Genomic DNA, 54,300 nt, shown 5'->3' with positions numbered 1-54,300 from the left:
ATGATACGCGGGCGAATATCTAAAAAAGTCCTTAAACTTCCGTTACCTATGTAAAAGATCTCTCCAACCTGGGTTGCAATAAATAATCTTTCAACTGAGTCTCCCGGAAGTATAGTTGTTTTCAAAACGGTGGGTAAATTTATCCTGCTCACAATGGGCTGTAAACCAACTTTAATTTTTTTCAACTAACTATACACTCCTTCTGATCGTTTTCTTTAATAAGAGTATGATCAGAACTGTTCTATTAGTACCAAATCAGGGCAGGGGGGGAAACTGACTCGGGGCCGGATAACCGTTTTTTTCATCCGTTTTTTGTTTTTCATATTCCGGTAATCTTCACAGAAATTTTTTGACAACAATTTGAAAAACCTTCCACAACAAAAAATCCTCATTTCTATCAGACACTCTGTCCAATCGCATTCGACAATCCGCAATATATTATTAACGAGTCGGCCGACTTAAATTAAATGAACAGGAGAGATATAAATGCATTTTGAATTTGAAGATGAATTTGTCGGTGAAGAAAGGGAAAGAGAAAGACGGAGAAGGCGGTTCGTTTGCTTCTGCCGTGAAGAAAGAGGCGAGCGTGAAGAGCGGGAAAAAGAGCGCAGACGTGAATTTGAGTGTAGATGCAGAGAAGAAAGACGCAGACACGAGCATGAAGATTGCGATTGGTAATAAAAATAGCCCGGTGTTGACCGGGCTATTTGTCTCTGTATGTACGGCCCCGGCAGGAATCGAACCTGCGACGCACGGTTTAGGAAACTCGCTTTTAGTCGCAAATGTCCGTAAAGCCTGTCGTTAGCCTAACGCTGCCTCAATCGGTTTATAAAGCCTTACACGTTCTCTTATTACGGTTACTGCAATAATAGCCGATTTTAAACGGACAAGCAAGTCTTACTCGATTATTTCCTGTACGTCCAGTTTATCGAGCAAGGCTACGCCACTATGCTGTTTTATTTCCCGGATCCTTCCGATTAGTTCCCGAAAATATCAGCCGAGCGGGCTTGGCGTGAGTAGGCAGGCAGCGAGCGCGCGCATCCGAAAGCTAGTCGACTATCGATGGCAGGGGCGCGCTCTAATTGAGGCGGAGAAGGTTAGAACGGAAAAAGGTACGTGGGACAACACGCGATACACCGTTATGCCGATCAGTCAGCTACGGATATTCGAAGCAGAGCCGGAGAATATATCATCCATGCAATCGCCCATTGCGCAATCAGGAGCCGACACGGGCGGGGATAGCAGTAACTAGAACTATTATTTAACGAGAACTATTACTTAACAAGATAAAACATACCGCCCAAACAAGTTTGGTCGGACGAATCTTTATAAGAACGCACCTTATCGAAATTAAATACCTCCGATAATACGGTATAGGTATCTATTCGAAGGAAGTTCTTTACCAAAAGAAAAATTAAAATAAAAAGAAAAGGTAAGCGGCGCAATTATCCGTCCCAGCCGTCGCTTAATATAGGAGGTAATCGAAGAGTTGTATGAAGCGCAACAGAGGTTGGCTGGAAGTAGATATGACGGAGTGTTCGAGCGGTGGTATACGCATTTAGGGTGGAAAAGGCAGACGGTATATAATTTGATTGACCGTTTTACCGAAGTGCAAAAATTGCACGACGGCGATACCTGTCACAACGTATATAGGCGTGTGTATTAGTTCTTCTATGTCGTAACAATTTGTTACAAGTTCATACCGCGTCACAACGTACATAGGCGTGTATATCGCGACCTCCGAAACCTTGCCCCAAATCTGGGGTAATGTCGGTTCGAGTTCCTTGATTCTCCTTCGCCTCCTGCGCTAATTCTTCATAAAACAACCGAACGACTAGCGCCCGCTGTCGTTCCGAGTTTGCCCGCGGATACTAGACGTTGGAGTTGCGGGATGAGGTCGTGGAGTTTCATAAGGCGCTCTGTATTACGTGTTGGCTCTCCGATAAAATCCGCAATATCCTCTGTATTTTTAATTCCGCCATTTTGGCGGTTTTTCTTCCTCCCTTGCTTAACGCCCCAATATTCCTTCAAGAAATTCGCGATTCTCGATTTCTTAATCGGATCTGTTTCAGCTTGACCTCTTCGTTCGACATTTTCAGCGATAAGCAAGTACTCCGCTTCATCCTCGTCAACATCGGTGGCAAGGTCGAAAGCTGATCGAAACTACACGCAAGCGTTCGGACGGTGGTACGTGGGAAAATACGCGCTATACGGTACTGCCGATAAGCCAGTTAAGCATATTTGAAGCGGAGCCGGAGCGACTATGTGACGAGTAACCATGTGCGGATGTAGCTCACATGGACAGGCGTCACACTAACAAGAATCATCTTTTAACGAGAACTATCTTTAACAAGATAAAACATACCGCCCAAACAAGTTTGGTCGGAACGTATCTATAATAAACACATTTCGAAGGAACTAATACTCCGATAATATGATATAAGGTATCTATTCGAAGGAAGAACTTCCAAAAAGAAAATTAAAAATAAAAGAAAGGTAGGCGGCGCGGCCTGACGCTTATATAGGGGGGTAAACGAAATTGACAAACGAAATCACAAAGTTTCAATACGATCAACTAGACGGAGACACCGCAGACTTCCTCCGCCAGAAAGAATCAAACATGCGGCAGATTGTCGGTAAGGCTTATACGGAATTAGGCAAGGAGTTGAAAGAAGCTCGCGACAAGCTTGCGGGCAGTAATCAATATGACGGAGTTTTCGAGAAATGGTATACGTCTGTTCTTGGAATGAATCGAAAAATGGTTAACCGACTTATACAACGATACGAATTGGTCGTGACAAATTGTCACAAGCAGGGATTACTCGAAAATATGCCGGTATCCCTAACATACGAAATCGCCAAGCCTTCCGCAGAATCCACGCCAGCTAAAGCGCAAGCCAAAGCGGAAGTACTCGCGGGTGATATCGAATCATTAAAGTCTTTCGCGTTCCCTGCGCTCGGCTTCCGCCTGTTTTAAAGCCTTCTTTAATTCGCGTAATTCCCGAACGGTCATATCTTCGGGCTTCTTCGTTGTTCCGCTGGGCAGTTCGTGTTCGACTTCGCGCGCTTCGGGCGGTAGCGTTGCTATTTCGTAGAGTGCTCGGAGTCCTAAACGTGGGTACGTACCCACATCTTCTAATTCGTCGTACACTCGGATAAACTTATTCGCCGTACTCCTATCAATACCGACTGTACCTTCACACCAACTCGCCCATTCACCGTGCGCCAGGTCGTTCTCCTTAACGTGCTTCAGTCGCCTACCAATCTCGAATATCGCCTCGCCTGCTACTCGCTGGTATGCGTTAATTTCTGCGGTGATTACGTTTAGGTCTTGCGACAGTTTGTCCGTCGATAGATCGTGATTACCACCGCCTTTTATTTCGTTTGCCATTTCGATAACCTCCTATATTAAGCGATAATGTTGCATACGTATGTCAAGGCGTTTTACTTGACGCTTTAATGAAGGAATTATTCCGAAGGTATACCGAAAGCATGCAACGTGATGCAACGTAAAATCGTCGTCAGGCAGTCCGTTAGTCAGGCGAGGCGTTCAAGGCGCTAGGACTCCGAAAACTCACGGGGTCAGCATTATATCGGAAATTAACAATCGCAAGCGGACTAAAACGGCTTAATTTTCGACACATAATGAAGGAACTATTTCGAGTGCCTTTAGTAGGCTTGCGATTTAGGCTTCCGATTAGTTCCGGTTTTATGCTGTTTTTCATCGGACTATATCGGTTATAACCGACACTTTCACCAGCCGCAAGGCGGTTACGCGCGGCATAGTCAACGCTTTAGACTCCGTTAAACACTATAAATAATGTTATTGTCCCCCAAAACGTACACATCGTCTAAAAGTGTTAACTTATAGACTTTCGCAAAACACGCCGGAAACTATTCGAAAATACCACTTGTATCCGTTTAGAAGTTAGTCTATAATTAAATGTATAGAAGTTAGTTATATTATAGACGGAGGTTGTCGGATATGAAAATCGGTTATGCGCGTGTATCGACGGTAGGGCAGGACTTAGCAACGCAAGAAGCGATATTAAAATCGGAAGGCTGCGAACGTTTATATGTCGAGAAAGTCACTGGAACTTCAACAGCACCGCGCAAGGCGCTCGCTGATATGCTCGATAATATACGGACAGGCGATACGGTATATGTAACGAAGATAGACCGGCTGGCCCGCTCGATCACCGACCTTAATAAGATTGTTTCGGAGCTGAACGAGAAGGGCGCAAGCGTCGTCTTTGTTAAGGAGGCGCTACGCTTCGAAGCAGGCGACAACATAAGCAGCATTAACGCGCTACTGTTTAACATACTCGGCAGCTTTGCGCAGTTTGAGCGTGACCTTATCGTCGAGAGGACAACCGAAGGAAGGGAACGGGCGAAGGCGCAAGGCAAGCATATGGGACGACCGGCAAGCAGCAACGAGCGAGAGATACGGAAGGCTATCGAATTAATGAATGACCGCACAAACAACGGTCTAAGCGTTGCAGACATATGTAAGTTAACAGGCGTCAAGCGGGCGACATTGTACGCGAAGATGAAAGAAGTAGGGGCAGCCGAAAAATAACCGGTTGCCTCTTTTAATGACCGGCGGGGGAGGGTATCGCCGGATGGCCGCTCCAAGGCCCGGCACTTTTCTGCCAGATTTTTAAAACCCGATAGGTTAGCGATACCCGGCGGGGCCTCCTTTTTCGTAAAGCGCGCACCTTCTGGCGTTTTGATACGGGATATTTCCGAACGCTTTGGCTTTATCAGCGTTTAGACGCTTTATCTTCGATTCTACGGTCAAATATCGGGGGTATGCCCGCCTTTTTAGAAGTCGTAATGTTTCGCTAGTGTAATAGGTATCGTAAGGCATTGAACGTCTAAAAAGACGGTTATAAGCCTAGTTTAGTCCTTCGTCAATCCTTCGTCGATATACGCCTGCTGTTCGGCTCGATTGCCCGGATTCCAAAGCTCGCTTTCGTGTTCGAAAATGATTAACTCGTCCAATTTTTCGATACCTAATACTTCCGCAATACGTTCGACATGTTCGCGGTTGATAGTCGTTCGCAAGTTATTCGCAAGCTCACTAATTGCAGCCGGCCGAATATTGGTCATTTCCGCAAGCTCTTTCTGCGATATGTTCCGCTCTTTTAATACTTCTTTTAATCGTACATGAATTCGTAGCGGATCGCGTTCTTTTTCCCTACCTTCATTATATAGCGCAGCCAACGCCTCTTGTCCTTTTTCCATACCGATCATCTCCTTTTATTGGATTATACATTAATTACGAAAAATCGTAAATTAACGCTTGACATTACGATATAGCGGAATTATACTAGAGTCAAGAAATGAATTACGATATTACGTAATATATGAAGGAGGGGTCGTCAAAATGGAATTAATGTCGGTATTGTTTGCGACATTCGGAACATTCTTTATCGGTTACTTTATCGGAAGTATAAAGGAGGGCGAGGCGGAATGAAGCAAGCTAGACGTATAGCATGGTACACGCGCAAGGTCGCCGCATGGGGCGCCGTACATCCGACAAAGCGAGACGATAGGCACGGGCGAAGGGGCAAGCGGTTGATCGAGTATAAGGCAGCGTTAAATAAACGGTTGAAAGGGAGCGGTTCAAAGTGAACGAATTGAGACTAATATCTTATCGCAGGACTGTCGTAGGATGGTACAACTTCGATACGGAGGCAGGCGCTACGTATAATATCGAGCCGGAAATATTTCGGGAAATAACAGGCGTGAGTAAAGAGGCAGTACTCGGCTGTGCAGAAGTCACCGAGAAGGAACTACGCACATTAACAGCGGCGGCCAAGCTCGTAAAATTGCCGGATGGCTTCGAATGGGTTCCGGCGATATAAGATACAGCCCGATGATGTGCCGTTACTATTGGCGGAGTAACGGGATTTGGCCACGGAGGGCAAACGTAATATGCGCGGCCTATCGACTGGCACTCGGTAGGGATTTGGCCCGCGTGATACATAGGGCGATCGGAAATGGCAGCCGGTCGTCCTGTTACAATTCATTCTTAAAGCCTGTATTATTCGCTGGAATTTTATGGATACAAGGAATTGGGACATAAAAATTAAAATATTTGTAGGTCTTTAGACTTGTTTTTAGCGATAATTATTATAAATATTCACATAATAGACATAAACTGTGGGACTTTTGTCATTTTTTATCCTAAAAATTGGAAAATAAAATTACTATTAGTGAGAGGACTATTCTTTTTTGGGGATAGTCTGCCTGCCGGCCTGTTTTCGATTGATTCGAGCCTGCATAGCGTTTTAAGGGCGTTTAAACGCCCGTACAGACGTTTTAGCATCGAAATAGGGGTAATATAGCCGACAGCCCTTAAAACGGCTAGAAAGGCGCTTTAAATAAGCCGTAGCCATTTAACTATAACAGCGGAGGTGTGTTTCATGTTTTTTATTGATACAGTTTAGCGTGTAATATCTCAATTTTATCATATCGGATCAGATGCCGGAAGTCAAGCGGAAAATAAATCGTCAAAAAGGAGGTTCCGAAAATGGATTTAAAAATAATAACGGACATATTCACGGCTATGGACATGATCGAGGCGGGATTCAAAAAGGATTATCTAGGCAGAACCGAAAGCGATCTGCGCCCAGGTAAATATCTCTACGTATTCAATAACAGTAAGGAATTATCGGAGGAACTGGCGTTATACCCGTCCTCTACGTACTTGGATTAGTATATATAAGTTATTAGGTTCAAAAACCAACAAATAGGAGGAAAAAAAGTGAAGTGTATTTTAAGTTATCGGGTAGCTAAGCACTTACTGTCGAAAGGTTTTAAGATTGTGGACATCGACACATCGCACAAAATACCGGGGAATATCGTATTTATATTTGAGCGCTCGGAGGAATTAAACCGCGAACTTGCGGAAATAAAAAGGAAGGGTGAATAAATAATGGAACCACTGGAAAAGAACAGCCAAGCGATCGAAAAACTAAACGAACTATATATCACAACGCGCCGAAAATACCTTGTTCAAACGGAAAGCGCGTATTTTACAAATGACAGGAGTAAGTCTCCGAATGTATGGACGCTAAATGACGCTATGCTTGCTCGCCACTTAAAAGGCACTAACACATACGGAGTATTCAACGCAAATGCTGTCAACAAGTTCATGACATTCGATGTCGACTTTGCGGATGACACACAAGCCGCCAAACGCGCAACCAAAGAGATTATCGCGACGTTGATTACGCAGTATAACATTACTCTCGAGGATATACACGTAAGCATTAGCGGAAATAAAGGTTACCATATTGACCTATTCTTTGACGAGATGCTACCAGTCGAAACAGTCGAAAGGTTTTACCATAACGTCATAAAGGATGCGGGCTATTCATCCGATAAAGTGGAATTTCGGCCGACATGGACGCAAGGTGTTAAATTACCGCTGGGCATACACCAACGGACGGGGCGCCGATGTTGGTTCGTTAATGCGCGCACGCTAGAGCCGATAAAATCATTCGATTATCTAAACGAGGTACAACCGTTGCCGGCCGCACTTATCAAGGATGGGGCTATCGAGCTAACGGACGAGCAGGAAGCGGAATTTCGCGAGATTGAGGCACGCACGGATACGACAGTTACCGCAGTCGATACTTCGGATGCTTTGAGGAAATCAGCCGAGATACTAAAGGCTGGCCGATTGATCGCCTCGAATACTCGACACAGTACAACGGTCAAGCTTGCGATATTCTTTTATTCGCAGGGATTTGAGCGGGAGGAAGCGGTCGAGGCGATCATGGAAATACTTCTTAATACACCGCGCGAATATTTTAGCAAGGGCAGCACGCCGGAATATTGGCGGAAAGAAGCCGAACGAATAGTAAACCTGGCTTTCGATCGAAATTACACGCTAGGTAATGCGGACAAGCCTATCACGATATATCGGTCGGAGATCGTCGAAGTATTAAAGGTAGGAACGTTCCGTCAAAAGCAACTTGCCTATGCGATGCTAGTCACGTCCAAAAGGTACGGGAAAGTATTCTATTTGACGATGAAAAGCGGAATGGCAATGCTCGGTACGAAGTCAAAGCCGACGGTCAATACAGCGATAAAAAAGTTAGTTGAGGTCGGATTTATCGAATATGTACGGAAAGGAGAAATAGATAATGCGCGAAGCAAAGAGTCGGGCCACGTTGTCTATAAACCTAATAAATATAGATTGCTAGTTAGTGAGCCGGTAGAAGGTGAGCCGAGTATAGAAGTTACGGCAGAGCAGACATTAGTTGATGTTGCCCGCCTGCTACTCGATGAAAAGGACATCAAGCAGCACGTAAAACGCTATGAGTTTGATACACGCTTTAGAGTCTCATAAGGCATGTCCGTTATTCTCATATTACTATATATAAGTTATTAGGTTCAAAAACCAACACATGCCCAATTATATATTACAGCCAAAACAGCCAAAAATCAAGGGGGAAATATTATGACAACGACCAAAACATCAAAAAATAACAAACTATATGATATTCGGATGAAATTCCAACGCGCAGGTGTAACGGATTTCGAGGGACTAAACGAAGCGCTTGCAGATTACGAGCCGACGGCATATGAGCAGGAGATAATCGGTGATATTTACGATCATATTGCGGAGAACATCGAGCGTGAGCAAATCGCCAGCCGTACGCGCGAAGAATGGGCAGAACTCGAGCGCCAATATGTAGCGAAATCTATCTTTCCGTTATCGGAGTTAGTAGGTTGGTTGCTTGATCGGTACGAAGGAGGGGAAATCACGCGCGCTGAACTTAAAGAAATTCGCTGGACATTCAAACCGTGCAAACATCGTTTTTGTTTGAACTACTTCAAACCGCGCCGCAAGAATCAGGTTTATTGCTCGGAGGATTGCCGGAAACTAGAGGATGCAGCTTTAAAGGACTTCGAACGTACCGGAACGTATTTGCCGCCGACGGCTTATAGTAGCCCGAGAAAAGTAGAGAAGGAAAAGGGTTATCGGGAGCATGAACGTATTTTCGATCCGCATATTTTAACAGAAGTTTTAACTGAAATTGAGGACGCAGGAGGCAAGCGAAATAGGGCGAATGAAGAACGTGCAAAAAGGGCAGAAGATATTGAAAAAGAAACGAACGAATATTCGGAAAAGCTGCTTCAAAGCGTCGGAGAAACCCCGTTAAATGTAGGAAACGGGACAAGTTCCCGTTAATTTTTTAGCGGTGAGAATGAATAAAAGGAGGGTTTATATAATGAACGCTAACAAGGTGAAAGCAATCAGACATTATCTCGGCCTGTCTATGGCGGAGTTTGCCAAGCGGCTCGGTGTTTCGGTCGGCACCGTGTGTATTATCGAACAAGGTGGTCGGGACGTGTCCGATTACGTAAGGGCAAAGTTAGCGCGCCTCGAAATGGAGCTTGACGAGGATTTTTATTTGTTTATGGAAAAATTTACTCAGAAGCCCCCATACTAATTAAATTTTAACACTTTCGGAGCATTTGTCAAGAGGAAAATTAAAATACCCGATGATGCCCCGTACGCGGCCGGAGGGTAAGCGGAAATTTTAACGGAAGGAGCGAGAGAATGAGGGAAACACGGCTGGACGCCCTTATATCGTATCTCCGAGCATTGGCGGAGCTAAAAAAGGCGGGCCATCATGTAACGCTAGAGATTAACGATATTTTACGTAAAATCGACGATCAACTAAAAAATTAAAAAAGCGAAGGAGAGATTGAAAGATTGAAAGACAATACTAAACGCACATGCCGTTTATGCAATGTGGAGAAACCGCTGGAATTATTTGAGGTTGACAGCCGCGTAAAAGGCGGACGTACTCACCGTTGTCGAGAGTGTAAGTACACACTAGATGATCGAGCAAGTCGGACATTTCGGGGGTTAAAAAGAAGGGCGCAAGAGGACGGAATCCCTTTAGAGGTAACACGCAAAGAGTTACAGGCGCTTTATATGGCTTTCGACGGAGAGTGTATCTACTGCGGAACAAAAGAGGACGAAAACGGGCGCGCTCATCATATCGACCATGTAATACCGGTTAGCGATGGAGGCAGACATCACATTTCGAATCTCGTCTTATCATGCCCTTCTGATAACTCGAGCAAAGGAAACAAGCCGTTAATTGCGTTCTTCTTCGAGAAGAGAGGCGACCAATTTACCGACGAACGGTTCGTGAAACTTGTCCATTATCTCGCGCTTGTAAACGGTCAGCCAGTCGAAGAAATCACTCGAGATTTTACCCAACGATACGCTGAATATGTAATGGAAGAGTTTAGTAGATGGTGCGATAAGGCAGCGGAAAGGTTGGCGGTAAGTTGAGTTATTATTCCAAACCGGAGCAAGAGACGCTTTACCTATACGATGTTGCCGCGGGACATTGGCGGGTTTACTCAACATACCCGCCTCATATTCGGCAGTTAATCGAACGGGCTGCAATTCATCGGACGGAAGTTGACGACGAAGGACGAATTATTGCGGTCGAAGGTATAGCGGACAGAAACCAAGTACGCCTATTCAAGCCTTTAATTTCGAAGGAGTGAGCGAATGTTTTGTGTTTATGAGGAAAAGTCAATCTCGCATCAAACCGAAAGTCATATTCGCCAATTTAGGGAAAGTCGGAATGGCCATCTCGCTCCAATGTTCCGGGACAATCGGGCAATTATCGAAATAGACGCCAACGAGCGCTACATTGTCCGCAATGATTCCGGCGAGGTTTATTTTATCGGGCAGGGCTACGACGAAGCGATAAAGCGGATCGGACATGCGGAGCCAGCAGCCAGTATCGAAGTCATGAAGGACGGCAAGCATTACACCGGCGCCCAATATAAGCAAGATACCGCGCCAACCGTGTTCCTCGTTGCTTATTCGGTCAATAGTTCTAATGGCGTTTTATTCGTCGGGATGGACGCCAAGAAAGGCAATCAGCATCTCGGTAGCTGGCAATTTATCGGGAATGAGAACGAGGTATCCGCGGAGATTCGCGAGATTGTCGAGGAAATGGGCGAGCGTGATAATACGGCTATTCGCTATGCCTGGCGCGATATTGAAGAACTGGCCGACTTAAAAGGCGCTAATCTAAACGTAGGCAAACTGGACTTTACTGCGGTGCGAGCGCGAGCTAGAAATTTGAAAGCGAGGATAATTAATGAAACAACTAAGTCAGCCGAAAAGGAAACCACGAAGCAGGCGAAGAAAAGTAAGGTAAAGCTAAAAGACGGCAAGTTTGACGTGATGTCACTTTATCGAATTAATTAAAAGAAAAGAGGCTAAAAAATATGGCATATCAAGAACTCGTACAAAAAGCGGAGCAAAGAAAAGCACAGGAAAAAGAACAATGGGAGGTAAAGCGGGCGCAACTAGAGCGTGAAAAACTCGATACAATGGCGATAATTAGACGATATGATAATACACCACGCCCATTTCGCGACGTAACAGACAGCGAGTACAAGGCGGCTAGTTCTCGTTTAACGCAGATATCGACGGAAATCAGCGAGGGCGATTACGAAGCAAACAAGCCCGTTAATCCGCTGGACTATATGACGAAGGCGGAATTACAGGCGGCGCTAAAAGAATTGACAGACGATGTACACCAAACCGAGGCGCAGGCGGAATATAAAAGGGAAACGGGCTATAACTTCACGATTCCACGCAAAGACAACCGCAAACTTGCGGACATCATGGCTATTCAGACGAGATTACAAGCGATGGAGGACGATAATTAATGTTAAAATCACTTCGGGAATTTTACGATTGGCAGCAGACGAAAAAGAAATCTTACGAAGAAATGACGAAGCAAGAGACGGAACTAAAAGACAAATTAGCGGAGTTGGATAACGACAGACTAGGCGCGCTTGCCGACGGCGACGAAAAGAAACTCGAGAGAGTGGACAAGGAAATCGCGAGTACCAAACGTAAGCTAGAAATCACGGAGTACCAACGGAAAGCTAAAATCGAGCATGATCCGCAGGAGTGTTTGCCGTTCGCGGAAAAGATACGAAAGGAAGCCGAGCAGACATTCGAGAAGAAACAGAAAGAGGACGAAGAACTTCGAAAGAAAATCGAAGAAACAAAGCGAACATATTTAAAGCTAGTGGCGGATCACCACTCTTTAGTTTCCGAATGTTCTAAATTGCAGAACGAAGTCAACGAAGCGATAAGTCCGCTCGAACTTTCGTTAAAGCGTGAATCAGAGCGACTGCGCGGGCAAGCGCAAGAACTCGACCGTAAGCTATTCGATATGGCCCGGCCCACGGGCGTTCATAATGACGAAGCTATTACCGGTGAAATGTCGAGATTACAGAAAGAAAAAGCGGAAGCAATACGGAAAGCTAACGAAATTGAAGCGCAGACAAAGCCGGTAAAACATTCGGTGCGCCCGCTCCGAGAACACGTATTATCGGGCATAGGAAGTCCTTATTTTATACATGAGGACGAGCAACTAAGCGCAGCAAAAGGCGAGTTAGGTAAATTCGAAATGGCTACGCCGACGAGCGGACAAAGTGAGTTTGGTAAGGATATGGCTAAACGGAAATAATAAAACGCTGGTGCGCTGGGTATATCCCCTTTTGCCTATCACCGATAAATTACCTTCGCATTAAGGGCTGGCTTCGGCTGGTCCGTCTTTTTTACATACTAAACACATTTAATAAACCGCATAAGGGCGTGCTTAATCCGCCAATTACTGAAGTAACGCTACTTAGGTCGGTACTTGAGTAACTACCACGGCATATGCAGTCCGCCTAGCTCGTCCATTTCTTCGAAGTATAGCTTATCTAGCATCCGATCAAGTACGCCATTAAAATAGCCCGGCAAATTGCGGATATTCTTCGTCTTTGACGCCATGACAGCGACATGTAACGCACTATAGCCGACCTGTTCTACGTCTACCTTATCGAATGCATTACCGCGCAATAAAGGCGTGCTGTGAGCCTTGTAAACGCCATACAAGCGACTTATTAGGCGTTGATTGCCTTCGCCAATGGTTTGGCTTATGAACGCTTTAAAACGGACGTAGAACGGCTTAGGCTCGTCCGAATACGTATCTGTAAGATTATTATTTAGTTTTAAATAAGTAATAGGTTCGTTCTCATTTTCGGACGGCTCAACGCTTGTTTCCGTAGGCGTTACGTCGCTAGACCGAGTGGACAACTCCGACTGGACAACATAAGGCAATATGCGGTAAATGTTCGCACCATAGCCGCCGGAAACTACGCGCATGACCGTTACTTTTTCGATGATATTAAACTCGATCAGCTTCGCAATTGCACGCCGAATAGTACGGCCAGTCTTGCCTATGGCTGCCGCGATTGTAGCCGTTTTTAAGTGAGCCACGCCCGGATACTTGACGCTGTAACGCGCAAGCATCATAAGGACATCGCGAGCCGTATCGTTCAATTCGTATGTATGGCGGCTTAAATGCTCGGCTATCGCGTCGTTTAACTGCTGCTTATTTTCGAATGTTTGATAATCGGATAAATAGCGCATACTTAGCGGACTCCTTCCGGAAGCCCCTCGCAGACTAGAAACATATGTTCGGTAAACAGCGCGCATTTAAATAAACGTTGCATATCTGTCTTTTTTTAGATATACTAACGATAACTTAATGATATTGCGAACCCGTTGGTGCGGGTGTGCGCGCTGCCTTCCGTAGTCTAGTCTGCGGAGGGCTTTTTTATTTTATCGATGTTTGTTTCTTAATCGGACAATCGGACTATAAAGCGAATGTTGACTTTGTATATCTACGCCCGTCATTTGTACATACTTTCGCGTCGTCTGTATATCGGCATGACCGACAATACGCTGTAACGTAAATATGTCACCGCCGTTCATAATATAATCGCGGCAAAACTGATGCCGTAAGGCGTGCGGGCTTACTCGCTTTTCTATGCCGGCCAAGTCTTTATAAATTCGCAGACGCGACCGGAAAGAATTCGAATTATACCTCTCTCCGAAATTAGATAGAAATACATACTCGCTATCAAAATGAACCTTATTTTCAGTGATTAATTCGAGCAGTAATTTTAAAACGGTATTCGATAGCGGAATGATCCGCGGCTTTCGGTTCTTATTCTTCGATGCCGGAAGCATAATCGAACGTGTTTTAAAATCAATCTCGGAAACCTCTAAGGAAAATACCTCGTTTACTCTCATACCGGTATCCAAAATCAAACTCATAGCGACCTTATCTCGAAATTGCGCGTATTCCCGAACGTCGGGTGCGTCTAATAGTTTTAATATCTCTTTATCGGTCAATGGCTCGAACGTATCCTCGTCGACGCGCATCAACTTAACGTTTGCTGCCGGATCTTTGTCGATCAATTCCTCCGTGAATAGCGCTCGAAAGAATACTTTTAAGAAACGTATTCGAATATTAACCGTATAAGGTGATAGGCCGTAACCGCCCGTTTTATCGTTGAAGCGTTCTTCACTTAGATAAACGGAATACTCCCGAATCATCCCGGTTGTTATGTCGTCTATATAAGTTACATCGGGGTAAGCCTCGGCCAGCCATTCAGTAAAGTATTCGAACAATACCGGATAATCTTCCATTGTACGAGGTCGTAGTCCTTCCGTTTTCTTTAACGTGACGAAGTAATCGAAAGCCTGCTCGATTGTCATACCATATTCGGCCGGCTTCTTCGGATCAGTCCTGCGGCTAACAATACGTTTGCCTTTACGTCCTTTTTCAGACAACAAAAAACGCCCCTTCCGTTTAATCTCGTAATAAGAGATAACGAAAGAGGCGTCTTTGTTCGCCTTCTAATCGACGTGTAAACCGTGTGCCTCCGTCTAGCCTTACGGATGCCTCACCGGCTTATAAACCTTGATATGACGCTATTTAACGGCCCCGGCAGGAATCGAACCTGCGACGCACGGTTTAGGAAACCGACGCTCTATCCTCTGAGCTACGGAGCCATATGTTTATTGGAAAAAGCACATGTATTATTATAATATAAATTCTCCCCCTTTAAAAGTATAAATTTTGGCTTGGCTAATTTATGAAATTTTCTCTCACTAAAACAAGCCGTCTTGACTTTCTTGCGACGCACAGGATGTGCTAGTGTCGACGGTGCCACAGGATGTGGCGCTCTTAGTTGACCTTCTAATTTGGCAGCTTTTTGGACAGGCATTTATATTCTCCCCTTTTTAAAAATCCTCTTTTGGAATATTTTTGTAATTTTCGTATAATAGGGTTAATAGGGGGGATTTACTTGAACTCATTTTTTACACTAAGAACACCGCCGTCAATTACATATGGTCCAGATTCTTTTACAAAAATCGGGGAACAAGCTGCCCAAAAGGGAAAAAACGCTTTGATCATCTCTGACAAAGTAATGGAGCACCTTGGGAATGTGAAAAAATGCAAGGTTTTTTTGGGAAATTGTGAGGTGGACAGCACTGTTTACCTTGGGGTGGAGACAGAGCCGACTGATCATTACGTGGCGGAGGCCTTGAAAATATTCAAGGCAAACGGCTGTGATCTCATTATTTCTTTGGGCGGGGGAAGCTGCATTGACACCGCTAAGGCTGTTTCCGTCCTTGCGGCGAATGACGGAAATATTGCCGAGTTTGTGGGAGGAAAAAGATTGGCCAAGCTACCTCCAATTCCGCATATCGCCATTCCGACTACAGCCGGAACAGGTTCCGAGGCAACCGACGTTACCGTTATAACAAACACGTCCAACCAAGTCAAAATGATGATCAAACAGCCCGCATTCATGCCGACCGCGGCAATCGTGGATCCAGGGTTGAGTAAATCTTCACCGAAACATGTAACAGCTGCAACGGGAGTAGACGCATTAAGTCATGCGATTGAGGCTTATTTGTCAAAAAAGTCCCACCCGATGACAGACATGCTCGCACTTTCCGCCATGGAACTGATTGTAAACAATATTCGGGGTGCTTATAAAGACGGCAGCAATATGGATGTGAGAGAAAAAATGGCCCTGGGATCTTTACAAGCCGGTATGGCTTTTTCCAATGCTTCTGTTTGTCTTGTTCATGGGATGTCAAGGCCAATCGGAGCGTTGTTCCATGTTCCTCATGGATTTTCCAACGCTATGCTTTTGCCGGCAGTGCTGGAATTCAGCAGGGACTCATGTATAGAAAAGCTGGCAGACTTGGGACGGATTTTTAGACCTGACGGAGAATTGTCGGATGAAGAAGCTGCGGACATTGCGGTAGAATCTGTAAAAGGGCTTTGCAGTGACTTAAACATCCCCAATCTCAAAGGTTGGGGGATTGATGAAAAAGAATTCTATCTGGCAGTGGAAAAAATGGCAAAGGATGCGATGGAAAGCGGAAGCCCTGCCAATAATCCCAGAGTACCGACATTGCAGGAACTGCAAGAACTTTATATGACCTGCTATGATTATCAATTTTCCGGAAGGGGAGCGGCAGCAAAATAAAAGAAACGGCCCCGGACAGCCCGGCTGTCCGGGGTCATTCCAACTCTCGTAAGAGCTCCCAACTCTCGTTTAAACCTGAATGCTCCGCTTAAGGAGCTGCGATCAATTCCTACTTAGCCGGTTGCGTTTCATAGCCATTGACAACGAGGTCAAGTTTTCCGGTCCGCGGATCGATGACCAGGCCGTGAACAGGCACTTCATCTGCCATGAGCGGGTGGTTACGGATCATGTTGACGCTGTGCTCGACACTTTCTTCGACGCTGTCAAAGCCGGTCAGCCACTCATCAAGATCAATCCCGGAATTTTGGATGATATCCAAGGTTTCCTTGGTGATTCCGCGTTCCTGCATTTTTTCAAGGACCTGTCCGCTTTCAATTGCACTCATCCCGCAATCATGATGTCCGATGACGTACACTTCGTCGGCTTTCAGTTCATATACCGCGATGAGCAGGCTGCGCATGATACTTCCAAACGGATGTGTCAGGATCGCCCCCGCATTTTTGACAACCTTGACATCACCGTTTTTCATGTTCATTGCTTTATGCAGAAGCTCGACCAGACGGGTATCCATGCAAGTGAGAATAACAAGCTTCTTGTCGGGAAATTTCGTTGTCGCATAAGCTTCATACATTTTTTCATCGATGAAAACTTTATTATAATCAAGGATTTCATCTAATAAGGACATCTGCGATTCCTCCAGTCGTTTTTTCTTATTTTAGCGAAGATAGGACAGAAAAAACAGCATGACGCACACTGATTCTTTCTGCTCCCTAAAATCGGTGGTTGACGCATGTTCTCCTCTTCAGATATCATTATTGATGAAATCATTATAAACACCCGGATGGGAAGAGGTTCATAGCGTTAACCCTCTATAAAAAACTATGGCTTATACAATGCTGCCATATCCGCGCGATATGGCTTTTTTGATGCCTGGTTTTTTGAACCTTCCTCACAAAACGGGTGAAATTTGGGAGGTTTTTAAATGGCCGGAAGAAACGAAGATACATTGAATGACTTATCGCTGCTTGGGAATCAGAACACTAAATATTTATTCGAATATTCGCCTGAAGTCTTGGAATCCATCGATAATCTGCATCCGGACAGGGATTATTTTGTCAAATTCAACTGTCCTGAGTTCACCTCACTTTGCCCGCAGACCAATCAGCCGGACTTTGCGACAATGTACATAAGCTATATTCCCGACAAAAAAATCGTCGAAAGCAAGTCACTCAAGCTTTACCTGTTCAGCTTCCGCAATCACGGCGACTTTCACGAAGACTGCGTCAATATTATCATGAACGATCTGATCAAACTCCTTGATCCCAGATATATCGAGGTATGGGGCAAGTTCACTCCAAGAGGCGGCCTGTCCATTGATCCATACTCCAATTACGGAAAGCCCGGAACGAAATATGAGCAGATGGCGGAATATCGCATGCTGAATCACGATCTGTATCCGGAAAAAGTGGATAACCGCTAGGAGGGAATGGTGAATGCTTTTATATTTAAACGGCGCTTTTGTCGGATTGTTGATTTTATCGAATATACTCGCTGTAAAACTGATCAGCATCGGGAACTGGGTCATACTGCCGGCGGCGGTCATCGTCTATGTTTTCACCTATCCAATCACGGATACGATTACTGAAGTCTACGGTAAAAATGCGGCCAGGAAAACGGTCATGACCGGATTGATCACGCAATTTCTTGCTATAATATTCATCTATGTCACTATGAAACTTCCGCCGGCGCCTTTCTATGAAAACCAGGCTGCGTTTGAAACCATTTTTTCAGCCGGATTCCGTGTCACATTGGCAAGCCTGCTGTCGTTCCTGATCAGCCAAAACCTTGATGTGACTGTATTTCACCGTTTGAAGAAAAGACATGGAGAAAAGAAGCTGTGGATCCGGAACAATGCTTCAACCATGATAAGCCAGCTTGTTGATACAACGATTTTCATCACCATCGCTTTCTATGGCACAATGCCGTTTGGGGCCTTGATCGGCCTGATTTTAAGCCAATATTCTTTTAAGTTTGTCGTGGCTATCTTGGATACACCGCTCGTTTATCTTCTTGTCACCATATGCAGGAGGGAAACGGCCAAACAGTCAGTTCAAGGAGCGGTATCTGCATAATTTTTTACAAAAAATGAAACTTAATGTTCATTCGAACGTATGATGACTATCGCGATAAAAAAGAGAAAAGGCGGGATGTATGACAGTGATTTCCTCAATATCATGAAAAAGGATGGATGGGTATGACTCTGTTCGGTATGCCAATTGAAACCATCTATTTGATCTTGTTGATCGCCTCAGGCAGTTTGACGATTCTGTACCTGTTCTTTGGGGATGTCCTGGAAGGACTGGGGGAAGCGGCCGGATTTCTAAATCCAATATTAATATTGGCCTTTATTACTTTTTTCTCCGCCGGCGGATACATTCTTGAAGCGGTCACTTCTCTGAACAGCTTTCTCATCATGGGAATTGCCGCACTAGCAGCGCTTCTGCTGGACACGATACTCAACGTCTTTGTCCTCATTCCCATGTCTTCCGCGGAACAGTCATTGAGCTATACTGAAAAATCTTTGGAGGGAAGAATCGGAACGGTGAGCATTTCCATCCCTGAAAAAGGTTTCGGGGAAGTGGTGATTGAGAGCTACAGCGGAATGATTTCCAAGCCGGCAGCCAGTTTTGAAGATGTGCCCATTTCCCAAGGGTCTGAAATACTGGTGATCGAAGTGAAAGATGGTGTATTGCACGTAATGCCATACAAAAAGAATTTTACTTAACGAGGGGGAATTGATTGATGCCTTTTGGAGTAATGATTGTATTATTAGTCGTTGTTTTTATTTTGATTGCGTTAATCGCCGTATTTATCACCAAATATCGTACGGCAGGTCCTGATGAAGCGTTGATCGTGACAGGAAGCTATCTTGGGGGAAAAAACGTCCATGTGGATGATGCAGGGAATAAAATTAAAATTATCCGGGGCGGCGGTGCTTTTGTCCTTCCGGTTTTTCAGCAGGCGCAGCCGCTCAGTTTGCTGTCAAGCAAGCTTGAAGTAACCACGCCTGAAGTATATACGGAGCAGGGTGTTCCAGTAATGGCGGACGGAACGGCTATCATTAAAATCGGCGGTTCCATCGGAGAAATTGCCACGGCTGCCGAACAGTTTTTGGGAAAAACGAAAGAAGAAAGAGAGAACGAAGCGAAGGAAGTGCTGGAAGGCCATCTCCGTTCCATACTCGGCTCCATGACGGTCGAAGAAATTTATAAAAACCGGGATAAATTTTCTCAAGAGGTACAGCGCGTTGCCTCACAGGACCTGGCCAAAATGGGTCTTGTCATTGTATCTTTTACTATTAAAGAAGTCCGTGATAAAAACGGCTATTTGGATTCACTCGGTAAGCCGCGGATCGCTCAGGTGAAACGTGACGCGGACATCGCAACGGCTGACGCGGAAAAAGAAACCCGTATCAAGCGGGCGGAAGCTGCGAAAGAAGCGAAAAAAGCCGAACTTGAACGTGCCACGGAAATCGCGGAAGCGGAAAAAGTGAATCAACTGAAAATGGCTGAATACCGCCGCGATCAGGATACGGCGAGGGCAAATGCCGACCAGGCTTATGACCTGGAAACAGCGCGTGCCAAGCAGGAAGTAACCGAACAGGAAATGCAGATTAAAATCATTGAACGTCAAAAGCAGATTGAACTGGAAGAAAAAGAAATTTTGCGCCGTGAGCGTCAATATGACTCGGAAGTCAAGAAGAAAGCAGATGCAGACCGCTATGCCGTGGAGCAGGCGGCAAGTGCAGATAAGGCGAAGCAGATAGCTGAAGCAGATGCCCATCAATACCGTGTGGAAGCGACCGCCAAAGCTGATGCGGAACGGGTGCGTCTGGATGGAATCGCAAAAGCTGATGCACAGCGTGCACAAGGGGAGACCGAAGCGGAAGTGATACGTCTCAAAGGGGTTGCCGAAGCGGAAGCGAAACGAAAAGTGGCGGAGGCGTTCGAGCAATTCGGGCAGGCTGCCGTGTTGGATATGGTCTTGAAGATGCTTCCTGAATATGCGAAGCAAGTTGCCGCACCTCTTGGAAACATCGATAAGATTACCGTTGTTGACACAGGCGGGCAGGGAGAAGGCGGAGCCAATAAGGTAACCGGCTATGCGACCAATCTGATGACAACCATGCAGGAATCTTTGAAAGCTTCTTCAGGCATCGATGTAAGAGAACTGTTGGAGAACTTGTCTGGAAAAGGCAATGTTCGGAGCAGCATCGATGCATTGACTGATGAGGTTCGGGCTTCAAAAGGGCAGGAAGACCTGACGGATGAAGAAGGTACATTGAAATAAGAAAAGCGCAAGGCGCGCAGCCTTAGGCGACAAGCACAAGACGAATTTTGATGAGGGAGCTTTTCAGCCACCACAGCAATTCGGCTTGTGACCTTGAGCCGATGGCGCCTGGAGCTGGACATTATGTAATCTTCGTTTGAAGAGAAAATTCGGTGAAATTTTATGCTTTCACTATAATAAAAAAAGCTGTCCGGAAAGTCAGTTAAAGTGACTTTCCGGACAGCTTTTATATAATTGGAATCCTATCAGTAAAAACAAAGCGGAAAACCATTATTTACCAAAGAGGGGCGCCATTAGTGCCCGTCTTAGGGGGAAGGCCTGTGAAACGGTAACGAATCTGGGTTAATCGTGCCCGTATTTACGACAAGGCCTGTGATACGGTAACGAATCACCAATAATCGAGCCCGTTTTTGCCTAAAGCTCTTAAACTGTAGATTTCAAAGAAAAATCAGCTCTTTCCGTCAATTTATGGGTACTGCTACTTTCCAACGGTCTGAAGTTTATTGATAAATTTGAGAGCCCTCCCCGTTCCTACTGCCACGGATTCCAACGGGTTTGGTGCAATATGGACAGGAACAATAATTTCTTCACTCAGCCATTCCTGCATGCCATTCAGCAAGGCGCCGCCCCCTGATAAAACGACCCCATGGTCTACGATATCGCCGCTCAATTCAGCCGGGCAGTTTTCCAATGTAGCACGGATTGCTTCTAAAATATGAAGCAATGACTCTTTCAATGATTCCTGGATTTCATAGGAACTCAACGTGACCGTTTTCGGGAGCCCCGTTACAAGGTCCCGTCCCCGGATATCCATTTTTTTCTCCGGATGCTCAACAAGCGCATAACCGATTTCGATCTTGATGTTTTCTGCTGTCCGCTCCCCGATTAATAGATTATAGCTTTTTCTCACGTGTTGAATGATATTTTCGTTCAGCAAGTCACCGCCGATCCGGACGGTATTGCAATTGACAACACCACCATAAGAAATGATGGCTACTTCCGTTGTTCCCCCGCCGATATCCACAACGACATTTGCGACAGGTTCCTCTACAGGAAGATCGGCTCCGATGGCAGCAGCAACAGGCTCCTCGATCAAATGAACATTCTTCGCTCCGCATGATTTGACCGCATCATGGATGGCGCGCCTTTCAACAGAGGTGGCCCCGGATGGCGTACAGACAACCACATCCGGTTTGCGGATAGCAAATCCCAACGTTTTTCCGGCTTTTTTCATGACATGCTTCAACATTTGGCTGGTGATGTCAAAATCAGCGATGACCCCGTCTTGGAGCGGGCGGACGGCCGTAATGCTGGCAGGTGTTTTGCCGATCATCTCTTTTGCTTCCGCTCCAAATGCAACCACTTGTTTTGTATTTGTATTAACCGCCACAACGGATGGCTCATTCAAAATAATCCCTTTATTTTTTGTATAAACTAGAACATTCGCTGTTCCCAGGTCGATCCCGATTTCAGTGTTTGAAAACATATGTACCACCTTGCCTTTACTTGTAATATCCTACATTAAGTATAATAAATTTATAGGGATATTTCTTGCTGTAAATGGCAGGAGGAAGAAATTGTTACAGACAAAAAAGGGCAAAAACTGACATAAGCGTTGATAACTCACCGATTTTATTTTCATATCGACGGCGGCTGTTATATAAACTTAACCTTCCTGTAAAAAAAGCGCGAAAATGTAATCATCCAATATATTCCTGGTCACAGGTTTAGTTTTGAAAAAAAATCAGCCAATTCCTTGCTCTCTTTTTTCCTTTTTTGGCGATGGGCTGCCCGTGCTTTGGCTGTTTCATTGAGCCAGCGCTCTTCCTCCGACTCCGGAACCGCTTTAGGTACAGGGGATGGCCGGCCGTTTTCATCCAAAGCGACAAATGTCAGGAAAGAAAAAGCGGCAAGTGATTTCTCGCCTGTAATCAAATGCTCAGACAAGACTTTTACAAATACTTCCATAGATGTCGTACCGCTCCATGTGACAATCGCCTCCATTGTAACGGCATCTCCTATCCGAATCGGTTTGAAAAAGTCGACGGAGTCCGTTGATACCGTGACAACAGGTTTCCGTGAAAATCTTGCGGCAGCAATGGATGCTACGTCATCCACATCAGACATTAACTTTCCGCCAAATAAATTGCCATGGTGATTTGTATCCGGAGGGGATACGTGGCTTGTTTTTACAGTCAGTGATTCTTTCATTTTCTTGCTTGGGCGTTGTTCCATTTCTTTCACCTCATTGATGTCAAATTGCTACCCATTATACCCGATGGAGAAAAATAATTTAAATTTCATGTTTACTGATCATATTTAAGGGTATAGATGAATGTGCTTTTCCATTTATTTGTTTTTAGGCGTCTCTGGCCACCGGTGTTCTGGGAATATTTTTTAAAAAAGGGGAGATGTCGCAATGGATAAGCTGCCAAAAAGAGTCATGTACAATCCGGATGGTTCCTCCGTCATGAAGCGGTGGGATGATTCTGTGATTGTTAAAAAGAAGCAGGAATCAGCATTTGGACCAAAAAACCCCGCTGGAATGGACAACAGCCAAAGGAGTCTGGTCGACATTCCATCGATGGACGAGCTGGAAGAATTTGAAGATCGTTATTTAGATGAATTCGGAGGCAATTGGGCAACAGAAATTGATTATTATTAAATGGAAGAGGTTTGGCGCGAACGCCAAACCTCTTATTTCAGAGTAAGTATAAGATGTTTTAGCTTTAAAATTTTGAACAAAGCCATTTGTTGTCTAGCTCCAGCGCCTATCGACTAGCAGACTTCGCACCTGGTGTGCTCCTGCGGCGTAGCTTATTCGAGGATGTTTGGCTCCCCTCGTCGCAAAGCTGCACGACGCCAACTCGAGGAAGCATCACACGAGGCTATTTCAAGTAGTAGCTTTCCTACGATAAGTCAACATCGGCTCGTTCCTCGCCGTGTTTCCTTTATCTCGTCGGAGGCACTCCAGTCTGTACGTCGATGGGCAAGGCGCTTGCGCTTTTCTTACTAAAACGCCCAGTCTCCGCTTCTGAATACCAGCTCGCTTTCTCCTGACTCCAGAATTCCGTCAATATCCATCTGTTCGGAGCCGATCATGAAGTCCACATGGGTGATGCTCGTATTCAATCCGTTCTTCTCCAGTTCATCCTGGCTCATGTTTTTGCCGCCTTCCAGACAGAAGGCATAGGCGCTTCCGATTGCAATATGGTTGGATGCATTTTCGTCAAACAGTGTATTGTAAAACAAAATGTTTGACTGAGAGATGGGGGAATTGAAAGGAACGAGTGCAATTTCACCTAGATAGTGTGAACCTTCGTCCGTATCGACCAATCCCTTCAAAATATCTTCGCCTTCTTCGGCCTTCACGTCAACGATCTTTCCTTTTTCGAAAGTCAGCGTAAAACCATCGATAATGTTGCCGCCGTAGCTGAGCGGCTTCGTATTTGAAACTGTACCTTCAACGCCATATTTATAAGGTACTGTAAAAACTTCCTCAGTTGGCATGTTGGCCATGAATTCGTCGCCTTTTTCGTTGATGCTGCCAGCTCCGACCCATAAATGGCCTTTCGGAAGTTCAATCGTCAGGTCGGTGCCGGGTGCTTTAAAATGCAGTTTTTTATAGCGTCTTTCATTTAAGTAGTCGACTTTTTCGTGAAGATTGCGGTCATGGTCTTTCCAAGCCTGGACCGGATCGTCGTGATCGGCCCTTGTTGCCTTGAAGATGGCATCCCACAGCTTGTTGACCCGTTCTTCGGGAGGAGCATCCGGGAAGACTTTATTTGCCCAATCTTCGGATGGTGCGGCAATGACGGTCCAGCTGATTTTATCTGATTGAATGTATTGGCGATATTTATTCAACGCTTTTCCTGCTGCTTTCTGGAAGTTGGCAATCCGGTTGGGATCGACGCCTTTCAATAAATCAGGGCCGGAAGAAACGACAGACATGAAGGCTGCACCGTTTTCCGCCAGCTCCTCCATTTCTTTGGCGCGCCAAAGCGGATATTCATGAAAAGTTTCATCAGGTGCCATATCATATTTCAGGCGAGTCACGACATCATCATTCCAATTGACAACAACGTTTTTGGCCTCGGCTTCGTATGCCTTTTTAACTATAAGCCGAATAAATTCCGCATTGTCAATGGTTGCATTCACCACAAGCGTCTGCCCTTTTTGAACATTGACGCCTACCTTTACAGCAAGCTCTGCATACTTTTCAAGTGTTTCCTGAAATTCAGCCATATACATTCTCCTTTGTAAAAAAGTAGTCTGTTTTATTTTAACAGCACAGGAAGGTAAATCCAATCAATGTTATTTCTCCATTCCGAGCAAAGAGCGGTAATCGAAAGGAGATTTTACGATGTCGGCAAGCGTGTATTCATCCAGGACGGCCAAATAGGCGGATAGGGCGCGGTTAAGGACATGCTTTAGGCCGCAGACGGGGGAGATGACACAATGTGCGGAACCTTGGCTGAAGCATTCCACTATATTGAAGTCATCCTCTGTTTTCCTTACAATTTCTCCGATATTGATTTCCTCAGGAGGAAGCGCCAGTTTGATGCCGCCGCCGCGTCCGCGGATTGTATGGATGAAGCCCATTTTCCCAAGCTCATGGATCACTTTTGTCAAATGGTTTCTTGAGATGCGGTACGACTCTGCAATTTCTGTAATATTTGCCAATTCGCCGGGCTTTTTCAATGCAAGATATATTAAAACACGCAAAGAATAGTCAGTGTAGTTTGTCAATCTCATTTTTCCATCACCTCTGAATATCATACCATTTTAAAGCCCCAAAGGGCAGTAGAGCGCTCTGCAATGGGATTTGCTCAAAACATGTATTTAAAATACATGTTTTGTGAACAAATTGCGTCGGGTTTTTGTCAGCTTTTTTACACATCCTAAAAAGGGATTGTAGCTCTCATTTGAATCCATTAAAGTGAAATTAAAGATATATATTAAATACATCTTTTAAAAGGAGAATGAAAAATGGCTCTTTCACAAAAAACAATCGATATTATCAAATCAACAGTTCCAGTATTGGAGGAACATGGCGTTACAATTACTTCCGTATTTTACAAAAACATGTTTAATAATCATCCTGAATTGCTTAACATCTTTAACCACGCCAACCAGTCACGAGGACGCCAGCAAACAGCTCTCGCGAATATGGTATTGGCAGCAGCCAAAAATATCGATCAATTGGAAAGTGTTCTTCCTGCAGTTATGCCAGTAGCTCATAAACACCGCGGTCTTGGGGTAAAACCGGAACATTATCCAATCGTAGGAAAACATTTATTGGAAGCCATTAAAGAAGTGCTTGGCGATGCGGCGACAGATGAGATCATTAATGCATGGGCTGAAGCCTATGGCGTAATCGCACAAGTGTTTATTGATATTGAAGCAAATATGTATAAAGAAGCCGAAGAAGGCGGCTGGGGAGACTTTAAAGAATTGGAAGTTGTCGACAAAGTGAAGGAAAGTGACGTCATTACTTCCTTCTACTTAAAAGCAAAAGACGGAAAGCCACTCCCAACCTATAAAGCCGGCCAATATATATCTGTAAGAGTTCGTGTTCCTGGTGAGCAATTTACATCCATCCGCCATTACAGCTTATCTTGTGCACCTGGCAAGGAATTTTACAGAATCTCTGTAAAAAGAGAAGCGGATTTTGAACCAGTCGGAAAAGTATCCAATTACTTGCATGATCATGTAAATGTTGGTGATGCAATTGAAGCAAGTGCCCCTGCGGGAGACTTTGTATTGAATATGGAAGAAACTGCCCCGGTAGCACTGATCAGCGGCGGAGTGGGACTTACACCAATGATGAGCATGCTTGAAACTTTGGTTGAAAACAATTCTGACCGTGAAGTAACTTATATTCATTCAGCAAGACATGAGGGTGTACACGCCTTCAGTGAAGAAGCTTGTGAGTTGGCAGGAAAACTTAAACATGGCAGCTGCTACTATGGATATCAATCTCCGGCGAACAAAGACGGCGGACATCACTTTACAGGCTATATTACAAAAGAATTTCTGGCAGATAAAATTACTAAAGACACGATCTGCTATGTATGCGGACCTGAGCCATTCCTGAAAAGTGTTGTAAATATGCTTGTGCAGCTGGGCGTTTCCGATGAAAACATCCGATATGAATTCTTCGGACCAGCTCTCGCCTTGGAAAAAGTGGAAGCGGCAGTTTAAGGAAATACGGAAGCGTCCTGTTGGGCGCTAGCTGGACATAAGAAAAACCGGGCAAAAAGCGGCCCGGTTTTTCTTATTTTGCCAATGCTTTTTTCAATGTTTCAATATTTTTATCCATGATGCTGAAGTAATCTTCGTTGTTCTGCTTATCTTTCTCGGTGATATATTCGAGGTTGTGTAAAGTGAGCGGTTTTGTCCCCGTTTCCTTTTGGATCGTATCCACCACTTTTGCAGCCGGGTTTTGATCGTGGATAATATATTTCATATGATGCTTTTTTGCTGTTTCTATAATAGCTTGCAGCTGTTTTTGGGATGGCTCGTTTTCGGAGCTTATGCCCGTGATGCTGATCTGTTCCAACCCGTAGCGGTGTTCCCAATATCCATAGGCTGCATGGGAAACCAAAATCTCCTTTCGGCCAGCCGATTCGATCACCGTACGTAAATCGGCATCAAGCTGTTGAAGGTTCGCTTTTAAGTCTTGATAATTTTTTTCAAAATCATCTTTGGCGGAAGGCATTTCTTCGCTGAGCGCATTCTTTATATTTTCCGCCATGATCATGGCGTTTTCAGGATCGAGCCAAATATGAGGGTCTTGATCATGCTGGTGTCCATCACCGCCATGTACTTCTTCATCATGCTCATGTTTCTCGTCGCCGCTTAATAATTGAACCCCTTTGGATGCTTCAACTTTCACCACTTTTTCGTTCTTCAGCGAACTCTCCATTTTTCCGATAAAAGACTCAAGGCCTGCACCGTTATAAATCAGTAAGTCGGATTCGGCGATAGCCATCATGGTCTTTATGGTCGGTTCATACGTATGGGCATCGGCTCCCGCAGGGTACACGCTCTGGACTTGCACATGCGGCCCCCCGATCTTTCTTGTAAAATCCTCAATAGGGAAGATAGTAGTGTAAACAGTCAGAGTCTCTTTACTCTTACCGTCGTCCTGGCCGGAATTTTTGCCGCAGCCGGCCAATATAAAAGCACCAATCAAAAATAGGATGATAAAATGATATTTGGATCTCATCCCTTCAATCCTTTCCTTTTAAAATTATCCAATTGTGAGGATATGAATGTTTATCCATTCAAATCGTAATCATTACGATTTGAATTATAATATAAAAAAAATTGGAGGGCAAGGGAATTTTTAACGGGGGAGACCTTTGGAGGAAACCCGCCATCTATAACGACGGCTTGCCCGGTCACACCATTAAGCCCGACATAGTGAAAAATGATTGATCGATTTTTTAAAAAAGGACATGAATAATTAGTAAAGCCATGATGCTATAATGAAGGCGGGAGGTGCTAAGGTGGATAAGTTTTATAACATTTCCGAGGATAAAATCCGCAAAGCCTATGAGAACGGTGAATTTGACAACCTTCCCGGAAAGGGGAAGCCGCTTCCTCGAGACAAGTTGAAGGGGATTCCCGATGATTTAAAAATGGCCTACCGGGTTTTGCAAAATGCCGGCTTTTCTCCGGACGAAATGGGGGCCAAAAAGGAATTGATGACAATCGAGGATCTGATCCGCCACTCCGAGGATGAACTCGAAACCGAGGAACTAAGAAAACAATTAAGCGAAAAGTTGCTTAAGTATAACAGCATGCTTGCAAAAAAAGGAATCAAGACGAATTCGTCCGTTTTTAAACGATATGAGCACAAAATTGAAAGAAAGTTTTTTGACTAAGAACAATAACAGTGTACGCCGGGTATCACATCAAATGCAGGTTTTTCCTCTCTGGCAACTTCCAGACTTTTATCAAATTTTATCGGCTCTGGAAAAACATAGAAAAAGGATGATGAATGACACTTAAAACTTTATTGCTTCAGCCGATATTATAGATAAGACATTTTAAAGTATAGGGTGAAGCAAATGGATAAAACATCATTGATCGGGGTTGTTCTCGGAGTCATTGCCATTGGGGTGGGGATGGTTTTAAAAGGTGTTGACATTACGGCATTGCTGAATCCGGCAGCCATGTTGGTCATTTTCGTGGGGACCGCTGCCAGTGTCACAATCGCCTTCCCATCATCCGAAATTAAAAAAATCCCGAAATTGTTGGGTATCATTTTCAAAGAAACGAAGATGCCGAGACCAAAGGAATTGATTATCCTTTTTTCTGAAATGGCGCAGCTGGCTAGAAGGGAAGGATTGCTTGCCCTTGAAGCAGAAATGGAAAAAGTCGATGAACCTTTTTTAAAGCAGGGCCTTTTAATGGCGATTGACGGCCAGAGTGCCGACTACATAAGGGAAGTTCTCAGCGACGAAATTGATGCAATGGAAGAACGGCATGCTGCCGGAGCGCAAATTTTTACCCAGGCAGGCACTTATGCCCCTACATTGGGAGTATTGGGAGCTGTAATCGGCTTGATTGCCGCTTTGGGAAACATGGATAATACTGACGAGCTTGGAGCAGCCATTTCTGCGGCTTTTGTTGCAACGCTTTTTGGTATTTTTACAGGCTATGTGCTATGGCATCCATTTGCGAATAAATTAAAACGGAAATCCATTGAGGAAGTAAGATTGAAAGAGTTGATGGTAGAAGGAATTTTATCCATCCTTGAAGGAGAGGCTCCGAGAATGATAGAGCAGAAGCTGGCTTCTTATCTTCCGGAGACAGAGAGAAAAGAATTGCAAGATGAAAGTGAAGTGGCGGCAAATGTCCAAGCGTAAACGAAAAAAGCGGCATGAAGATGAGCTGGGGGAGTCCTGGCTTCTCCCTTATGCGGACTTAATGACACTGCTTCTTGCTCTTTTTATCGTGCTGTTTGCGGCTAGTTCCGTGGATGCGCAGAAATTTCAGCAGATCTCTAAAGTGTTCAGCGGGATTTTCGTCGGAGGAGACGGACCGGTTGAGTTTGAAAAACCATTGGAAATAGAAGAGCAGATTGATGAAACCAAGGATGACCCTAAAAGTGATCCGATGGAGCAATTCGCAGATGAGATAGCCGATTTGAAAATCCTTGAGGCGCTTAAAGAGAAGGTTGATAATTACATTCAGGAAAAAAAGTATGAGGACAAGTTTTCCACTTCATTGACATCGGAAGGATTGCTGATCACGATCAATGACAGCGTGCTTTTTAAATCCGGAAGCGCCGATGTAAGGGAGAGCGACAAGAAAACCGCAAAGGAGCTTGCAGCATTGCTCGAAATGGAGCTGCCAAGAAGCGTGATTATCAGCGGGCATACTGACAATGTTCCAATCAAAAACTCGGAATTTCAGTCCAACTGGGAACTGAGTGTCATGAGAGCAGTCAATTTCATGAAAGTGCTGCTTGAAGATGAAAAATTGGATCCGCGTTTATTCAGTGCAAAAGGTTTTGGAGAATTCCAGCCTATCGCGGATAATAAAACAGCCAAAGGCCGGGAAGCCAACAGGCGGGTCGAAGTACTGATCGAGCCTTATATACCAGATGAAGAGAAGTGAAGCATGCAGTTGGATATTAGCTGTGTGCTTTTTTTCGCAAACTTATTTCTTGGGAAATGAATGATTAAAAAATAAAGGATGGGTGTCCTAACGGAAAACCATGGATACATAGACGATAGGCGGAAGCGGATCCCGGAGGTAGAAAAAGCCCAGGAAGACTTAAAGGCAACATTAAAAAAGATGGGAGAGGAAAAGTGAATGAGCACCAGCGATAAAAAGTTACTCAATGCTTTGGTTAGGTTTTCAAAAGATTTTGGGGTCAGTCCGCCGCAATCATTAGAGGTTGATATGTGGTGGAAAAACGCCTTACAGGAAATGGATTGTGAACAAATTAATTTTATTGAACAATGTTTTAAGAGCTATGGCCGCCGGCATTGGATTTTACAAGCCATGATGAATGAATTGTACAAGCGTAAACATGAACTGGATCCACAGGGAACCTAATATGAACATACAATCAATAACGCCGGATCAGTACGCTGCCATAAAAGAAATAAGGGAATTTCTGCATCAAGTGGCAGAAGATAAAAGGGATAGATATGTTTTAGAGGTGACGGATTATAACGGTAAACGCCCCGAGATCGTTTCCCGTGGTGAATATCTCGAATTTGTTGTTACTTATGTAAAAAAGCAGTTATCAGTTTTTGATAACAAATGAAACCGGGGAGAGCGGGGAATGAGTCGCTCCTCTTTATTTTTTCCTTAAAAGAATCATCGAACGCGGGATAGGGAATTGATGCAGGCAATCAGGGAGAGCCAGCAGGCCCGGATTGAAGCGCCAGCGGCACAAGAGCAGGAAAAGGAGTCCAAGAAGAAATCATTTTGGCGGCGGTTATTTCATTAAAAAATGGTTCAAAAAAGGAGGGGCTTATCATATATGAAATAAATTTTTTAACAATTTGTTGCATATATGATAGAATAAATGGTAAACATAAAAGCAACGGTTATTTCATGGCCTAATCAGTACGGTGTTAAGCAATTTGATGATTATTTAAAAACATTGCAAAACCGGGCACAACGTTCTCATAATGATGCTGTCAAATTTGCTTTTGTATTAAACGCAATTGATTTTATGCGGTTTGTAAGTTTAGACATGCTTCCACAAAATGAAGAGGAACGTTTTATGGCAGAATTAAAAATAGAGCTTGGTGGGAAAACCTACAGCCAATCATTCAGGCTGATCAAGCCGCTTAGGAAAGAAAATATTTACGAATTGCGAATTGATTTTAGTGAAAAGTTTTACTGGCGGTTTCGAACAATATTCTTTCCGTATGTTCATAACGGTGACCTTTTCCATTGTTTTGTTTTCCCTTTTGAAAAAACTCAACAAGTAAAGTTTAACTTAACGGACCATTTTCGAGATAAGGCATTTGCTCTTTATCATGATTTGCAAAACGATCCTGGAAAATACGTTAATTGTTTCGAGTAAACAATAACCGTTTAGGAGATGTTAATTATGTCTGATTTGTTTAAGCTAGGAACGGAATTATTAAAAGAAATTCCAAATCCGGAGCTACAAGAAAAATTCTTTGGAATCGCTGGTGTCCATGCCAGATTATGTTTTGGTGCTAGAATGGAAAAGGGATATACACAACAACAACTTGCCGATCTTGCTGGTGTAGGGGTTACAACCATTCATAGGATAGAAGGTGGCAGCGGTGGAATCACTGATAAAATTTTAGAAAAGGTATTTAACGCTCTGGAGGTTTCCCATGATGATATTGGGGAAGCCTTTAAAAAAAAGTCCGTTAAAATAAAGAATTAGTTAATGCTTAGAGCCCAGGTAAATTGCCCGGGCTTTTTTATTGTCTAAAAAACCATCCTTCAATAAATTAAAAAATGCCTAATCCCTTTATTCTCAAAGCGGCTTCACGAAGGCGCTCTTCCGATGTCAGCAGTCCAACCCTTACGTATCCTTCCCCATACTCTCCAAAGCCGATTCCGGGTGCTACGGCAACATGGGCTTTTTCCAGGAGCAGGCCGGTGAATTCCTCAGAAGTATATTTTTGCGGCACCTTCAGCCAGGCAAAAAAAGAACCTTTGGGCGATCTTACATCCCAGCCGATTTCCCGAAGGCTTGAAATGAATACATCTCTTCTCTTTTCATACATGGCACTGATTTCTTTTGCGCACCTTTGTGAACCCAACAGGGCTTCGGCAGCGGCGTCTTGGACAGCGCCGAACAGGCTGACGTATAAATGGTCCTGCATCAAATTGATGGCTTCGATCACCGACGCATTTCCTGCAGCAAAGGCAACACGCCAGCCAGCCATATTATATGTTTTGGAGAATGTGTAAATTTCGACGCCTGTTTCCTTCGCACCTTCCGCCTGCAGGAAGCTGACAGGTTTCTTTCCATCAAATCCGATGCCGCCATAGGCGAAGTCATGAACGACACAAATGTTACTTGCAGAAGCATATTCAACTGTTTTCCGGAAAAATTCCTCGGTGGCGACAGCACCTGTAGGATTATTCGGATAATTCAATATCATCATTTTCGCTTTGCTTGCCGTATCTTCCGGTATGTCATCAAAAGAAGGGAGGAAATCATTTTCCTCTTTCAGCGGCATCATTTCCATATGTACTTTTGCCAAAGCTGCACCAGACCAATAATCCGGATAGCCCGGATCGGGAACAAGCATCGTATCTCCCGGATCCAAAAGGCATTGGGGCAGCTCGACAAGGCCTGCTTTTCCTCCGAATAAAATAGCGATCTCTTTTTCCGGATCGAGGAGGACGCCGTATTCTCTCAGATAAAAATCAGCAGCGGCCTGCTTTAGCTCCGTTTTCCCGCGAAAAGGAGGGTATTGATGGTTTTCAGGATGATCGGCTGCTAGCTTAAGGCGCTCAACGATATGCTGCGGTGTCGGCTGGTCGGGATTTCCCTGGCCAAGGTTAATCACATCATGGCCTTCAGCCCTCACGCTGTTCACCTTTTGAACGAGCGACGCGAAAAATTGTTTCGGCAGACTTTTCAGCAGCCGGGACTGTTCAAACGTTTTCAACGATATCACCTTTTTGTTTGAATTCTATTAATCTAAATGTTAGCCCTTTATACACTCTATGTAAAGGGCACATAGAAAAAGAGAGCCCTACTTAGGGCTCTCACTCCGTACCTTTTCGGAGTCTTCCGATCTCTTCGGCCAAAGCCTGCATTTCACTTGGGCTGAAATGGTCTTTTTTCATGACCATTTCATGGATTTCCAATAATTCTTCGTACATTTCATTGTTGATGCTTTCCGGCTTCATGGCAGCAGCATTGACCATGCGCAATTTCTCTGTTATCTGCCCGATTAAATACTCAATATTCTCGGGTGTGTTCTTTGATAAATCCACTTGGTTCATCCTCTCGGGGCTGTATTTATGAATACAATGATTTCACGCATGCGATGGGTTGTCAATACTTAAAGCCTTCCCGATACCGGGAAGGCAGGAATTTTTATGCAGTCTCTTTTCTCGCTTCAGTTTTTTCCTCTTTAATATTGTCCAGTGTTCTTTTTGTTTCATAACAATTTCCATATACCAATCGTCTGAAAAAAATAGAAGGATTGTCAAGTTGATTAGTTCATTTGGAAAAATGTTTTGCTAAGATAGGGAAAGGTAATTATATAAACCAACAGAAAGTATGAAGCGACAAGGGGTGTTCCAATTGGGAATGAAAAAGGTAAAGCGCCGAAAAAAAAGAAATAAAATAATAGATTTCGGCAAAGAAATAGCAAGAAGAATCAGTGATAACGATGTAACGGGCTTTGCTGCCCAACTGTCCTATTTTTTTCTTTTGTCCCTTTTTCCGATGTTGATCTTCCTGTTCACCTTGCTCCCCTATACTCCATTAACCCAGCAGGATATATTTCACACGATTAAAGATTTTGCACCGCTGGAAACCTATACGATGATCGAAAGGACCATTTCCGAAATCATGGATAATCGGAGCGGAGGCTTGTTGTCTGTAGGTTTTATAGCCACTCTTTGGGCAGCTTCAAAAGGAATGAATGCCTTGATGAAGTCTTTGAATAGAGCATACGAAGTGGAGGAAAAACGCTCTTTCATAGTAAGCAGAGGTTTATCCATTGTATTGACAGTGGCCTTGATTTTCGTTTTCATCCTTGCGCTGCTTTTGCCTGTATTTGGCAAGCAGCTCGGAATGTTCATTTTCTCCTATTTGGGTCTTTCGGATCAATTCCTAAAAATTTGGAATGTTATCCGATGGGTGTTGACACCGGTTATTTTATTCCTGGTTTTTCTCGTCGTTTATTATTTGGCGCCAAGTATTAAAATACGGTGTGCAACTGCCGTGCCGGGTTCTATTTTTGCCAGCGTCGGCTGGATTGCTGTTTCACTCGGTTTTTCCTTTTACGTATCCAATTTTGGAAACTACACTGCGATGTACGGCAGTATCGGAACCATTATCGTCATGATGCTGTGGTTTTATTTCTCGGCCATCATTATCATGGTTGGGGGAGAGATCAATTCTTATTTTACAAAAAAAGCAGGGAAAATGTAATGAACGGGCCTTGATGAAGCCATTATTAGGAAAAATTCGGTAAAACTCTCATGTAAACAATTGGCCGACAGGCTTTGAAGGGGGAGATAAGATGGAATTCAAAATGAAAGAAGGAGGTTTCTTTACGGAGCTTCCATATGGAAAACTTGATGTCTCAGGTGATGAAAACTATGGGTTTAGGCCCTATCAATTATTGGTTTCTTCTTTAGCGGTCTGCAGCGGAGGTATACTGCGCAATATATTGGAGAAAATGCGGTTAGATGTGCAAGATATTCAAATTACTGCTGACGCCGAAAGGAACAAAGGAAAGGCCAACAGGATTGAAAAGGTTCATCTGCATTTTAAAATAACAGGGACGCAGCTTAAAGAGGAAAAGCTTGAAAGAGTGATGGAGCTTACCAAAAAGAATTGTGCCATGGTTCAATCTGTTGAAGGCGCAATAGAAGTGGCTGAAACATTCGAGATCATCGAGGTGTAGGCGGCTTAGTCAGGAGGAGAATGAGAGGATGATAAATAAAATATTTTTGATTCTGATTGTCGTGGGATTGCCGGCATCGGTTATTGGATCCATGCTGCATTGGCCAAGTGCAGCGATGTTTGGTGTTTATTGTTTAACAATCATTGCACTGGCAGGGGTAATGGGGAGAGCAACGGAAAGCCTGTCAATTGTGGCGGGACCGCGGATCGGCGGACTGCTGAATGCGACTTTCGGCAATGCGGTGGAGCTGATTATTTCCATTTTTGCCTTAAAGGCGGGTCTCATCGGTGTCGTCCTCGCTTCCTTGACAGGATCTGTCATCGGGAACCTGCTTCTGGTAGCAGGGCTGTCCTTCTTTATCGGGGGCTTGAAATACAAAAGGCAGGTATTCAGCATCTATGATGCTCGGCATAACGTCGGATTATTGATGTTTGCGGTGATTGTCGCTTTTTTGATCCCTGAATTATTCACGACCAACATGAATGATCAAAAAACGATGGCTTTAAGCATCGGCATTTCCATTATCATGATCATCCTCTACATGGCCGCTCTATTTTTTAAGCTGGTGACACACCGGGGGGTGTATCCTGTAACCAAACATCATGGGGTAGAAGATGTTGACGAAGAAGAGGAGGAAGAACCCGAATGGTCCAAGTGGAAAGCGATTATTATACTCGCCCTTGCTACACTGGCAGTCGCCTATGTGTCCGAAAAGCTTGTACACACCTTTACGGCGGTTGGGGAACAATTTGGCTGGTCTGAGCTGTTTATCGGGGTCATTATCGTAGCCATTGTCGGGAATGCAGCGGAGCATGCTTCCGCCATCATTATGGCATATAAGAATAAGTTGGACGTGTCCGTTGAAATTGCAATTGGGTCTACACTTCAGGTAGCCATGTTTGTAGCCCCAATCCTTGTACTTGCCTCCTTGTTTTTTCCGACAAACATGCCGCTTGTATTTACGGTGCCGGAGCTTGTTTCGATGGCAACGGCTGTTTTGCTTTCCATTGTTATCATTAATGACGGTGAATCCAACTGGTTTGAGGGGCTGACGATGCTGGCGGCATACTTTATCATGGGGATCGGATTTTATTTGCTTTAACAGGGATAATCCTTCAGGTTTTTGAAAAAATAACCGTAAAATCATTTTCTATTGCCGGTTACACGAAAGGAGCAAATGCAACATGAAACGGCATCACATCATCCTGAAGGTGTTCACCCTGTTGATTTTCTTATCGGTGCCTTCAGCGGTAATGGCAGCTAAAAAAGAAGGCAGTAAAGAAAAAGGTGTGGAGGTTCCTTCCTCTGTTGTAAACATAAGCAAAGAGAACACTTTTACAAACCCTGCACCTGACCTGCCACGCTTGCAGCCAAGCAATTTTACCAAGGAGCTGTTGGAGTCATCCAAGATAAAAATAGAAAATCCGAAATTGATCCGGATGCTGAATGAATCGGTGGCGACCAAGTCACCTTTTTCATTCGGTGCCAGAGCAACCATTTACTTGGGTGAATGGCCTTTGAATTATAAGTCACAAGAAACAACTCCGAATTGGCAATATCAAAAGGTGAATACAAATTTTTATGACAACCGCGGCGGAACAGGGAATTATCAAATACATTATGTCCAAGAGGCCCAAAAAATCATCAAAGGCGGCCTTACAGCCAAAGTGGGCCAAGCCGAAGACGTTCAAAAAATGATGCAGCAAAAAGCGTTTGAAAAAGTGAAGCTGCCGCTGTCTTTTGAAACAGCTGTCGGCGGAGGGACGAAGCATCACCAGGTTTACAATATACCTCCGACAAGAATGGGATATTTATATGCTTACGCACCGGCAGTGCATGAAAAGGGCAGCCTTACGTTCGGTGAAGTCTATCTGGTGATGAAAGGTTCGAAGCACAGAATCATTGTTAAAAATGTAACTTCCCAAGAAATCGGTGCCTGGATACCGATTCAGGACCATTTAAGCTTTTCTTTTGAAGCGAAGCAATAAGGTTCAGGTGCATGCCTGGGCTTTTTGTTTGGTTTGGCGGCTGTGACCGCTAATTTTCGTTTTGCCTGCTTGTTCGGTAGGCATAGGCATTGAATGCCTCCCGAGTTATCGAATATCCCTGATGTTCGGTAGGCATAGGCACAGGTATTTAAACTAAACAAAGCCCCTTTCGTCTTTCTTTTGGAAAACTCCACCACGGATGAATCATCCCGCAATGGAAAAATCTAAGGGAAAAGAGTGAAAGGCGGATTATAAATGAAACGATGGATGTTATTATTGCCTTTATTTTTTCTCGTTCTTTTTCAGGCGAACGCTGCCGAGGCCCTATCCAACAGCGCGATTCATTGGGGATTTAAGAAAGGGAGCGGTGGCAAGCAGGCGGAGGCCGGAGAGGCCTATGACAGCCTTCTTGAAAAATATGATGCGTTTTATAAAGGAAATCCAAGAGACAAGGTTTTGTATTTAACCTTCGATAACGGATATGAAAATGGTTATACTGAAAAAGTATTGGATGTATTGAAAAAAGAAAAAGTTCCCGCAACTTTTTTTGTGACCGGCCATTATTTGGAAAGTGCTCCCGATCTGGCCAAGCGGATGGTTCAAGATGGCCACATCATTGGAAATCACTCATGGAGCCACCCGGACATGACCGGGATCAGTGATGAAAAGATCCAGGAGGAATTGGAGAGGGTAAAGGAAAAAACAGCAGCCCTGACAGGGCAGACTGAGATGCAGTACTTGCGTCCGCCCCGCGGCATTCTGAGCGAAAGAACCTTAAAGGTTGCAAGGGAACAGGGTTACATCCATGTTCTTTGGTCACTTGCCTTTAAAGACTGGCAGACAGATCAGCAGAAAGGATGGAAATATGCTTATGACAACATCATGGCCCAAGTTCATCCCGGAGCAGTGATGCTGCTGCACACCGTGTCCAAAGACAATGCTGACGCACTGGAGAAAGTTATCAAGGACTTAAAGAAAGATGGATATACGTTCAAAAGCTTGGATGATTATATGATGAGGGAGAAAATCAAAAATCCGATCATTTCACACTAAGCCCGGTCTTCCCGGGCTTTTATGTTTTTTTGTAAAAGGACCGGGTAAAGTGTAGAAATGATTGAAAAGGAGGAGGAAGACACAATGTCAAAGGAAGAGCGGAATGAATATTTTAAAGAGCGTGCAGGTACAGATGAAGCCAGGTTTCATGCAGTACCGTATGATGAGGGGAACTGGGCCGTCAAGAAGGAGGGAGTGGATGAGCCGCAATGTACCACCAACTCTAAGTCCGAAGCCGCAGAGGAGGCTAAAAGACTGGCAAAAGAAGCAGGGACCATGGCCTATATCCATGACGAAGACGGGAAAATCGACAGCCAGCATAATTATGAAGATTAGCCATGTTGTTCTATAATGAAGGCAGTTCCAATCGATTGAATGCGGAACTGCCTTTTTTGACAGAGTAAGAAAGAAAGTATAAGATTTTTTAGCTTTAAAATTTTGAACAAAGCCTTTTGTTGTCTAGCTCCAGCGCCTATCGACTAGCAGACTTCGCACCTCCTCCTACGATAAGTCAACATCGGCTCGTTCCTCGCCGTGTTTCCTTTATCTCGTCGGAGGCACTCCAGTCTGTACGTCGATGGGCAAGGCGCTTGCGCTTTTCTAATATAAGGGGGATGGTTATATGTGGGAGGAAATAGCTGTCATAGGTGGTCCTTATCATTTTGATTTGGCTTTGGAGAGGCTTGCTAGAGATCCGTTGAATATCGTCGACAAGGAAAAACGCCTGATCCGGGTTCCGATTTATAAAGAGAAGCCGGAAGTAGCCGATGTTCAGGCAGTCGGTACAACAGAGCACCCTGCTTTTATGATCAGGGGAAGCAATATTCAAACAAAACAGCAGGTGATGGATAGAATTGCTTCCATTTTCCAATGGAATCTGCCGCTTGTTGAAATTCATCAGCATTTTTCAACAACAGCATTGAATGATATATTCGAAATTCATTTTGGAACGCCGATTGTACTGGAATTTTCACTGTATCCTGCTTTGATAAGACCAATCATTCATCAGCAGGTCAATATGTCATTCGCCATTTCCCTCACTGAACAATTTGTGAAAACGTTCGGCTTTGAAATCGAGGACGTCCCCTTTTTCCCAATGCCTGAAACGGCAGCAAAAATGAACGCCGGTGAATTGAGGAATCTTCGTTTCAGCCAGCGGAAGGCAGAATATATCATCGATCTTTCGAAGATGATTGCCAGCGGAGAGTTGAACCTTGCAGAACTGGCGGAAAAGCCCGATGAAGAAGTGGTAAAGGAACTGGTGAAAATAAGGGGGATTGGCCCATGGACGGCGCAAAGCTTCTTATTGTTTGGCCTGGGAAGAAAGAATCTGTTTCCCATGGCTGATATTGGCCTGCAAAATGCGATCAAAAAACTATATCAGTTAGACAGAAAGCCTACATACGAAGAAATGGAAAATTACAGCAAAGATTGGCATCCCTATTTAAGTTATGCCTCCTTCTATTTGTGGAGGAGTATTGAATAAGCCGGCGTTTCTGAGAAAAGCGCAAGGCGCCCGCCTATCGGCGACAAGCACAAGACGAATTGCGAGGAGGCAGCTTTTCAGCCACCACAGCAATTCGGCTTGTGACCTCGAGCCGATGGCGCCTGGAGCTGGACATTATGTAATCTTTGTTTGAAGAGAAAGTTCGGTAAAATTTTATGCTTTCTTTAAATAAAAAAGGAAGGCACACATGTACCTTCCTACCGCCGTTTGGCTCTTTGGTCTGCGGCCTCAGACCTTGCCAATGCTTCTAGGTCGTCATTGTCCGCAAGTTCCCTTGAAAACTCAATATCACGTCCGTCACTCTTTAACTGCTTTGGCACTTGCGGAAGCTTTTGCTTATTTTTATCGCGGGTTTTCTGATTTTGTGAGCGTCCCATATACTCAAACTCCTTTTTCTTGGGATTTGCAGCATTGCCTGCTTCCATATTATTTGCCTAACACATTTTTTCACTCATGAAAAAAGTTATCTTCGTCCCCTTTGTGAATAACCGCCCGCCTGGTCCGCCCGCTTGAACTCCCGTTGGTACAGTACCTCCTGGGTGGCTGAAAGCTTATTTTTCGACCTGTATTCCTGCTTTTTCTTCAACCTGCACACCTCCTAAAGAATTAACATCAGCTTTTCCTTAAGGCATCATTCTAATACAGCCACGTGTTCGCCTGTTTATGATAAAATAGAAATGAATTGATATGGATGAGGGTGAAAAACATGCCCGTTATCACCAAAATAGCTGTCCAAAAGAAAAATCAGAGCCGTTACAATATTTTTCTCGATCACGTTTATGCGTTTGCTGTAGATGAAGATATCCTGATCAAATATCAGCTTACAAAGGGAAAGGAATTGTCGGAGCAGGATTTAACACGGGTCCAGCATGAAGATGAGATTCGAAAGGCGTATCATTCAGCCATACAATTTTTATCCTACCGCATGCGCTCGGCTCTTGAAATCAGGGCTCACCTGCAAAAAAAAGAATGGCCTGATTCAATCATTGATGTTGTTTTACAGGAACTGACTATACAAAAATACATTGATGACCTGGAATTTGCCAAAGCCTATGTGCGGACATATGCCAATTCGGGGAAAAAAGGGCCGCTTGTGCTGAGACGGGAGCTCGCAAATAAAGGGGTTCCCGAAATAAAGATAAATGAAGCATTGGCTGAATATAATAAAGAAAAGCAGGTTGCAGATGCAATCCGTTTGGGCAATAAGTATGCCGCCCAAAATAAAAAGCTCTCAGAACGAATGCTTAAGCAAAAATTGGAATATACATTGTCAACTAAGGGCTTCCCGCCTGAAATCATCCTGGCGGCGATGGATGGAATCAATTATGAAAAAGACGAAAGTCTTGAATGGGAAACCCTGAAAGCAGAAGCGGAAAAAATGAAACGGCGATACAAAAAATATACAGGTTACGAATACAGGCGGCGGATGCAGCAGGCCCTTTTTCGCAAAGGATTCACGATCGAGCTGATCAACCGGTTTATGGATGAAGACGCAGAAGAAGGATGAACAAGGATGGGGTGCTAAAATGGAAAATGAAAAAAGATACAGCCAAATGAGCGAAGAAGAACTGAAAAAAGAAATTTCCCTAATGACGGAAAAAGCCCGCAAAGCCGAGCAAATGGGCATGGTGAATGAATTTGCCGTTTGCGAAAGAAAAGCTGTCATGGCCAAGGCCTATCTTTTAAATCCAGATGATTTTAAACCGGGAGAAATATACGCAATTGAAGGGGACCCCGGAGCTTATTTTAAAATTGATTACATGAATGGCGTTTTTGCCTGGGGATACCGTTTGGGCGGATCGGGAAAAGAAGAGGCGCTGCCGATTTCAATGTTAAAATAAAACCAGCACAGCGATCTATTGCCGCTGTGCTCATTATTTTTATGTCAAATTGAAAAATCACCGTTTGTACCGTTTGACGGCATCTATTTCTAATATGATTTGCTCCTGGGTCTGCTGCGTTTGTCCGTTTACCTGGGATCCACCATGTTTTGGACGGTACCAACCCCTGTTAAACGGTGTCAGTTCGCGGTTCATATGAGAATTTCGGTCTTTCTGCAAGGTGCAGCCTCCTCTGTCATCATGATTGAATACGCTCGTCTTCCCTTGCTCCGGATGCTCTCATTCTTCCCTGCGGATCTGTGTTCGTTGTTCCGTCGGCACGCTTTGAAGCAAATTCGGGTTTTGCACGAGGTTCTCCTTCAAACCTGTGATTGTTGCCATATGGGAAATCCTTTGCTTTGTTGCGCAATGGTCATCGCCTCCTTGTATGCGGAAAGATACCGCATACTGTTATTTTGACTTGCGGCATGAAAAATACGACTGGAAAAAGGAGCGAGTTTCATGAATGATTATTATGAAAGGTTAACCAGTCTGTTAATGGAAAAGAATCCAAACTTATCTTATGGAAGAGCGAGGACTTGGGTGGAACTGTTGTGGGAGGATTTCGAAACGACGTATGCCAAGGCAGGGAGGAAATATCAGGGGAAAGCTGTCGCCGAAAAAGTCGTCAGAACCTGGGTGATTCAATATGGGGACAAATTGCATGAGTTTGCCGCGCTGAACCCAAAATATGCCCATATGCTGAACGATGAGGAAGATATACTCCATTAAAAAACAGTGTTGAAAAAGTTTGGGGCTTTTTCAACACTGTGATATCCTTTATCTCTGTACGTCGCTAAACGAGCGCTTCGCTTTTCTATCAGTCAGTCGCGACTCGCAGTTTTTTTCTTAATTTTTCTTCGCTGTAAACCCAGCCTGTATATGAAGTGATGATCTCCAAATCATCGGTCAGTTTGACGATGGCAACAAACGGGTAATGTCCGTTGCTGCGGTATCTGAGATCGATAAAACGGACTTCAGTAAAGTCTTCATGTCTTTTGACTTCCCAGCGGTAGATCGGAGAGAAGGATAAAAAGGCCGAAACATTCTTATCTTTCTTGGCAGCACGGAAAATTTCTGTATCAGGTACAGGAATGCGTTTGAACTTATCAAAGATGGTAAGGGATCTTCTATAAGCTCTTCCCACGTAATAATGGTCCTTCGTTGTAACGGCAATCCGCCACTGATTAAAGTACATTGTGGAAGCGACGATGATCCGGTCTGCATCAGGCAGCGTTTTAAGCACCGCAGACCGCACCATCTGCTGCATGACATACCGAAGGATGTAATAAAATGCAATGACCACATACATGACAAGAAAGGTGTAGCCTGGGTCGCCCCCCAGCAGCCAAATGACAATCCCTACCACATGGATGCCGAATATATAAGGGTCAAAAGTGTTAATCATTCCAAGAGCTACCCATTTTGAAGAGAGCGGGCGAAGCGCTTGGGTTCCGTATGCGTTGAAAATATCTACGAAAACGTGCAATGAAACAGCAACAAGCGACCAGATCCAAAGATGGGCCAAGTTTGAGCCCGGAAATATCAGATTTACAAAAAACGCGACAAGAATTGACCAAAACAAAACCGCTGGAAGCGAATGGGTAATTCCCCTATGATTCCGTATATATACCGCGTTATTTCTAAGCTTTAGAAAAGTATCAATGTCAGGAATTTGCGAGCCGATGATTGCAGCAACGAGCACACTCTGAGAATTAACAGTAGTTTCCGCCACAACTGGATCAAGTGTGGCCAGCCCGCCAATTGCAAATCCCATCACTACGTGAGTAGCTGTGTCCAATCTGGATCCTCCTCCGTGAAGGGATTTCTTGCCTTCTTTTCTGTATATTATTTTAAATATACGTGAATTGCAATGAATTAAATGTGAATAATCTCATGATCATTATTCCCGTTAAAAAGGATGAATAACCTGTGAAAGAAAGCAGCACAAAACAAAAGATACGAGATAAGATCGACCGGATGGATAAAGAAGCATTTCAAACCGATCTGGTCCAGTGGTTTCAAGAGGAACAGCGCGACCTTCCGTGGAGAAAAAACAATGATCCATATAAAGTATGGGTGTCTGAAGTCATGTTGCAGCAAACTAGAGTTGATACAGTTATACCATATTATAATCGCTTTTTGGAAAAATTTCCAACCATCGAAGCATTTGCAAACGCTGATGAAGAGTCTATATTAAAAATTTGGGAGGGCCTCGGCTACTATTCAAGGGTGCGAAATCTGCACACAGCCGTCAAGGAAGTGGTGGTTGATTATGGAGGCAAGGTGCCTGATAAAAAAGAGGAGATTTCAAAGCTGAAAGGTGTAGGCCCATATACCGCCGGCGCCGTACTCAGCATCGCCTATGGAAAGCCGATTCCTGCTGTTGACGGAAATGTCATGAGGGTTCTGTCACGCATATTGCTGATCACAGACGATATTGCCAGGCCGGCCTCAAGAAAAACTTTTGAAATTGCCGCAAAGGGATTGATGTATCACGAAAATCCATCTTATTTTAATCAGGCTTTAATGGAACTGGGAGCACTGATTTGCACCCCGACATCTCCCGCCTGCCTGTTATGTCCCGTCAGGGAGCATTGCCAGGCTTTTTCGAAAGGTGTTCAGGATCAATTGCCCGTCAAAACGCGCAAGAAAAATACAAAGCATGAAGATCTTCTTGCTGTTGTATTGAAAAATAAAGAAGGGAAAATTTTAATCAATAAGCGGCCTGAGAAAGGATTATTGGCCAATTTATGGGAATTTCCGAATTTGAAGGTTGTTCCTCTTCTTGATAAATGGGAAATCTTGCAGGACTTTTTAGCCACAGAATATTCAATTGACGCCGTTATTGAACATGCGGCTTTTACAGAAGTACAGCATGTCTTTACGCATTTGACCTGGAAAATTGATGCTTATGAAGGCAGGGTTATGAGCGGAAATATTGAGGGACATGAAAGCCTGAGATTTGTGACAGAAGAGGAATTGGAGGAATTTGCATTCCCGGTTTCCCATCAAAAAATATGGCGGGCATATAAGGAACGGGCCCGGTAGCTTTGCACCGGACAAATTCCCATGTAAAATAGTTTAAAGTCAAATCGAAAGGTGGATACATATGAGCAGCAAAACAGCACTTGTAACGGGCAGCAGCCGCGGGGTCGGAAAAGCAGCCGCACTGGCTCTGGCCGAAAAAGGATATGATATCGTCGTCAACTATGCAAGGAGCAAAAAAGCGGCCCTTGAGACGGTGGAAGAAATTGAAAAGCTCGGGAGGAAAGCATTTCTTGTAAGAGCAAACGTCGGTGATGTCGAAAAAATCAAATCGATGTTCCGGCAAATAGAAGAGGAATTCGGAAGGCTCGATGTTTTGATCAATAATGCGGCGTCCGGCGTATTGCGCCCTGCGATGGAGCTTGAAGAATCCCATTGGGACTGGACAATGAATATCAACAGCAAAGCGCTGCTCTTCTGTGCGCAAGAGGCGGCCAAGCTGATGGAAAAAAACGGCGGCGGAAAAATTGTCAGCTTAAGTTCGCTGGGATCCATCCGTTATTTGGAAAACTATACAACGGTTGGTGTGTCCAAGGCGGCAGTCGAGGCATTGACAAGGTACTTGGCAGTGGAACTCGCCCCGAAAAACATCGTGGTGAACGCTGTTTCCGGCGGTGCCATCGATACCGATGCATTGAAGCACTTTCCGAACCGTGAAGAACTGTTGGAAGATGCTCGCAAAAACACTCCGGCAGGCCGCATGGTTGAAATTGCCGATATTGTCAAAACCATTATGTTTTTGATATCGGACGATGCTTCCATGATCAGGGGGCAGACCATTATCGTGGATGGCGGCCGCTCTATTTTAGTGTAGTTGCGGACAGGAAAAATATAATTCCCAAAAGGTTGGATAACAACTTTCATCTCTGGATACTCTAAGGTATGTGGAGGTGAGAACTGTGGCTAAAAAACCAAACCAATCTGAAACAAACGTACAAAAGGTAAGACAGCAAAACGCACAATCAGCAGGTGCACAAGGCCAATTCGGTACCGAATTTGCTAGTGAAACTGACGCACAGAACGTAAGACAGAAAAACCAGCAAGCCGAAGCTCGCAAAGGGCAAAACGCCGGAAACTTCGGTCAGCAGTAACAAAACATATAAAAACGGGAGGCCGCTTTCCGAGGAGAGCGGCCTCCCGTTTTTGCCATGTCTGAAATGTGCTTCGGTTTTAAAAAAGTCCCGAAACCGTTATAATAAAAAGTATCGATCCATTTAGACGAAAAAAATTGAAATTAGCAGCCAGCCCGGCCTACAAAAGGCCTGTAGCCCTCTTTTAAAGTAATGGGGGGCGCTTTTCGCTTTTTTAGAAAGTAGGGGAGATGATGGACATACCCACGGAAGGATCTAATATCCAAATACAGAGCTATAAACATAACGGAAGTATCCACCGGATATGGGCAGAAACAAAAGTACTGAAGGCCACGAACCATTTGGTCATCGGGGGAAATGACCGGACGCCGGTGACGGAATCGGACGGGAGAACGTGGATTACGAGAGAGCCTGCCATCTGTTATTTTCATTCGGATCTCTGGTTCAATATCATCGCCATGATCAGGGATAACGGCATTTATTATTATTGCAATCTTGGTTCTCCCTATGTTTATGATAAGGGGGCGCTAAAGTATATAGATTATGACCTTGATGTCAAGGTTTTCCCGGACATGACGTTTTCGCTTCTTGATGAAGATGAATATGAGTACAATCGCAAACTGATGGGGTATCCGGATGTTATCGATCATATTTTGAAGAAAAATGTTGACAAGCTTGTCCGGTGGATCAGGCAGCGCAAAGGCCCTTTTTCTCCGGAATTTATTGATATTTGGTACGACCGTTATCTTACATATCTTAACTGAGATATTCCTGTTGGCAGGCTCAACAGGTTTTATTTTTTGCGTTATAGAGGAGGAGCAGCATGGGGATTATTAAAAGATATTTGGCGTTTGTAAAGCCATACCGCTGGAGAATTATAGGGACATTGCTGATCGGAATTATCAAATTCGCCATTCCGCTGCTTATTCCTTTTTTGATGAAATATGTCATAGATGATATTATTTCCGTCAGTAATATGAGCGCTGATGAAAAAACCCGTAAATTATTTGTCACTATGATCATAATGCTTGTCATTTTTGCTGTCATTCGTCCGCCTATTGAATATTATAGGCAATATTTTGCCCAGTGGACGGCAAGTAAAATTTTATACGATATCCGTGACCGGCTTTTTACACATATTCAAAAGCTGAGCTTCAAGTTCTATTCGAATACCCGTGCAGGGGAAGTCATATCAAGGGTCATTAACGATGTCGAGTCAACGAAGGATTTTGTCATCACGGGCCTGATGAATTTATGGCTTGATGCAGCAACGGTAGTCATTGCCATTGGAATTATGCTGACGATGGATATTCCGCTTACTTTTGTATCGCTGGCGGTATTTCCGCTTTATATGATTTCAGTCAAATATTTTTTCGGGAATTTGCGAAGGCTCACGCGTGAGAGGTCGCAGGCGCTTGCGGAAGTCCAAAGCTATCTGCACGAGCGCGTTCAGGGGATGTCGGTGATCAAAAGCTTTGCTATTGAGGACCATGAGCAAACACAGTTTGACAAGAACAACTCGAATTTTTTGCAAAAGGCCATCAAGCATACGAATTGGACAGCAAAGGCGTTTGCTGTTGTCAACACGATTACGGACATAGCGCCGCTCATCGTCATTGCCTATGCGGGCTACCAGGTTATTCATGGGAATTTGACGCTGGGGACGATGGTTGCTTTCATGGGATATGTAGAGCGCCTTTATAACCCGCTCCGCCGGCTTGTCAATTCATCCACAACCCTTACACAATCCATTGCTTCAATGGACCGGGTATTCGAGCTGGCCGATGAAAAATATGACATCGATGACGCACCGGATGCTGTTGAAGTAAAAGAAGTGAACGGAAATATTCAATTCGATCATGTGACATTTGCCTATGATACAGATGAAAAGCCGGTTTTAAAAAACATCAACCTGAATGTAAAAGAAGGGGAAACAATCGCGTTGGTCGGAATGAGCGGAGGAGGAAAGTCATCCCTTGTAAGCTTGATTCCAAGATTTTATGACGTATCCGAAGGAGCAGTTCTGCTGGACGGTACGGATATCCGGAAATTCAAGGTCAGAAGTCTCAGGGATAAAATCGGCATGGTACTGCAGGATAATATTTTATTCAGTGATTCGGTCAAAGAGAACATTCTGCTCGGAAAACCGGACAGCACCGAGGAAGAGGTGATCCGCGCTGCAAAAGCGGCAAACGCCCATGATTTCATTATGGAATTGCCGAAAGGCTATGAAACAACCGTCGGCGAAAGGGGAGTCAAGCTGTCCGGCGGCCAAAAACAGCGGGTTGCGATTGCAAGGGTCTTTTTGAAAAATCCGCCCATCCTGATTTTGGATGAAGCCACATCGGCACTTGATTTGGAAAGTGAGCACCTCATACAGGAAGCGTTGGACGAACTGGCAAAAAATCGGACGACATTCGTCATTGCCCACAGGTTATCGACCATTACACATGCCGACAGGATTGTGCTCATTGAACACGGAGAAATTGTCGAAGTCGGGACACATCAGGAATTAATGGAGAAAAAAGGACATTATTATGACCTGTTCCAGGTTCAGCAGTTAAATTAGGGTCACCGGCAGTTCGTCCCGCCAGTGACCTATCAAAATGGAAACCCAACTAATAGGTGTGCCAATTTTGACAAGAAAAAACAGCCGCGGATTTCAAACCCGCGGCTGTTTTTCATTTTCCAATATCTACACGGCTTTCATCTTCATGGTATGTCTGGTAGGACCTGATCAATTTATCAAGCTGCTCCAGTTGCTCTTCATACTCAATGATGCCGGACAGGATGCGCATTAAATGATAGGGCTGGAAGACATCTTCCGGGTCGCTTTTTCGAATTTCACTGATAAACGAATCGCGCAGCTGGTCCCTGTCGGTTTCGCCGTAAAAGGCCTCATCCAGTTCGGCTTCCTGCCGCACCTTTCCCAAATATTTTAAAAGAAGCTGTTCGTGATAACCGAGCAGGTAATCGAGTCTTTCCCGTGTTGCAGCCTGCAAGTGCTCCGGAAGCTTATACAAAATGTTTTCATACTTTTGCTGAAGCTTCAAAATGTCAAAGCTTTTTTGGGTCACCTGGATCATCTGCCGGTAAATGACAAGCTTGCGGATCTTTGCAAGGCCCGACTTTTTAAAATAGCGCCGCTCTTCTTCATACATGGAATAGAGCTGGTTCACTTGGGTGAGCCTTTTTTTGATGCTGCCGATATCTTTCTTTAACAGCTGGTCTTCGGAGGCAAATCTGGTTGTCAGCCGGATCCATTTTAATATATCTTCGGTGACATCAGAAATGCTTTGGAACAGCTTTGTTTCATACTTTGGCGGCAGAAAAATAAGATTGACAACAAAAGCTGAAAGAATACCGATGAATATTGAGAATGTACGCAGAGATGCAAAGTACAAAAACTGTTCGGCAGGTGCCTCCATGATGACAATGATGGTGACAAGCGCCAGCCTGATGGAGTTTTCCAGTTTCAGCTTCACCATGATGACAATCGCAACAATTGCCGCCAATCCGACAATCAATAAATGGCTGCCGAACAGCAGATAAAACGTGATGGCCAATAGAGCGCCGATGATGTTTCCCTGTACCTGCTCAACGACGGACAGGTAGGAGCGATATATCGTCGGCTGGATGGCAAAGATGGCAGCAATGCCTGTGAAAATCGGTGAAGGCATGTTAAGAAGCTCTGCAATATAAAGTGCTAACGTAATAGCGATTCCCGTTTTTAGCATTCGGGCACCAAGCTTCATACTATATAATTCCTTTCTATACCTTGAGTGATGTAAAACACTAACCTTCATTGTATTATGCCGGGTGGTTTAGCGCAATTCAAAAACACGGCTGAGATTTGCCTGAATAGAAGTAAGAAAATTCACGTATATTGAAAGAGGGACAAGTGAAAAGGGCGGTGTCGGCGAATGTGGCATGTTCTGTTTTTGGGAGTGTTGATTTGCATTACTATGGCCTTAAGGCTGTTGTTTTTTCCCGCCCGCTTTAAATATAAAGAAGTGTCATTTGAAAACTTTGTTTTTTTGGGCATTACATATGCGGTGATCATGATCGGATTCGGAATTCTTTATCTGCTGCTGGATATGAGAGGCTTGTATGTATTTAATGATGTCGAGATGAATGCGTATGCAAGTTCTGATTTTTTGGCGAAATTCGGTACTTCCATTTACCTGAGTGCCGTCACTCTTTTTTCTGTCGGTTTTGGCGACGTTGCCCCTGTTGGAATCGGACGGCTTCTCGCTATTATTGAAGCATTGCTCGGCTACACCATTCCTGCTGCTTTTGTTGTGCGTACCTTTATTGATTTTGATCCCTCCTCGAGAAAATAAGACGGTGGCAAAATTTGAATTTCATCCTGAAGTTATGTACGCTAATATAAGATGATATTTGAAGGAGGCGGATTTCATGACAGTCAAAGAAAAAGAAATGGCACCTGATTTCAGGCTGCCCGCAAGTAATGGGGAAGAAGTGGCGTTATCCGATTATCGCGGTAAAAAGAATGTCCTTCTTTATTTCTACCCTAAGGATATGACGCCCGGCTGTACGGTACAGGCATGTGATTTCAGGGACATGCATGAAGATTTTTCCGGCTTGGATGCAGTGATTTTGGGAGTCAGCCCTGATCCACTTGAAAGTCATGATAAGTTCATCAAAAAACACGGCTTGCCGTTTTTGCTGTTGGCTGACACAGACCATCAAGTTGCCGAACTTTATGGGGTATGGAAATTGAAGAAAAACTTCGGCAAAGAATATATGGGGATTGAGCGTTCGACTTTTATCATCGACAAAGAGGGGACTTTGGCCAAAGAGTGGAGAAAAGTAACCGCGAAAGGCCATGCGGAAGAAGCATTGGAATACATAAAAGAAAATCTTTCATGAAGATTTTTTCGGAAAAAGCGGTCCATGTGCGGATCGTTTTTTTTTTTTTTTGCCCATTTTTTGATTGATTCCGGCTATTGTCCATTCCAAATGCATTAAAATACATAGCTTAAAGTACAGGGCATACCTCCTCAGTTAACATAAATAATTTTCGGACTGCGAAAGCGGTCCTCTTTTTGTGAAAGGATTATTATTGAGGTTCCTGCTTATACATAAAATACATAAAGCTGTTAAAATGTTAATAATACAATGGGATGGAGGATATGCAATGAAAATTTATACAAAGACGGGTGACAAGGGAATGACTTCTTTGGTGTACGGCACCCGGATTCCCAAAAATGATTTGCGTGTGGAGGCTTATGGAACGTGCGATGAAGCCAATTCAACAATCGGCCAGGCACTTAGTTTTTTACTAAACGAGCAGGAAGCGGAAATAATAGAGGTGAGGAAAGCATTTCATCGTATCCAAACCGTACTGTTTCATGTCGGGGCCGAGTTGGCAACTCCCGAAGGCAAAGAGGTGAAATGGAAGCTTACGGAAGGGGATATACAGGATCTTGAAAAGATCATTGACCGCTGGGATCAGGTGCTTCCGCCTTTAAAAAACTTTATTTTACCGGGAGGGCATCCGGCAGGGGCTGCTTTTCACGCGGCAAGGACCGTTGTTAGAAGAGCTGAAAGATGCGCTGTAGCGGTAGGGAATGTAAATCCCCTTGTCCTTTCTTATTTAAATCGATTGTCGGATCTGCTCTTTGTGGCCGCCCGGTACGTAAATACAAAGCTTGGGGCATCGGAGCATACTTTGCATGAAAACTAGGAGAAGCCATTGACAAAAAGCCTTTTCTACTAGTACACTATTTATAAGGATTATAAAATGATAATGAATTCTTTATGAGAAAAGAGGTGCATGGCGATGTTTGACGAACAACTAAAAGAAGCGATTAATACGTTGAAAAAAACAGGAGTCCGGATTACACCTCAACGTCATGCGATTTTAGAATATTTAATCCAGTCAATGTCACATCCGACTGCTGATGATATTTACAAATCTCTTGAAAGCAAATTTCCAAACATGAGTGTTGCGACAGTTTACAACAATCTGCGTGTTTTCCGTGAAGTCGGTCTGGTAAAAGAACTGACATATGGAGATGCATCAAGCCGTTTTGATTTTGTAACCTCCGATCATTACCATATTATTTGCGAAGAGTGCGGAAAAATCGTTGACTTTCACTATCCAGGACTCGACGAGGTCGAGCAACTGGCGGCCCACATGACAGGATTCTCCGTTGGACATCACCGTATGGAAATTTACGGTGTCTGCCCTGAGTGCAGCCAGAAAAAAACTCATTAAAAAAATCGCCTGAAATAAAGGCGATTTTTTATTTATAAGGAAAGAAAGCATATTTTTTCAAAGATATTCGTATAAAATTATTGTTCTTTGTCTAGCTCCAGCGCCCAGCGACTAGCAAACTTCGCAATAAGTCAACATCGGCTCCGACGCACAGGATGTGCTAGTGCAGGTGAAGCGACAGGACGTCGCTGCTTGAGCCTGCCTTCGTCGCCGTGTTGTCCGGCTGCGAGTGCCATCGGCGCAAGGATTAAGCCAATCGCTGCTGAAGGCAAACTACGCCTTCGCAAGCGTAGTCTAGCTTTGCGCCGATAAGCAGGCACTCTCGCACTTCCTTATCCTTTATCTCATTGCGGAGTGCTCCAGTTTGTACGTCGCTAAACGGGCGCTTCCGCTTTTCTTATTTCTTCCGATTATAACTTTCATCAAATTCTTTTCCCTCAAGCTCCGGATCTACAGTCAGAGGTTCACGGCAGTGCATGCACATATCCACCCGGCCGAGTATCTTGGTAGGCTTCCCGCAGTTCGGGCACTCGACTTGCAGTGCCTTTGTAGAAAGCATGCCGATCCAAAAATAAACAACGGTGCTCCCGATGATGGCGAGCAAGCCCAATATCATAAACAATGTCATCACAATCGGATGCTTTTGAAAGAAAATACCTATATACATGATAATGAATCCGATAAATACAAGACTTAACGCAAATGTGCGTATCTTATTAATTTTGCTTGAATATTTTTTTGCCATTCAAAGCCCTCCCAAAAATAAACTATACCACAAAGCTGCAAGAAAGCGTGTCCCGGAAACCAACAAATTGGAGAAGAAGGAAAAACAATTGTTCCTGTCGAATAAAAAAGAGACAGTATCAGTCATTTCAGCTTTTATTGGGGGAATGAAAATGGAAGATCTTATTCGGCCATTAGTTAATCACTGCGCTTCCCGGCCAACTACGGTTGCTGTATTGATGGTTAACCATACAAAAGAATTGACGGCTGAGGATTTGTTTGATGTAATAATCTATGCGGTAGCGACAGACCAGAAAAATCCTGAGCAGTCCAGGTATTTTGATGTACATGGTATCCGGGTTGGCCTGTTTATTGTGGATGAAAGACTTTTTCGCAAAAAAATGCTCTCCGGCACAATTTCACCCCATTTCTTATATGGAAGTGAAGTGCTGTTCGAACGTGACCGTTATATAGAAAGCATAAAAAAAGAAACACCCATTTATGATTGTCAAATGAAATTGGGCTTGGAGTTTGCCGAATTGATACAATCATATACAATTGGAAAAAATCTGTTTGAGGATGGACACTTTCCGGATGCTTATGATTTTCTTGTGAGTGCATTGCACCATCTTGCAAGGTTCGCCCTCATTGAAAAAGGGATTCAAGCAGGCACGGCTCTATGGAATCAAATTAAAAACGAAGAGCCGGAAATTTTAAAGCTTTTCGAGGAACTCATTAAAAGTGAAGAGCCGATTGAAAAAAGATTGGAACTTCTAATTTTGGCAAGCAGCTTTTTCATTTACTCGAAAACAACAAAAGGTTCCGAACACATTTTGGAAATTCTGAACGAAGGCGGAATTTGGAGCTATGAAATGATCGCGCAGCATCCCAAAATTAAAATCTATGGATCCAGTTTAGGGACGTTCCTGGAATATTTAATAGAAAAGGAATTAATAGTTCCAATTCAAGTGGAATCAACATTCACAGGTATATACGAGCGTTATTATCGAGTGAAAAAAACTTGTTGACAGAAATTGTTTTGTTTGCTATATTAGTAGACGTCGCTGTTAAGCAAGTTCGTAAGCGGCAGTTAAAAAACACAAAAAATATATTGACATAAGATGTTCAGATGTGTTAATATAAAAAGGTCGCTCAAGAGAGCGGCGGTTAAAAAGCAAGTTTGATCTTTGAAAACTGAACGAAACGAAACGTCAATAATTTTTAAGTCAGCTTTATTATGAGCTAAACAAACTCAGGGGAGCAAAGGCTAAGTTCGCCACGTCCTGTGGCAACGCCTTTGTTAGTACATCCTGTACTTCATGAGAGTTTGATCCTGGCTCAGGACGAACGCTGGCGGCGTGCCTAATACATGCAAGTCGAGC

71 protein-coding genes, 1 tRNA gene, 1 rRNA gene and 3 pseudogenes (1 of these 76 only partly in view) are annotated in these 54,300 nt (G+C 44.1%); 53 read left to right on the top strand and 23 right to left on the bottom strand.

Annotated features, from left to right (window positions below):
- Window positions 1–185: pseudogene (locus tag FS666_RS06760) on the bottom strand (PQQ-dependent sugar dehydrogenase); it reaches 1,240 nt to the left of the window's first position.
- Between the two features lie 308 nt (window positions 186–493).
- Between FS666_RS06760 and FS666_RS06755 the strand changes: the two are divergent.
- Window positions 494–805, top strand: coding sequence for a hypothetical protein (locus FS666_RS06755; RefSeq protein ID WP_144461136.1), 312 nt, complete (start codon window positions 494–496; stop codon window positions 803–805).
- A 1,010-nt stretch (window positions 806–1,815) separates the two neighbouring features.
- On the opposite strand, the gene FS666_RS06750 is transcribed toward FS666_RS06755, so the two are convergent.
- A complete protein-coding gene (locus tag FS666_RS06750; protein WP_144461137.1) occupies window positions 1,816–2,109 on the bottom strand; it encodes a hypothetical protein in 294 nt (97 codons plus the stop codon).
- A gap of 430 nt (window positions 2,110–2,539) precedes the next feature.
- Between FS666_RS06750 and FS666_RS06745 the strand changes: the two genes are divergently transcribed.
- Window positions 2,540–2,977 carry a hypothetical protein gene (locus FS666_RS06745; RefSeq protein ID WP_144461138.1) on the top strand — a complete coding sequence of 146 codons (438 nt, stop codon included), beginning with the start codon at window positions 2,540–2,542 and terminating at the stop codon, window positions 2,975–2,977.
- On the opposite strand, the gene FS666_RS06740 is transcribed toward FS666_RS06745, so the two are convergent.
- Window positions 2,933–3,391, bottom strand: coding sequence for a DUF3102 domain-containing protein (locus FS666_RS06740; RefSeq protein WP_144461139.1), 459 nt, complete (start codon window positions 3,389–3,391; stop codon window positions 2,933–2,935). The two genes, FS666_RS06745 and FS666_RS06740, sit on opposite strands and share 45 nt — an antisense overlap.
- Window positions 3,392–3,985: 594 nt before the next feature.
- On the opposite strand from FS666_RS06740, the gene FS666_RS06735 reads away from it, so the two are divergent.
- Complete coding sequence (locus FS666_RS06735; RefSeq protein WP_144461140.1) at window positions 3,986–4,579, top strand: recombinase family protein; 594 nt, start codon at window positions 3,986–3,988, stop codon at window positions 4,577–4,579.
- Between the two features lie 323 nt (window positions 4,580–4,902).
- Here FS666_RS06735 and FS666_RS06730 read toward each other — a convergent pair whose 3' ends face one another.
- Window positions 4,903–5,247 carry a helix-turn-helix domain-containing protein gene (locus FS666_RS06730; protein WP_144461141.1) on the bottom strand — a complete coding sequence of 115 codons (345 nt, stop codon included), beginning with the start codon at window positions 5,245–5,247 and terminating at the stop codon, window positions 4,903–4,905.
- Window positions 5,248–5,475: 228 nt separating this feature from the next.
- Here FS666_RS06730 and FS666_RS19720 point away from each other — a divergent pair, with 228 nt between their 5' ends.
- The 14 genes and pseudogenes from FS666_RS19720 to FS666_RS06680 all read left to right on the top strand — a co-directional run bounded on the left by FS666_RS19720 (window position 5,476) and on the right by FS666_RS06680 (window position 12,545).
- Window positions 5,476–5,637: a hypothetical protein gene (locus tag FS666_RS19720; protein WP_186306513.1), complete on the top strand. Its 162-nt coding sequence runs from the start codon at window positions 5,476–5,478 to the stop codon at window positions 5,635–5,637.
- Window positions 5,634–5,870 carry a hypothetical protein gene (locus FS666_RS06725; RefSeq protein ID WP_144461142.1) on the top strand — a complete coding sequence of 79 codons (237 nt, stop codon included), beginning with the start codon at window positions 5,634–5,636 and terminating at the stop codon, window positions 5,868–5,870. The genes FS666_RS19720 and FS666_RS06725 overlap by 4 nt, the downstream gene beginning before the upstream one ends.
- A 668-nt stretch (window positions 5,871–6,538) precedes the next feature.
- The gene (locus tag FS666_RS06720; protein WP_144461143.1) at window positions 6,539–6,724 is read left to right on the top strand and encodes a hypothetical protein; all 186 of its coding nucleotides are present in this window, start codon (window positions 6,539–6,541) and stop codon (window positions 6,722–6,724) included.
- A 48-nt stretch (window positions 6,725–6,772) separates the two neighbouring features.
- Window positions 6,773–6,940, top strand: coding sequence for a DUF5659 domain-containing protein (locus tag FS666_RS19715; protein WP_186306512.1), 168 nt, complete (start codon window positions 6,773–6,775; stop codon window positions 6,938–6,940).
- Window positions 6,941–6,943: 3 nt separating this feature from the next.
- Window positions 6,944–7,537: pseudogene (locus FS666_RS20630) on the top strand (TOTE conflict system archaeo-eukaryotic primase domain-containing protein); the annotation flags it as partial.
- Window positions 7,538–8,365, top strand: coding sequence for a single stranded DNA-binding domain-containing protein (locus tag FS666_RS06715; protein WP_144598610.1), 828 nt, complete (start codon window positions 7,538–7,540; stop codon window positions 8,363–8,365).
- A gap of 111 nt (window positions 8,366–8,476) precedes the next feature.
- Entirely contained in the window at window positions 8,477–9,211 is a 735-nt protein-coding gene (locus FS666_RS06710; protein ID WP_144461145.1) for a hypothetical protein, read from the top strand.
- 40 nt (window positions 9,212–9,251) lie between these two features.
- Window positions 9,252–9,473: a helix-turn-helix domain-containing protein gene (locus tag FS666_RS06705; RefSeq protein WP_186306511.1), complete on the top strand. Its 222-nt coding sequence runs from the start codon at window positions 9,252–9,254 to the stop codon at window positions 9,471–9,473.
- Between the two features lie 110 nt (window positions 9,474–9,583).
- Complete coding sequence (locus FS666_RS20445; protein WP_260842199.1) at window positions 9,584–9,715, top strand: hypothetical protein; 132 nt, start codon at window positions 9,584–9,586, stop codon at window positions 9,713–9,715.
- A gap of 24 nt (window positions 9,716–9,739) precedes the next feature.
- On the top strand, window positions 9,740–10,330 hold the full coding sequence (locus tag FS666_RS20015; RefSeq protein WP_144469100.1) for an HNH endonuclease signature motif containing protein: 591 nt from the start codon (window positions 9,740–9,742) through the stop codon (window positions 10,328–10,330).
- Window positions 10,327–10,551, top strand: coding sequence for a hypothetical protein (locus FS666_RS06695; RefSeq protein ID WP_144461148.1), 225 nt, complete (start codon window positions 10,327–10,329; stop codon window positions 10,549–10,551). Before FS666_RS20015 ends, FS666_RS06695 begins: the two co-directional genes overlap by 4 nt.
- Window positions 10,552–10,555: 4 nt before the next feature.
- Entirely contained in the window at window positions 10,556–11,266 is a 711-nt protein-coding gene (locus FS666_RS06690) for a hypothetical protein (RefSeq protein WP_144461149.1), read from the top strand.
- A 20-nt stretch (window positions 11,267–11,286) separates the two neighbouring features.
- Window positions 11,287–11,733: a hypothetical protein gene (locus FS666_RS06685; RefSeq protein ID WP_144461150.1), complete on the top strand. Its 447-nt coding sequence runs from the start codon at window positions 11,287–11,289 to the stop codon at window positions 11,731–11,733.
- Complete coding sequence (locus FS666_RS06680; protein ID WP_144461151.1) at window positions 11,733–12,545, top strand: hypothetical protein; 813 nt, start codon at window positions 11,733–11,735, stop codon at window positions 12,543–12,545. The genes FS666_RS06685 and FS666_RS06680 overlap by 1 nt, the downstream gene beginning before the upstream one ends.
- Window positions 12,546–12,727: 182 nt before the next feature.
- Here FS666_RS06680 and FS666_RS06675 read toward each other — a convergent pair whose 3' ends face one another.
- From FS666_RS06675 to FS666_RS06660, 4 genes are all read right to left on the bottom strand, one after another.
- Window positions 12,728–13,495, bottom strand: coding sequence for a helix-turn-helix domain-containing protein (locus FS666_RS06675; RefSeq protein ID WP_144461152.1), 768 nt, complete (start codon window positions 13,493–13,495; stop codon window positions 12,728–12,730).
- A 192-nt stretch (window positions 13,496–13,687) separates the two neighbouring features.
- Window positions 13,688–14,704 (bottom strand): tyrosine-type recombinase/integrase, encoded by a 1,017-nt coding sequence (locus FS666_RS06670; RefSeq protein WP_144461153.1) that lies wholly within the window; start codon window positions 14,702–14,704, stop codon window positions 13,688–13,690.
- A gap of 149 nt (window positions 14,705–14,853) precedes the next feature.
- Window positions 14,854–14,926, bottom strand: a tRNA-Arg gene (locus FS666_RS06665).
- Window positions 14,917–15,141 carry a hypothetical protein gene (locus tag FS666_RS06660; RefSeq protein ID WP_144461154.1) on the bottom strand — a complete coding sequence of 75 codons (225 nt, stop codon included), beginning with the start codon at window positions 15,139–15,141 and terminating at the stop codon, window positions 14,917–14,919. The genes FS666_RS06665 and FS666_RS06660 overlap by 10 nt, the downstream gene beginning before the upstream one ends.
- An 81-nt stretch (window positions 15,142–15,222) precedes the next feature.
- On the opposite strand from FS666_RS06660, the gene FS666_RS06655 reads away from it, so the two are divergent.
- Window positions 15,223–16,419, top strand: coding sequence for an iron-containing alcohol dehydrogenase (locus FS666_RS06655; protein ID WP_144461155.1), 1,197 nt, complete (start codon window positions 15,223–15,225; stop codon window positions 16,417–16,419).
- A gap of 109 nt (window positions 16,420–16,528) precedes the next feature.
- Here the strand turns inward: FS666_RS06655 and FS666_RS06650 are convergent, their stop codons facing one another.
- Window positions 16,529–17,104: a beta-class carbonic anhydrase gene (locus FS666_RS06650; RefSeq protein WP_120072522.1), complete on the bottom strand. Its 576-nt coding sequence runs from the start codon at window positions 17,102–17,104 to the stop codon at window positions 16,529–16,531.
- A gap of 297 nt (window positions 17,105–17,401) precedes the next feature.
- Between FS666_RS06650 and queF the strand changes: the two genes are divergently transcribed.
- The 4 genes from queF (at window position 17,402) to FS666_RS06630 (ending at window position 20,769) form a co-directional block, all read left to right on the top strand.
- Window positions 17,402–17,899 (top strand): preQ(1) synthase, encoded by a 498-nt coding sequence (gene queF, locus FS666_RS06645; RefSeq protein WP_120072524.1) that lies wholly within the window; start codon window positions 17,402–17,404, stop codon window positions 17,897–17,899.
- 13 nt (window positions 17,900–17,912) lie between these two features.
- Window positions 17,913–18,551: a queuosine precursor transporter gene (locus FS666_RS06640; RefSeq protein WP_144461156.1), complete on the top strand. Its 639-nt coding sequence runs from the start codon at window positions 17,913–17,915 to the stop codon at window positions 18,549–18,551.
- A 122-nt stretch (window positions 18,552–18,673) separates the two neighbouring features.
- On the top strand, window positions 18,674–19,204 hold the full coding sequence (locus FS666_RS06635) for an NfeD family membrane protein (RefSeq protein ID WP_120072528.1): 531 nt from the start codon (window positions 18,674–18,676) through the stop codon (window positions 19,202–19,204).
- Window positions 19,205–19,221: 17 nt separating this feature from the next.
- Window positions 19,222–20,769 (top strand): flotillin lipid rafts scaffold protein FloT, encoded by a 1,548-nt coding sequence (locus FS666_RS06630; RefSeq protein ID WP_144461157.1) that lies wholly within the window; start codon window positions 19,222–19,224, stop codon window positions 20,767–20,769.
- A gap of 478 nt (window positions 20,770–21,247) precedes the next feature.
- Here FS666_RS06630 and mreBH read toward each other — a convergent pair whose 3' ends face one another.
- A complete protein-coding gene (gene mreBH, locus FS666_RS06625) occupies window positions 21,248–22,255 on the bottom strand; it encodes a rod-share determining protein MreBH (RefSeq protein ID WP_120072534.1) in 1,008 nt (335 codons plus the stop codon).
- Between the two features lie 233 nt (window positions 22,256–22,488).
- Window positions 22,489–23,004, bottom strand: coding sequence for an acyl-CoA thioesterase (locus FS666_RS06620; protein WP_144461158.1), 516 nt, complete (start codon window positions 23,002–23,004; stop codon window positions 22,489–22,491).
- Between the two features lie 184 nt (window positions 23,005–23,188).
- Between FS666_RS06620 and FS666_RS06615 the strand changes: the two genes are divergently transcribed.
- Window positions 23,189–23,434: a hypothetical protein gene (locus tag FS666_RS06615; protein ID WP_144461159.1), complete on the top strand. Its 246-nt coding sequence runs from the start codon at window positions 23,189–23,191 to the stop codon at window positions 23,432–23,434.
- Window positions 23,435–23,781: 347 nt separating this feature from the next.
- On the opposite strand, the gene FS666_RS06610 is transcribed toward FS666_RS06615, so the two are convergent.
- Both FS666_RS06610 and FS666_RS06605 read right to left on the bottom strand, forming a co-directional pair.
- Window positions 23,782–25,014 carry an aminopeptidase gene (locus tag FS666_RS06610; RefSeq protein WP_144461160.1) on the bottom strand — a complete coding sequence of 411 codons (1,233 nt, stop codon included), beginning with the start codon at window positions 25,012–25,014 and terminating at the stop codon, window positions 23,782–23,784.
- A gap of 69 nt (window positions 25,015–25,083) precedes the next feature.
- On the bottom strand, window positions 25,084–25,524 hold the full coding sequence (locus tag FS666_RS06605) for an Rrf2 family transcriptional regulator (protein ID WP_144461161.1): 441 nt from the start codon (window positions 25,522–25,524) through the stop codon (window positions 25,084–25,086).
- A 234-nt stretch (window positions 25,525–25,758) separates the two neighbouring features.
- Between FS666_RS06605 and hmpA the strand changes: the two genes are divergently transcribed.
- Window positions 25,759–26,973, top strand: a complete 1,215-nt coding sequence (gene hmpA / locus FS666_RS06600; protein WP_144461162.1) for an NO-inducible flavohemoprotein — start codon at window positions 25,759–25,761, stop codon at window positions 26,971–26,973.
- A gap of 73 nt (window positions 26,974–27,046) precedes the next feature.
- Here the strand turns inward: hmpA and FS666_RS06595 are convergent, their stop codons facing one another.
- A complete protein-coding gene (locus tag FS666_RS06595; RefSeq protein WP_144461163.1) occupies window positions 27,047–28,000 on the bottom strand; it encodes a metal ABC transporter substrate-binding protein in 954 nt (317 codons plus the stop codon).
- A 262-nt stretch (window positions 28,001–28,262) separates the two neighbouring features.
- Here FS666_RS06595 and FS666_RS06590 point away from each other — a divergent pair, with 262 nt between their 5' ends.
- The 8 genes and pseudogenes from FS666_RS06590 (at window position 28,263) to FS666_RS06560 (ending at window position 32,167) form a co-directional block, all read left to right on the top strand.
- The gene (locus FS666_RS06590; RefSeq protein ID WP_144461164.1) at window positions 28,263–28,661 is read left to right on the top strand and encodes a DnaJ family domain-containing protein; all 399 of its coding nucleotides are present in this window, start codon (window positions 28,263–28,265) and stop codon (window positions 28,659–28,661) included.
- Between the two features lie 186 nt (window positions 28,662–28,847).
- A complete protein-coding gene (motA, locus tag FS666_RS06585) occupies window positions 28,848–29,648 on the top strand; it encodes a flagellar motor stator protein MotA (RefSeq protein WP_144461165.1) in 801 nt (266 codons plus the stop codon).
- A complete protein-coding gene (gene motB / locus FS666_RS06580; protein WP_144461166.1) occupies window positions 29,635–30,402 on the top strand; it encodes a flagellar motor protein MotB in 768 nt (255 codons plus the stop codon). The genes motA and motB overlap by 14 nt, the downstream gene beginning before the upstream one ends.
- 198 nt (window positions 30,403–30,600) lie before the next feature.
- A complete protein-coding gene (locus FS666_RS06575) occupies window positions 30,601–30,846 on the top strand; it encodes a hypothetical protein (RefSeq protein ID WP_144461167.1) in 246 nt (81 codons plus the stop codon).
- Window position 30,847: 1 nt separating this feature from the next.
- Window positions 30,848–31,060 carry a hypothetical protein gene (locus FS666_RS06570; protein WP_144461168.1) on the top strand — a complete coding sequence of 71 codons (213 nt, stop codon included), beginning with the start codon at window positions 30,848–30,850 and terminating at the stop codon, window positions 31,058–31,060.
- 72 nt (window positions 31,061–31,132) lie between these two features.
- Window positions 31,133–31,246 (top strand): annotated as a pseudogene (locus tag FS666_RS20720) (hypothetical protein); the annotation flags it as partial.
- Window positions 31,247–31,324: 78 nt separating this feature from the next.
- Complete coding sequence (locus FS666_RS06565) at window positions 31,325–31,831, top strand: hypothetical protein (RefSeq protein WP_144461169.1); 507 nt, start codon at window positions 31,325–31,327, stop codon at window positions 31,829–31,831.
- A 27-nt stretch (window positions 31,832–31,858) separates the two neighbouring features.
- Window positions 31,859–32,167, top strand: coding sequence for a helix-turn-helix domain-containing protein (locus FS666_RS06560; RefSeq protein WP_186306510.1), 309 nt, complete (start codon window positions 31,859–31,861; stop codon window positions 32,165–32,167).
- 67 nt (window positions 32,168–32,234) lie between these two features.
- On the opposite strand, the gene FS666_RS06555 is transcribed toward FS666_RS06560, so the two are convergent.
- Together FS666_RS06555 and FS666_RS06550 are read right to left on the bottom strand one after the other, a co-directional pair.
- A complete protein-coding gene (locus FS666_RS06555; protein ID WP_144461171.1) occupies window positions 32,235–33,407 on the bottom strand; it encodes a pyridoxal phosphate-dependent aminotransferase in 1,173 nt (390 codons plus the stop codon).
- Between the two features lie 100 nt (window positions 33,408–33,507).
- A complete protein-coding gene (locus tag FS666_RS06550) occupies window positions 33,508–33,738 on the bottom strand; it encodes a DUF1128 domain-containing protein (protein ID WP_144461172.1) in 231 nt (76 codons plus the stop codon).
- Window positions 33,739–34,051: 313 nt separating this feature from the next.
- On the opposite strand from FS666_RS06550, the gene FS666_RS06545 reads away from it, so the two are divergent.
- From FS666_RS06545 to FS666_RS06515, 7 genes are all read left to right on the top strand, one after another.
- The gene (locus FS666_RS06545; protein ID WP_186306509.1) at window positions 34,052–34,906 is read left to right on the top strand and encodes a YihY/virulence factor BrkB family protein; all 855 of its coding nucleotides are present in this window, start codon (window positions 34,052–34,054) and stop codon (window positions 34,904–34,906) included.
- A gap of 91 nt (window positions 34,907–34,997) precedes the next feature.
- On the top strand, window positions 34,998–35,384 hold the full coding sequence (locus FS666_RS06540) for an OsmC family protein (RefSeq protein WP_144461173.1): 387 nt from the start codon (window positions 34,998–35,000) through the stop codon (window positions 35,382–35,384).
- A gap of 28 nt (window positions 35,385–35,412) precedes the next feature.
- Window positions 35,413–36,486: a calcium/proton exchanger gene (gene cax / locus FS666_RS06535; RefSeq protein WP_144461174.1), complete on the top strand. Its 1,074-nt coding sequence runs from the start codon at window positions 35,413–35,415 to the stop codon at window positions 36,484–36,486.
- 82 nt (window positions 36,487–36,568) lie between these two features.
- Entirely contained in the window at window positions 36,569–37,372 is an 804-nt protein-coding gene (locus FS666_RS06530) for a YfkD famly protein (RefSeq protein WP_144461175.1), read from the top strand.
- Window positions 37,373–37,627: 255 nt separating this feature from the next.
- On the top strand, window positions 37,628–38,425 hold the full coding sequence (gene pdaA, locus FS666_RS06525) for a delta-lactam-biosynthetic de-N-acetylase (protein ID WP_144461176.1): 798 nt from the start codon (window positions 37,628–37,630) through the stop codon (window positions 38,423–38,425).
- An 84-nt stretch (window positions 38,426–38,509) separates the two neighbouring features.
- The gene (locus tag FS666_RS06520; protein WP_144461177.1) at window positions 38,510–38,761 is read left to right on the top strand and encodes a DUF2188 domain-containing protein; all 252 of its coding nucleotides are present in this window, start codon (window positions 38,510–38,512) and stop codon (window positions 38,759–38,761) included.
- 286 nt (window positions 38,762–39,047) lie between these two features.
- Complete coding sequence (locus FS666_RS06515; protein ID WP_144461178.1) at window positions 39,048–39,911, top strand: DNA-3-methyladenine glycosylase family protein; 864 nt, start codon at window positions 39,048–39,050, stop codon at window positions 39,909–39,911.
- A gap of 218 nt (window positions 39,912–40,129) precedes the next feature.
- Here the strand turns inward: FS666_RS06515 and FS666_RS06510 are convergent, their stop codons facing one another.
- Both FS666_RS06510 and FS666_RS06505 read right to left on the bottom strand, forming a co-directional pair.
- On the bottom strand, window positions 40,130–40,309 hold the full coding sequence (locus FS666_RS06510) for a YfhD family protein (RefSeq protein ID WP_120072569.1): 180 nt from the start codon (window positions 40,307–40,309) through the stop codon (window positions 40,130–40,132).
- A gap of 86 nt (window positions 40,310–40,395) precedes the next feature.
- Window positions 40,396–40,518, bottom strand: a complete 123-nt coding sequence (locus tag FS666_RS06505; RefSeq protein ID WP_120072571.1) for a YfhE family protein — start codon at window positions 40,516–40,518, stop codon at window positions 40,396–40,398.
- Between the two features lie 120 nt (window positions 40,519–40,638).
- Here FS666_RS06505 and recX point away from each other — a divergent pair, with 120 nt between their 5' ends.
- The gene (recX, locus tag FS666_RS06500) at window positions 40,639–41,439 is read left to right on the top strand and encodes a recombination regulator RecX (RefSeq protein ID WP_120072573.1); all 801 of its coding nucleotides are present in this window, start codon (window positions 40,639–40,641) and stop codon (window positions 41,437–41,439) included.
- Between the two features lie 19 nt (window positions 41,440–41,458).
- Window positions 41,459–41,773: a YfhH family protein gene (locus tag FS666_RS06495; RefSeq protein ID WP_120072576.1), complete on the top strand. Its 315-nt coding sequence runs from the start codon at window positions 41,459–41,461 to the stop codon at window positions 41,771–41,773.
- A gap of 57 nt (window positions 41,774–41,830) precedes the next feature.
- On the opposite strand, the gene FS666_RS06490 is transcribed toward FS666_RS06495, so the two are convergent.
- Window positions 41,831–41,968 (bottom strand): YpzG family protein, encoded by a 138-nt coding sequence (locus FS666_RS06490; protein ID WP_120072616.1) that lies wholly within the window; start codon window positions 41,966–41,968, stop codon window positions 41,831–41,833.
- A 43-nt stretch (window positions 41,969–42,011) separates the two neighbouring features.
- Entirely contained in the window at window positions 42,012–42,182 is a 171-nt protein-coding gene (locus FS666_RS06485) for a small, acid-soluble spore protein K (protein WP_120072578.1), read from the bottom strand.
- Window positions 42,183–42,274: 92 nt separating this feature from the next.
- On the opposite strand from FS666_RS06485, the gene FS666_RS06480 reads away from it, so the two are divergent.
- Entirely contained in the window at window positions 42,275–42,544 is a 270-nt protein-coding gene (locus FS666_RS06480) for a YfhJ family protein (RefSeq protein WP_120072580.1), read from the top strand.
- Window positions 42,545–42,632: 88 nt separating this feature from the next.
- Here FS666_RS06480 and FS666_RS06475 read toward each other — a convergent pair whose 3' ends face one another.
- On the bottom strand, window positions 42,633–43,613 hold the full coding sequence (locus FS666_RS06475) for a metal-dependent hydrolase (protein ID WP_120072582.1): 981 nt from the start codon (window positions 43,611–43,613) through the stop codon (window positions 42,633–42,635).
- Window positions 43,614–43,792: 179 nt separating this feature from the next.
- Here FS666_RS06475 and mutY point away from each other — a divergent pair, with 179 nt between their 5' ends.
- From mutY to FS666_RS06450, 5 genes are all read left to right on the top strand, one after another.
- Window positions 43,793–44,863: an A/G-specific adenine glycosylase gene (gene mutY, locus FS666_RS06470; protein ID WP_144461183.1), complete on the top strand. Its 1,071-nt coding sequence runs from the start codon at window positions 43,793–43,795 to the stop codon at window positions 44,861–44,863.
- Window positions 44,864–44,924: 61 nt separating this feature from the next.
- A complete protein-coding gene (gene fabL / locus FS666_RS06465; protein WP_120072585.1) occupies window positions 44,925–45,674 on the top strand; it encodes an enoyl-[acyl-carrier-protein] reductase FabL in 750 nt (249 codons plus the stop codon).
- Between the two features lie 85 nt (window positions 45,675–45,759).
- Window positions 45,760–45,951, top strand: coding sequence for a gamma-type small acid-soluble spore protein (locus FS666_RS06460; RefSeq protein ID WP_120072587.1), 192 nt, complete (start codon window positions 45,760–45,762; stop codon window positions 45,949–45,951).
- 233 nt (window positions 45,952–46,184) lie between these two features.
- A complete protein-coding gene (gene ntdP / locus FS666_RS06455) occupies window positions 46,185–46,715 on the top strand; it encodes a nucleoside tri-diphosphate phosphatase (RefSeq protein WP_120072589.1) in 531 nt (176 codons plus the stop codon).
- A 59-nt stretch (window positions 46,716–46,774) separates the two neighbouring features.
- Window positions 46,775–48,520 (top strand): ABC transporter ATP-binding protein, encoded by a 1,746-nt coding sequence (locus tag FS666_RS06450; RefSeq protein ID WP_120072591.1) that lies wholly within the window; start codon window positions 46,775–46,777, stop codon window positions 48,518–48,520.
- A 112-nt stretch (window positions 48,521–48,632) separates the two neighbouring features.
- Here FS666_RS06450 and FS666_RS06445 read toward each other — a convergent pair whose 3' ends face one another.
- A complete protein-coding gene (locus FS666_RS06445) occupies window positions 48,633–49,706 on the bottom strand; it encodes an FUSC family protein (RefSeq protein WP_120072593.1) in 1,074 nt (357 codons plus the stop codon).
- A gap of 168 nt (window positions 49,707–49,874) precedes the next feature.
- Here FS666_RS06445 and FS666_RS06440 point away from each other — a divergent pair, with 168 nt between their 5' ends.
- From FS666_RS06440 to perR, 4 genes are all read left to right on the top strand, one after another.
- Window positions 49,875–50,294, top strand: coding sequence for an ion channel (locus FS666_RS06440; protein ID WP_120072595.1), 420 nt, complete (start codon window positions 49,875–49,877; stop codon window positions 50,292–50,294).
- 76 nt (window positions 50,295–50,370) lie between these two features.
- A complete protein-coding gene (bcp, locus tag FS666_RS06435; RefSeq protein WP_120072597.1) occupies window positions 50,371–50,844 on the top strand; it encodes a thioredoxin-dependent thiol peroxidase in 474 nt (157 codons plus the stop codon).
- Window positions 50,845–51,112: 268 nt separating this feature from the next.
- Window positions 51,113–51,661 carry a cob(I)yrinic acid a,c-diamide adenosyltransferase gene (locus tag FS666_RS06430; protein WP_120072599.1) on the top strand — a complete coding sequence of 183 codons (549 nt, stop codon included), beginning with the start codon at window positions 51,113–51,115 and terminating at the stop codon, window positions 51,659–51,661.
- Window positions 51,662–51,757: 96 nt separating this feature from the next.
- Window positions 51,758–52,195 (top strand): peroxide-responsive transcriptional repressor PerR, encoded by a 438-nt coding sequence (gene perR, locus FS666_RS06425; protein WP_120072602.1) that lies wholly within the window; start codon window positions 51,758–51,760, stop codon window positions 52,193–52,195.
- Window positions 52,196–52,592: 397 nt separating this feature from the next.
- Here the strand turns inward: perR and FS666_RS06420 are convergent, their stop codons facing one another.
- The gene (locus FS666_RS06420) at window positions 52,593–52,940 is read right to left on the bottom strand and encodes a YgzB family protein (protein ID WP_144461179.1); all 348 of its coding nucleotides are present in this window, start codon (window positions 52,938–52,940) and stop codon (window positions 52,593–52,595) included.
- A gap of 151 nt (window positions 52,941–53,091) precedes the next feature.
- Between FS666_RS06420 and FS666_RS06415 the strand changes: the two genes are divergently transcribed.
- Both FS666_RS06415 and FS666_RS06410 read left to right on the top strand, forming a co-directional pair.
- A complete protein-coding gene (locus tag FS666_RS06415; RefSeq protein ID WP_164876327.1) occupies window positions 53,092–53,946 on the top strand; it encodes a nucleotidyltransferase-like protein in 855 nt (284 codons plus the stop codon).
- A 287-nt stretch (window positions 53,947–54,233) separates the two neighbouring features.
- A 16S ribosomal RNA gene (locus tag FS666_RS06410) occupies window positions 54,234–54,300 on the top strand; the annotation flags it as partial.

The sequence above is a fragment of the Siminovitchia fortis genome, assembly GCF_007681465.1.
Lineage (GTDB): Bacteria > Bacillota > Bacilli > Bacillales > Bacillaceae_C > Siminovitchia > Siminovitchia fortis.
This window is presented reverse-complemented; position numbering and strand designations above follow the sequence as displayed.

What these genes read in the sequence shown, in the direction of transcription:
- FS666_RS06605 (WP_144461161.1), bottom strand. Translation starts at nt 25,524, where the DNA reads ATGAGATTGACAAACTACACTGACTATTCTTTGCGTGTTTTAATATAT.
- pdaA (WP_144461176.1), top strand. Translation starts at nt 37,628, where the DNA reads ATGAAACGATGGATGTTATTATTGCCTTTATTTTTTCTCGTTCTTTTT.
- motB (WP_144461166.1), top strand. Translation starts at nt 29,635, where the DNA reads ATGTCCAAGCGTAAACGAAAAAAGCGGCATGAAGATGAGCTGGGGGAG.
- FS666_RS06480 (WP_120072580.1), top strand. Translation starts at nt 42,275, where the DNA reads ATGAATGATTATTATGAAAGGTTAACCAGTCTGTTAATGGAAAAGAAT.
- hmpA (WP_144461162.1), top strand. Translation starts at nt 25,759, where the DNA reads ATGGCTCTTTCACAAAAAACAATCGATATTATCAAATCAACAGTTCCA.
- FS666_RS06680 (WP_144461151.1), top strand. Translation starts at nt 11,733, where the DNA reads ATGTTAAAATCACTTCGGGAATTTTACGATTGGCAGCAGACGAAAAAG.
- FS666_RS06675 (WP_144461152.1), bottom strand. Translation starts at nt 13,495, where the DNA reads ATGCGCTATTTATCCGATTATCAAACATTCGAAAATAAGCAGCAGTTA.
- motA (WP_144461165.1), top strand. Translation starts at nt 28,848, where the DNA reads ATGGATAAAACATCATTGATCGGGGTTGTTCTCGGAGTCATTGCCATT.
- FS666_RS06685 (WP_144461150.1), top strand. Translation starts at nt 11,287, where the DNA reads ATGGCATATCAAGAACTCGTACAAAAAGCGGAGCAAAGAAAAGCACAG.
- FS666_RS06610 (WP_144461160.1), bottom strand. Translation starts at nt 25,014, where the DNA reads ATGGCTGAATTTCAGGAAACACTTGAAAAGTATGCAGAGCTTGCTGTA.
- FS666_RS06720 (WP_144461143.1), top strand. Translation starts at nt 6,539, where the DNA reads ATGGATTTAAAAATAATAACGGACATATTCACGGCTATGGACATGATC.
- FS666_RS06590 (WP_144461164.1), top strand. Translation starts at nt 28,263, where the DNA reads ATGAAGGCGGGAGGTGCTAAGGTGGATAAGTTTTATAACATTTCCGAG.
- bcp (WP_120072597.1), top strand. Translation starts at nt 50,371, where the DNA reads ATGACAGTCAAAGAAAAAGAAATGGCACCTGATTTCAGGCTGCCCGCA.
- FS666_RS06635 (WP_120072528.1), top strand. Translation starts at nt 18,674, where the DNA reads ATGACTCTGTTCGGTATGCCAATTGAAACCATCTATTTGATCTTGTTG.
- FS666_RS06520 (WP_144461177.1), top strand. Translation starts at nt 38,510, where the DNA reads ATGTCAAAGGAAGAGCGGAATGAATATTTTAAAGAGCGTGCAGGTACA.
- FS666_RS06705 (WP_186306511.1), top strand. Translation starts at nt 9,252, where the DNA reads ATGAACGCTAACAAGGTGAAAGCAATCAGACATTATCTCGGCCTGTCT.
- FS666_RS06595 (WP_144461163.1), bottom strand. Translation starts at nt 28,000, where the DNA reads ATGAGATCCAAATATCATTTTATCATCCTATTTTTGATTGGTGCTTTT.
- FS666_RS06515 (WP_144461178.1), top strand. Translation starts at nt 39,048, where the DNA reads ATGTGGGAGGAAATAGCTGTCATAGGTGGTCCTTATCATTTTGATTTG.
- FS666_RS06570 (WP_144461168.1), top strand. Translation starts at nt 30,848, where the DNA reads ATGAACATACAATCAATAACGCCGGATCAGTACGCTGCCATAAAAGAA.
- FS666_RS19720 (WP_186306513.1), top strand. Translation starts at nt 5,476, where the DNA reads ATGAAGCAAGCTAGACGTATAGCATGGTACACGCGCAAGGTCGCCGCA.
- FS666_RS06660 (WP_144461154.1), bottom strand. Translation starts at nt 15,141, where the DNA reads ATGCCTGTCCAAAAAGCTGCCAAATTAGAAGGTCAACTAAGAGCGCCA.
- ntdP (WP_120072589.1), top strand. Translation starts at nt 46,185, where the DNA reads ATGGACATACCCACGGAAGGATCTAATATCCAAATACAGAGCTATAAA.
- FS666_RS06730 (WP_144461141.1), bottom strand. Translation starts at nt 5,247, where the DNA reads ATGGAAAAAGGACAAGAGGCGTTGGCTGCGCTATATAATGAAGGTAGG.
- FS666_RS06650 (WP_120072522.1), bottom strand. Translation starts at nt 17,104, where the DNA reads ATGTCCTTATTAGATGAAATCCTTGATTATAATAAAGTTTTCATCGAT.
- FS666_RS06415 (WP_164876327.1), top strand. Translation starts at nt 53,092, where the DNA reads ATGGAAGATCTTATTCGGCCATTAGTTAATCACTGCGCTTCCCGGCCA.
- FS666_RS06560 (WP_186306510.1), top strand. Translation starts at nt 31,859, where the DNA reads ATGTCTGATTTGTTTAAGCTAGGAACGGAATTATTAAAAGAAATTCCA.
- FS666_RS06710 (WP_144461145.1), top strand. Translation starts at nt 8,477, where the DNA reads ATGACAACGACCAAAACATCAAAAAATAACAAACTATATGATATTCGG.
- FS666_RS06740 (WP_144461139.1), bottom strand. Translation starts at nt 3,391, where the DNA reads ATGGCAAACGAAATAAAAGGCGGTGGTAATCACGATCTATCGACGGAC.
- FS666_RS06420 (WP_144461179.1), bottom strand. Translation starts at nt 52,940, where the DNA reads ATGGCAAAAAAATATTCAAGCAAAATTAATAAGATACGCACATTTGCG.
- FS666_RS06575 (WP_144461167.1), top strand. Translation starts at nt 30,601, where the DNA reads ATGAGCACCAGCGATAAAAAGTTACTCAATGCTTTGGTTAGGTTTTCA.
- FS666_RS06430 (WP_120072599.1), top strand. Translation starts at nt 51,113, where the DNA reads ATGAAAATTTATACAAAGACGGGTGACAAGGGAATGACTTCTTTGGTG.
- cax (WP_144461174.1), top strand. Translation starts at nt 35,413, where the DNA reads ATGATAAATAAAATATTTTTGATTCTGATTGTCGTGGGATTGCCGGCA.
- FS666_RS06620 (WP_144461158.1), bottom strand. Translation starts at nt 23,004, where the DNA reads ATGGAACAACGCCCAAGCAAGAAAATGAAAGAATCACTGACTGTAAAA.
- FS666_RS06690 (WP_144461149.1), top strand. Translation starts at nt 10,556, where the DNA reads ATGTTTTGTGTTTATGAGGAAAAGTCAATCTCGCATCAAACCGAAAGT.
- FS666_RS06630 (WP_144461157.1), top strand. Translation starts at nt 19,222, where the DNA reads ATGCCTTTTGGAGTAATGATTGTATTATTAGTCGTTGTTTTTATTTTG.
- queF (WP_120072524.1), top strand. Translation starts at nt 17,402, where the DNA reads ATGGCCGGAAGAAACGAAGATACATTGAATGACTTATCGCTGCTTGGG.
- FS666_RS06540 (WP_144461173.1), top strand. Translation starts at nt 34,998, where the DNA reads ATGGAATTCAAAATGAAAGAAGGAGGTTTCTTTACGGAGCTTCCATAT.
- FS666_RS06490 (WP_120072616.1), bottom strand. Translation starts at nt 41,968, where the DNA reads ATGAACCGCGAACTGACACCGTTTAACAGGGGTTGGTACCGTCCAAAA.
- mreBH (WP_120072534.1), bottom strand. Translation starts at nt 22,255, where the DNA reads ATGTTTTCAAACACTGAAATCGGGATCGACCTGGGAACAGCGAATGTT.
- FS666_RS20445 (WP_260842199.1), top strand. Translation starts at nt 9,584, where the DNA reads ATGAGGGAAACACGGCTGGACGCCCTTATATCGTATCTCCGAGCATTG.
- recX (WP_120072573.1), top strand. Translation starts at nt 40,639, where the DNA reads ATGCCCGTTATCACCAAAATAGCTGTCCAAAAGAAAAATCAGAGCCGT.
- FS666_RS06440 (WP_120072595.1), top strand. Translation starts at nt 49,875, where the DNA reads ATGTGGCATGTTCTGTTTTTGGGAGTGTTGATTTGCATTACTATGGCC.
- fabL (WP_120072585.1), top strand. Translation starts at nt 44,925, where the DNA reads ATGAGCAGCAAAACAGCACTTGTAACGGGCAGCAGCCGCGGGGTCGGA.
- FS666_RS06565 (WP_144461169.1), top strand. Translation starts at nt 31,325, where the DNA reads ATGGTAAACATAAAAGCAACGGTTATTTCATGGCCTAATCAGTACGGT.
- FS666_RS06445 (WP_120072593.1), bottom strand. Translation starts at nt 49,706, where the DNA reads ATGAAGCTTGGTGCCCGAATGCTAAAAACGGGAATCGCTATTACGTTA.
- FS666_RS06510 (WP_120072569.1), bottom strand. Translation starts at nt 40,309, where the DNA reads ATGGGACGCTCACAAAATCAGAAAACCCGCGATAAAAATAAGCAAAAG.
- FS666_RS06530 (WP_144461175.1), top strand. Translation starts at nt 36,569, where the DNA reads ATGAAACGGCATCACATCATCCTGAAGGTGTTCACCCTGTTGATTTTC.
- FS666_RS06640 (WP_144461156.1), top strand. Translation starts at nt 17,913, where the DNA reads ATGCTTTTATATTTAAACGGCGCTTTTGTCGGATTGTTGATTTTATCG.
- FS666_RS06495 (WP_120072576.1), top strand. Translation starts at nt 41,459, where the DNA reads ATGGAAAATGAAAAAAGATACAGCCAAATGAGCGAAGAAGAACTGAAA.
- mutY (WP_144461183.1), top strand. Translation starts at nt 43,793, where the DNA reads ATGGATAAAGAAGCATTTCAAACCGATCTGGTCCAGTGGTTTCAAGAG.
- FS666_RS06450 (WP_120072591.1), top strand. Translation starts at nt 46,775, where the DNA reads ATGGGGATTATTAAAAGATATTTGGCGTTTGTAAAGCCATACCGCTGG.
- perR (WP_120072602.1), top strand. Translation starts at nt 51,758, where the DNA reads ATGTTTGACGAACAACTAAAAGAAGCGATTAATACGTTGAAAAAAACA.
- FS666_RS06735 (WP_144461140.1), top strand. Translation starts at nt 3,986, where the DNA reads ATGAAAATCGGTTATGCGCGTGTATCGACGGTAGGGCAGGACTTAGCA.
- FS666_RS06615 (WP_144461159.1), top strand. Translation starts at nt 23,189, where the DNA reads ATGGATAAGCTGCCAAAAAGAGTCATGTACAATCCGGATGGTTCCTCC.